Below are 57,516 nucleotides of genomic sequence, written 5' to 3' on the forward strand. Positions count from 1 at the left end.
GGAGCCGTCGTGCCCTTGCGGCAGCCCGCCGTTGTAGATCGCCGGCTCGAGCCCCTTGGAAGTCATTTCACCGCGCAGCGTCGCGATGCGCTTTTCCGCCGCGTCCCAGCGACCTTCGGCGCGCAGGAAACGTTCGACGCGCTGATCGATCGCCGTATTCATGAACATGGCGAGCAGCATCGGCGCCGGGCCATTGATGGTCATGGACACGGACGTGGTTGGCGCGCACAGATCGAAGCCGGAATACAGCTTCTTCATATCGTCGAGCGTCGCGATCGACACCCCTGAATTACCGGTGCGACCGTAAATGTCCGGCCGCGTGTCCGGATCTTCGCCATACAACGTCGTGGAATCGAACGCCGTCGATAGACGCGTCGCGCCGTGTCCGCTGGCAAGATAATGGAAGCGCCGGTTGGTTCGCTCCGGCCCGCCCTCACCCGCAAACATGCGGATCGGATCTTCTTCCTCGCGGCGATACGGATACACGCCGCCGGTGTACGGATAGCTGCCCGGCAGATTCTCCGAAAGGATGAACTGTAAAGTTTCGCCCCAGTCCTTGAACCGCGGCACGGCGATCTTCGGCATGGCGTTGCCACTCAGCGAAGTCACGTAGTTATCGCCGGTCACGACCTTGTCGCGCACCTTATAAGAATACTTCTCGTCGCTGACGCCGCTGACCCGCTGCGGCCAGCGCTTCAGCTCGCCCACGCCTTCAGCGCCGACTTCATCCAGCGCCTTGTTATAAGCGGCGCGCAGCTCGCGTCGAGTGGCGTCGATGGACTGATCGTTGAGCGCTTCCTCGGGGAATCGATCTAGCGGCCCCGGCAGACGCGCATCGTGGAGAGCGCGCAGCGATTCGTAGAGTCCCGACGCGCGGCGCGCAGCGTCGACCATCGCTTCGATGTTCGATCGAACTTTGCGACCGGCGCTCGCGATCTCGGCGAGATAGCGGCTGCGCGTACCGGGAATCAGCGGATCGCGCGACACGAACCTGGTCGGGCCTACATCGCCTGGCGACCACGGCTGCTCGCCCTGCTTCCCATTGAGCAACTTGCACAGCTCGGCAAACAGATGATTCACGCCAGGATCGTTGAACCGGCTGGCGATCGTCGGAAACACCGGAAGCTGCTCGTCCGGCAGGCGCGCGCGATCCGGATGATTGCGACGCCACTGCTTGCGCACGTCACGCAACGCGTCTTCGGCGCCGCGCTTCTCGAACTTGTTCAGGACGATCACATCGGCGAAATCCAGCATGTCGATTTTTTCGAGCTGGCTGGCCGCGCCATATTCGCTGGTCATCACATAAGCCGAAATATCGACCAGGTCCGTGATCTCGGTGTCCGACTGGCCGATGCCGGCCGTCTCGACGATGATCAGATCGAAGTTCGCCAGCCGCAGCAGGCCGATCACATCTTTGAGCACCGCGCTGGTCGCGAGGTTCTGCCGACGGGTCGCCAGCGAGCGCATGAACACATTGGCGGCGGCCAGCGAATTCATGCGAATGCGATCGCCCAGCAACGCCCCACCGGAACGACGCCGCGTCGGATCCATCGCCACGACGGCAATGTTTCTATCCGGGAAGTGCCGCACGAACCGTTGCAGCAACTCGTCGTTCAAGCTGGATTTACCCGCACCGCCCGTGCCGGTCAGGCCGATGACCGGCGCGCCCCCCTGCACCTTGGCAATCGCCTTGCGAATCTCCTGACTCGCCGCGTCGTCTTCGCCGGAGGCTTCGAGCAACGAAATGGCCTGCGCGAGCTGGTGATGATCGCGCGGATTCAACGAGCTTCCCGCGCTGAAGGCATAGTTCGGCTTGGCCGAAGCGGCGACGCGCTTCATCACATCGTCGATCATGCCGTCGAGGCCCATGCGCCGGCCGTCCTCGGGCGTATAGATCTTCTCCACGCCATGCGATTCGAGCGCCTGCACTTCGTGTGGAGCAATCGTGCCGCCGCCACCGACGATGACGCGAATGTGCTCGACGCCCTGCTCGCGGAGCATGTCCACCATGTAGGCGAAATATTCGTTATGTCCGCCCTGGTAGGACGACACGGCGATCCCGTCCGCATCCTCCTGAATCGCCGCCCGCACGATGTCGGCGACGCTGCGGTTGTGGCCGAGGTGCACGACTTCCGCGCCATGAGACTGCAGCAGCCGACGGATCATGTTGATCGCGGCGTCGTGCCCGTCGAACAACGACGCGGCGCTGACGAACCGGAGCGGGTGGGCCTCCGGACGGGTCGCTCGGTTGTCGGCACGGAACGGCAGGACAGCGGCTGTATTCATGTCGGCTCGCCTCGGGGCGAATTGATGGCATTTCAAGAGCAAAAGGGGCTGGAGCCCTAATTTACCCACGAGTATATTTAGACCCGCCCCACCGGGTCAATCAGGCCCCCCGGCCGGTCGGGCGGCACGTTATGATCGGGGCCTCGATTCTTCAGGAGCAGCGTCCCGGTGGCAGGTCGACAAGCGCGCAAGAGCAATCCGCAACGGGCCAGCGGCCCGGCCCTATGGGCCTCGGTCGGGGCGCGGGTGCGCGATCGGGAGCGCAAGCGGGACGCGGTCATCATGACCGCCGCGCGGGCGTTCCGGGAGCGCGGTTATCACAACACCTCGCTGGACGACATCGCGAGCGAGCTGAATGTCACCAAGCCGACGGTGTATCACTACGTCGAGAACAAGGAACAACTGCTGTTCGAATGTTTCCGCTCGGGCCTCGCGCTCATCATGAACGGCATCGAGGAACAACGAGAGTCGACCGCCACGGGCCGCGAGCGGCTGGCCGCCGTGATCGCGCGCTACGCCGAAGCCATCACTTCGGATTTCGGCTGGTGCATGGTGCAGGCGGAGAACCAGGACCTGAGCCCGACCATGAGCCGCAAGGTCAAGGCGCTCAAGAGCGAGATCGACCAGGGACTGCGCAGTTTGATTCGCGCCGGCGTCGCCGACGGCTCGATCCGCCCTTGCGATGAAAAGATGACGGCGTTCGCGCTGGCCGGTGCGTTGAACTGGATCGCGCACTGGTATCGCAGCGACGACAAACTCGCGGCCAGCGAGATCGCGCAACGTTTCATCGAGCTGTTCGAGCTAGGGCTGCAGCCCCGTTGAGGCGGAGCGCTCGGCGAGCGCTTTTTCAATCGCCGCCTGCAATTGTTGGAACACGTCGAGCATGCGCGGCTGATCGAACGTACCGGCCGCAACGAACCCCGCGGCCATGCGCTCCAGTTCGCCGGCGCGCTCGGCGATCTCATTGAACTGCAACATCGCGCCGCTGCCATGCATGCGATGAGTGAGCGTCTCGATCTCACGCACTACGGCCAGATCGCCGCCGGCTGCACTGTCGATCATGCCGCGCAGCTGAATCACTTCCTTGGTTACCCGGTCGAGATAGCGGCCGGCGATCTGGACCATTTTGGCGCGCAGCTCTTCCGGCGTGGTGGACATCAGAGTGTTTCCCAAATACCGAACACATGCTCGGCCAGCAGCATGGGATCGAAGGGTTTGGCGATCACCGCCGCCGCTCCGAGCGCGCGAAAGCGCGCCACTTCCTGCGGCATGGCCTTGGCGGTCATGAAGATCACCGGGATGGACTGCAGCTCGGGCTGGCTGCGCATCTGCTGCAAGGTGGTGGGTCCGTCCATGTTGGGCATCATGACATCGAGCAGCACCAGGTCGGGCCGGCTCGCCTGCATGCTTTGCAGAGCGTGCAGCCCGGAGTCCGCCGTGCTTATCGACAAGGTGGGCACCAGGCCCAGCGCCATCTGGACGATTTCCCGGATGTCGGGCTCGTCGTCGACGTACAGAATTTCGCGCAGATTGTCTCTATTCATTGCTGACGCGCGGCTCCCTGTTCATGGTCCCCGCCGGGGCGAGGCGCGAGCGGCGATTCGCCGGCGAGCAGCATCGTGTAGCGATTGCGACCGTCACGCTTGCTGGCATACAGACATTGGTCGGCGATCTCCAGCAGGCCCTTGAAATTGACCTCGTTCGAAAACATCTGCGCGGCCTCGGCGGCGCCGACGCTGATGGTAACCGGAATCGGGCCGGACGATGTTTCGACGGGCTGCTCGGCCATGCCGCTGACCAGACGTTGCGCGACGTTCTCGGCGCCGCGCAGATCGGTGTCGATCAGCACGATCAGAAACTCTTCTCCGCCATACCGACCGATCCAGTCGCAGGCGCGCGGCAACAACTCGCGCATGCGCCGATATGTGTTACGCAGGACCTCATCGCCGGTCGTATGGCCATAACGATCGTTGATGCGTTTGAAATAATCGATGTCGATTAGCAGCACCGTCAACGGATGATTGAAACGGCGCGTCCGCTCCAGCTCCAGCGACAGCTGTCGCTCCAGATAGCGCCTGCTGTAAGCGCCAGTGAGCATGTCGGTGTTCGCCATCTGACGCTTCTGATCGAGCGCGCGGCGCAATGCCTGCTCGAGACTGACGATACGCCGGGCGTTCCCCAGACGCGCCACCAGCTCGGGCGCCGAAATATTTCTTTTTCCGAGGTAGTCGTCGGCGCCGGCCTTCAAGCCGGAGACGATGTCTTCGCTGGCGTTGTGCGCGGTCAACAGAAAGATATAGAGATATCCCGGGTACTGCCCCTCGCGCGCCCGCTTGCACAGCGTGACGCCGTCCATGCCGGGCATGTTGCGATCGGTGATCATGATGGGACAGAACTCACGCTCCAGCAGCTGCAAGGCTTCTTCCCCGCTGGAGGCTACCGTCGTTTTATAGCCGGCCTCCTGCACGACCGCGACGAGATAGTCGCGCGCGTCGGCATCGTCATCGACGATCAGCACCCGCAGCTCGGGCCGCAGCGCGCTCAGTTCCAGCGTCATCGTCTGTTCGAACTCGCTGGGATCGGAATCCATGGCGCTTCAGCCTGTTTCACTACGCCGGGACGCCGGCAACGGCGCGACCCGCGCGCCCGCTTCGGCCTCACGCAACAGTGCTTCTATATTTGCGGAAATCTGCTGCGAAGGCCGCGTGTCCTCACCCGGGGTGAAAGACGCACACCCCACCCGCGCCGTGAACGAATCGATCGGCGTCTGCAACCCCGCCGCCAGCGCGGCGCTGAGACGCGCCCCCACGACAGTGGCGGCAGCCTTCGCGGTCTCCGGTAGAACGATCGCGATACGCTGCACGCCGTCGAGACCCCGATAACGAGTGGCAAAATCGATATCGACGCGGATGCTGGTGCTGACGATATCTATCGCTCGCGCCATCATGTCTGCAATGGCCGCGCCGTTGTCCGACTCCAACTGCAACACCAGCAGCGAAAGATTCCGACCGTAGCGCACGGCTCGCTTCACTTCGGCGCGCATGCGATCGGCAAGCACGCCGGTCGCCACATCGCTCACGAGGCTCGCGCCCTGCTGCTGCCTGACGGCATGCAGCGCCTGTCTCATTTCCACCGCGCGGAAAGCAGCGCGAATACCGGCGACGACTTTCGCGTCCGGGGCACGTTTGCTCAAATAGTCGTCGACGCCGGCAAAGTAGCCGCGCTCGTGCGAGCTGTCGTCATCGAGCACCGTGAGCATGATGATATAGGTATCGCTGTCGCCCTGGCCGCGCAGGCTCTCTGTCAGCCGAATGCCATCCATGCGGGGCATCTGCCAATCGGTGATCACCACAGGGAACGACTGGGTTTGCAGCAATTCGAGCGCCGCGCTGCCGTCGCTGACGGTGTGAGTCTCGAAGCCCAGCGCCCTGAGCCGGTCGGCCATCAGCTCCAGTTCCAGCTCGTCGTCATCGACCAGCAACACTCGCTGGGGCGGCCGCGCCGCCGATAAATCTGGGGGATGGCTCATGGGAGCGATCGCGTTGAATGCATATGTAAGCGTTGTCCGCAGCTTGGGCGCGTGCGCCGCCGCATGAGATCAGGTAGCCGATGGCGTTGGCATGAGTGATTGCCGTAATCCGCCGCCGACATGAGCCCCTTGGCAAAGGAGCGTATTTAACCGAGATGCAATAAGCGCCAGCATGCGCCCTGATCGAGAATGTGACGGACGATTCGACTGGCATTCGCGATCCGCCGTCGCGAGGGGCGTCATTGGACCGACCAGATCAAACAGAACAGAACATGCGAGACGAGCAGCTGCAGCTGTTGTTTGCAGCGCTGCCCTCGTCTCTGCTCGCCACGCTCGTGCTGGTGAGCCTGACCGTCGCCGTCGCGGCGCTGACCGGCGAGGTCGACGTGACGCTGACCGCGATTGCAGCGGCGGTCATCTCCATGGTTACCGCGTGCCGACTCGTGTTGTTGCTGGCTTACCGGCACCACCCGCGGCGTGAAAACATTGCATGGTCCAAGTTGTTTTTCATCGGCTGCGTCGCCGCCGGCACCTCCTGGGGCCTGGCCGCGGTGCTGGTATTTCCCGCGGGCGATACCGATGCGCAGTCCTTTCTGGCCTTCCTGATTGCAGGTGTCTCGGCTGGCGCGGTGACGACGCTGGCCGCCGACAAACGCGCGGCGCTCGGGTTCGTCCTGCCATGCGTCGTGCCGCTTGCGGTCCGGCTGGTGATGGAGCCCGGCGCATTCGGCACCACCATGGGCATCATGACCGGGTTGTACGCGTACGTGATCGCTTCGGCGGGGTTGCGGCTGAGTCAACACATTCGCGAGAACATCCTGCTACGGCTGCAGGCCAGCGAGCAGCAACGCATTCAGGAACGATCCGAGCGCGCGCTCGCCGTTGCCAATCATCAGCTGCGCGACTTCATCGACGCGGCCGATCACGTCGCCATCATCGCGCTGGACAACAGCGGCATCGTCATCATGATGAATCGCGGCGCCGAGAAAATGCTCGGCTATGCCGAGCGGGAACTGGCTGACAAGCTGACCTTGGAGTTGCTGCTGGACGCGGATGAGTTGCAGGACATCGCCACCGATCTGAGCACGCCGGAGCGCCGTTCGTTCGGGCTGCCCGCACTGCTGGAGCATAGCCGCCAGACCGGTTCCTTCCGTCGCGAGTGCCTGTTCGTGGCCAAGGACGAACGCCGGGTGCACGTCGATATGGTGCTGACGCCGACGCACGGCCACGCCGACGTCATTACCGGTTTCCTGGTCACCGCCATCGACATCGGCGAGCGCAAGCGCGCCACCGAAGCGTTGACGCGCATGAACGAACGCTTCGCGCTCGCGACTCATTCCGGCGGCATGGGTATTTGGGATTGGGACATCAGGGGCGACACGCTGACGTGGGACGACCGCATGTATGAGATCTACGGCGCGCCACGCGACCTGACACCCAACATGGAATACATGATGCGCATCTTCCATCCGGAGGATGCCGAGCGAGCACGCAGCGAGTTGATCGCCGCGCTCAGCGGCAAGCAGCCTCAGTTGCGCACGACGTTCCGCATCATCCGTCCCAGCGGCGAGGAGCGCGTCGTCAGCGCCTCGGGACTGACCCTGCGCAACGCGAGCGGCCGCGCCATCCGCATGACGGGACTGATCTGGGACATCACCGACGTGCAGCGAGTCGAACGAATGAAGAACGAGTTCGTCGCGACGGTGTCGCACGAGTTGCGCACTCCGCTCACTTCCATTCGAGGCTCGCTGGGCCTGGTCGCCGCGGGTGTGGCTGGCAAGCTGCCTGACCGCGCGGCGGGATTGGTCAGCATGGCGTTGAACAACTGCGAGCGCCTGACGCTGCTGATCAACGACATCCTGGACATGGAAAAACTGGAGTCGGACAGGCAGCGCTTCGACATGCGCCGCATGGACGTGAGCGAGCTGGTGATGCGCGCGCTGGAAGAAAATGCCGGCTTTGCCCAGTCGCTGAGCGTACGCTTCGTCACACCCGAGCCGCTCTGCAGTGCCCCGGTGCTGGTCGATCCCACGCGCTTTTTGCAAGTCATGGCAAACCTGCTGTCGAACGCCAGCAAGTTCTCGCCAGCGGGCGCCAACATCGAAGTGACGGCCCGCTGTCTCAAAGATCGCGTGCGCGTCGCCGTGCGCGATTTCGGCAAGGGCATTCCGCCGGAATTCCAGCCGCGTATTTTCCAGAAGTTCTCTCAGGCCGATTCCTCGGACTCGCGCAGCCGCACGGGCACCGGCCTCGGGCTCGCCATCAGCCGCGCCATCGTCGAGCGGCTGGGGGGCGAGATCGGCTTTGAAACCGGCCCGGGCGGCACGACGTTCTACTTCGAGCTGCCGGATGCCGACGACGTGGCGGCGCAGACCGCCGCCTTGCATCAGTCCAAGGTTTCGTGAAAAGGTGTCATGAAGTTGTCGAGCTCGCCGCGCCTGCCCTTTCGCAATAGTGACATCGTCGCGACGGTACTGGTCGCGCTCGGCGCGATGGTCATCGCTGGTTGGGCGTTGGATCGGCCCGTGACGCTCCGCGTCGGGCTCGACAACATCGGCATGACCCTCAACGCCGCGGTGAGTTTTGTCATCGCCGGTCTGGCGTTGAGCTGCGGCCGGCCGCGAGTCCGGCTCGCGCTCGCACTGCTGCTGTTGATTCCCAGCGCGCTCACGTTGTGCGAGCACCTCTTCGAAATCGATCTATACATCGATCAGCTGTTCGGGCATTCATGGATCCTCGCGGCGGCCCCACACGAGGGCCGCATGGCCCCGCAGGTGGCCACCGCCTTCGCCTTCGCGGCCCTGGCTTTGGCGCAGCTGTCGAGACCGCAGAGCAGTCGCATGCACTGGCTGCCGCCGCTCGCCATCGGCATCGTGTTTCTGATCGCGCTGATCTCGTTGTTCGGCCGGCTGCTGCGGCTCGACATCATCTACGACTGGCATTACGCCACCCGCATCGCGCCTCACACGGCGGCTGGGTTGCTGCTGTTAGCGGCGGGCCTGGCGCAACTGACGTATCGAAGCTCGTTCAACAAGTCCGACGACGTCACCAACGACTCGCGCCGCATCCTCGCGGTGACCACGGCGGTCATCGTCGCAATCACCATCACGTGCGCAGCCGTTTGCTTCGCTGTCGTCGTGCGCCACAGTCATGACTTACAGCAGGCCGCGCTCGGACGCGAGCAGCGTAATCAAGTCGAGCTGATCGCCGCCGAGATCGCCAATCAACGGCATGAGAGCGAGCGCGTGGCATTGAGCCTGTCGCTGGCGCAGATCCTTTCCCGGCACTACACGGCGGCCAGCAAACCTACCCTGAGCGAACAGTTGCACGACTGGGCCGATCACCGCCTGCCGCTGAGTCCGGGCCTGCAAGCGGTGGAAGTGAGCGACGCGAGCGGACAAGTGTTGTTCGAGTCCGGCTCGGTAGGTCCACCGCCGACCAGTATCGTGCAACTGGATGCCGCGACTCGCATCGAAGTAGGTAACGACGCGCGCATAGTGATTCAGCGCGCCCTGCCGCCCGACTCTGCCGGTAGCGGCGGACAAATGACCATGCAGTTCGCGTTGCCACGACTGAGCGCCGCGTTGCTGTCCGACGTTTCCAGCCAGGATTTCGATACTTCCATTTGCCAGGCGCTCTCGCCGCAGTCCATGCAGTGCTTGCGCCTGTCGGCTTCGCCCCTGGCCACACTACCGATGACTCGCGATGGCGCAGGCCGCGCCGGCGCGATGAATCTGGCCTTCAGCGGCCGCAGCGGCGTGACCCTCGGCGCGGAGCCGAGTGGCGCCCGTTTCTTCGCCGCGTATGGCCCGATCGCCGGCACGCCGCTGGTGATGACACTGACGACTCCGCTGGACACGTTGTACAGCGACCTGCGTCAGCGCCTGAACATGCTGCTGTTGTTGATGATCGGCCTGGTCGGCGGCGCAGTCTGGATCCTGCGTTGGCAGATCGCGCCGCTGATCGCGAAGGTGGTCGCCGCCCGCTTGCGCGCCAACGATAGCGCCATGCATCTTGCCGCCATCATGGATACCGCCGGCGACGGCATCATCACCGTCAATCGGATCGGCACGGTGTTGAGCGCGAATCCGGCGTTCCGGCGGCTGTTCGACTCACGCGCCATCGTTGGTGAAAATCTCACGACGCTGCTGCCGGGCCTGGAACTGCGCCCCGACGAGCATGGCATGCGCTCGCTCGCCCATTGCGCCAGCGAGCCGGCCAGGGAATATCACCCCGACGGCGAGGACCGCGAGAAGCTGCATCTGCAAGTGGAATTCGCCTGGCTGGACCAGACGACGCGCAGCACGATGGTGGCGACGGTTCGCAATCTCACCTTGCTGAAGCGGGGCGAGCTGGAGCTCAGAGAAACTCACGAACGCTTGCAGGACAGCGAGCGGTTGTATCGCGACCAGGCGACCCGGCTGGCCACGCTGTTCGACAGCGTCGAAGACGCCATCGTCGTCATCAACGCCGGCGGCAATATCGAATCCTGGAATCACGGCGCTCAGCATCTGTTCGGGTACAGCGCGCAGGACATCGTCGGCAAGGACGCGCGCCTCCTGTTGCCGGAGCCGCATGCATCGCAGCTGTCACGTTACATTCAGAGCGGCGAGCGCATCCAGGCCGGGCGGATGGAGATGGAGGGCCGTCACAGCAACGGCCGCATCGTGCCCATCGAGGTCTCGATCCGGGAAATGATCATCAACGAGCAGCGCCTCTATGTGGCCGTCCTGCACGACATCTCGGTACGGCGGGAGGTCGAGCGCATGAAGTCGGAGTTCGTCTCCACCATCAGTCACGAACTGCGCACGCCGCTGACCTCGATTGCCGGCTCGCTCACCCTCATTTCGGGTGGCGCGGCTGGAGAGACACCGCCCAAGGTCGCACGCCTGGTCGGCATCGCCCGCCAGAACAGCGAGCGGCTGATCCGGCTGATCAACGACATTCTCGACCTGGAAAAGGCCGAAGCCGGCAAACTGGACTTCGCGCTCGTCGTGCGCTCGCTGCGCGACGAAGTCGCGGCGGTCGCGGAGTACAACCGCGGCTTCGCGCAAAGCCTGGGCGTGGCGATCGAGCTGGAGGATGGCGACGACTACAACGTGCTCATCGATAGCGACCGGCTCACTCAGGTGCTGACCAACTTGATTTCCAACGCCGCCAAGTTCTCTCCTCCCGGCGGTGTGGTGCGCATTCGAATCAATCGCGAAAACGACGCCGACGTGCGCGTCACGGTGAGCGACAACGGGCCGGGCATTCCGGCGGATTTCTGTGCGCGCATCTTCCAGAAATTCGCACAGGCCGACGCGTCCGACACCCGCGCCAAGGGCGGCACTGGTCTCGGGCTGTCCATCGCCAAGACCATTACCGAAAAGCTCGGCGGACGCATCGGCTTCGACACCGTGCCGGGCAAGGGCACGAGTTTTTATATCGTGCTGCCGATCCACGAACTGACGAGCGCCGAGGCCTCGAACACGCTCACGCCCGTGCAAACATCCGATGAAATGGAACGCGGCCCGGCGTTGGCCGGCGAGAGGCTGCCGCACATTCTGCACGTGGAGGACGATCAGTCGCTCACCGCCATCATGCGCGAAGCCATGTCGCGCAACGCGGTCGTCACTTCGGTGATGTCGGTCGCGGCTGGCCGCCAGCAGCTGGCCGAAAAACATTTCGACGCGGTCATTCTGGATGTCACGTTGCCGGACGGCTCGGGCCTGGATCTGCTGCCCATCCAGACCCGTCCCGGCGAACCGGCCACCGTGATTGTTTCCTACACCGCCGACGAACCGTCACGGGCGTTACGCAACGCGGTCGATGTAGCGCTGGTCAAATCGCGCCACTCCGTCACGCAACTGATGGTTACGGTGCTCGCTCACGTCGACGATGCCGCGCACCGCCATCAGAGCACGGAAAAGCGCGTCAGCTCTCATCCTTGAAAATGCCGATGGTCACCGGCTGACCTTCGGCGGCGCGCGCCCGATACATTCCGGATGTGTTGAAGCTCCATGCCATCTGGCCGTCGGGCGCGACTGCGATGATGCCGCCGTCACCCTTCAGCTCGGTGAGCTGTTTCTGAATCACGTCATCGGCCGCGGCCTGCAAGCTCATGCCGCGATAGCGCACCAGCGAGCAGATCTCGTGCGCGACACTCAGCCGGATGAAATATTCTCCAGTGCCGGTGGCGGACACGGCGCAGGATCGATTCGAGGCATACGTACCCGCGCCGACGATGGGACTGTCGCCCACGCGGCCCCAACGCTTGCCGGTCGTGCCGCCCGTCGAAGTTCCGGCCGCGACATTGCCCGACATATCGAGCACCACCACGCCGACGGTGCCTTTCTTGCCTTCGTCATGCGCCAGGCCCTTGGCCGGATCTTCGGTCCGGATGCCGGAAGGTTTGGCCGGGATGGGCAGCTTGTTGGCCTGCAGATATTTGATCAACGCATCCCAGCGGCGCTGCGTATAGAAATATCCGGGCTCGACCTGCTCCAGTCCCTGCTGGGAAGAGAACTCGTCCGCGCCCGTGCCCACCAGCATCACGTGCGGCGACGCTGACATGACGCGACGTGCCAGCGAGATCGGATGTCGGGTGCGAGTCACGCCAGCGACCGCGCCTGCCTTCAGAGTCTTGCCATCCATGATGGCGGCGTCGAGCTCGTTGCGGCCCTGAGCCGTGAACACCGCGCCGCGACCGGCATTGAACAGCGGATCGTCCTCCATCATGCCGATGGTTGCCTCGATCACATCCAGAGCCGGCTTGCCCGCCGCCAACTGTTTGGCGCCGCTCTCGGTGACCTTGCGCATGGCGTCCCGATACGCGCGCTCCTGCTCGGCGGAAAGTTGCTGGCGCTCGATCACGCCCGCGCCGCCGTGCACGACGATCGCCCAACGCGGTCCGGCTTCAGCCGTTGCCATTGCCATTCCCATGCTCGCAATGATCCATGCCGCCCAGAATGTTCGCACGAGCATCCCCCGTCCAGATGAATGAGGAAGACATGCTAGTGCGCCGCCCGCGGACGCGCCATTGGCTTATGATAGGGACATGCGCCCGCTCCACACCGTTCAGCACCTCGATTTTTCGGCCCTGCGCGTTGGCAGCTCCGACGGGCATGCGACCGCGAAGGCCATTCTCATGACGTCCGGATGCGCGGAGGTCGGGCTGGATCGGCGCTTCTCGGTTTGCGAAGGCGACCTGTATGTGATTCCGGCCGGCGCGCCGCATTCGTTCTATGGCGCGCTGTCGCCCGAAGCCACCGGCTGGGGCTTCGACCTCGGCGCGCGCTTCGACCTGCGCGATCCCAAAAAGGTGGTGACACGTCTCGATCAGCCGCGAGCTGCCGATCTGCGCGGCTGGCTCAATCGCATCCTCATCGAACAACGCAATCGCGATGCGTGCTCCCGCGCACTTTGTGAAACGCTCACTCGCGCACTACATATCGAATGCGCCCGCGTCGTCGGCATCGCCCGCTGCGGAAACGAGTCCCGTGTGGTCGCCGGCGCTCTGGAGATCATCAGCGCGGAATATGCACAGCCGCTGCGCCCCAGGGACATCGCCGAGCGACTTGGCATCTCCGCCGCTCATCTCAGCCATGAGCTGCAGCGCCGGACCGGCCGCTCGCCCAGCGAATGGATCATGCATACACGCGTCGAAGCGGCCAAAACACTGTTACTCACCTCACAGAATTCAACGGCCACGGTCGCCGAGGCCGTCGGCTACGGCGATGTATCGCAGCTCAACCGCACCTTCCGTCAGCTGACGGGCGCCACGCCCGCCGCCTGGCGACGCGCAAACGGCGCGCACAACTCGACAAACTAGTCTCTGTCGTCGGCCGCAGCGGAAGACCACAATCCGCCGTATGACTTTCCAACCGGAAGAGCTCAGCACCTGCCTCGTCATCGCACTCGCCTGCTCGGGCATCGCGATGTCTTTCACGCAAGGTTCCATGTTCGATCCGCTGCGCGCCTGGATCATGCGCCAGAACAAGCTGCTGGGCGATCTGGCGAAGTGCTTCTTCTGTCTCAGCCACTGGCTGGCGTTCGCCGGCGTCGCGATCTACCGGCCGCGACCGTTGCAGTCACATCTGCTGACGGACCTCGTCGTCTCGGCCTTCGCGATTGTGACGCTGTCGACACTCGCGTCGGGATTGATGTTCGCGAGCTTCTTCACCGCCGGCCAGTTTCACGCGCTGCGTGAGCGCATGCTTCAGGCGAGCAAGGCTTCCGTCACAGAACGAGTGTGAGCTCACGCACGGCGCGACCGTTGTCAGCTCATCGGTCGTGTGCGCCTTGCGACGTGCTTCTCACCCATCGCGAGGCCAATTTCACAGATTGCGAAACTCGCGCTGCGCATATCCAATATTGGTAATGCGTTGAAAAAAGCCCCTCGACTACCGTGCCTCCAAGCCCCGCATGCGGGCAGCAAAAAACTGGCACACGAGGATCCTGCGCATGAATTGTTTCCGGTCCAGCCGCCGCCTGAGCACGGCGGTCCTGTCGACTTTGTTGCTGGCGACGCTCGCCGGCTGCGGTGGCAGCGACAACGACACGACTCCGACGCCGCCGCCGAGCGGCAACCCCAACCCGAATCCGCCGCCTCCGCCGCCCCCACAGCCGACCATGAGTCGCCTGACGCTGACTGGCACAGTGACCGATGCTCCGATCGCCAACGCGGTCGTCACTGCCACGATCGGCGATGAAACATTCACCGTCAATGCCGACGCCAACGGCAATTACAGCCTGGAGATCGAAGTCGAGGAAGACGCCACTGACGGCTTCGTGACCTTGTCCGCGCGCGGCGTGGGTTCGCAGTCGTTTGTCGAATTCACCAGCCTTGCCGGCACGTTCGCATCGCTGCAAACGCAGGCCGGCAGCGACGAGACGTTGTCGAACACCGAAAACTTCGCCACGCAGATCACCAACGTGAGCACCGCCCAAGCCGTGCTGCTGAAAGAAGCCAACGGGGGTCAGCCGGTCACCAGCGAAGCGCTGCTGCAGACTTTGTCTGCGAGCTTGAACAGCCAGGAAGTGCTCGATCTGGCGACGGCGATCAAGCTGGTCGTCGATGACTCGGCGAATTATCCGATGCCCGATGGCGAGACTTCCCTGAGCGCCCTGCTGTCCGACAGCGCGGCGCGCGAGCAGTTCGTCGACGAGACCTACAATCAGAATCCGACGACGTTTGCGAACACTCAGGGCGCGATCGTGAGCGACAGCACGCTGACGCAGCCAGTGAGCGCCGAAACGTTACCGGCCTCGCTGACGGCCGCGATGCTTTCGGACGTTGCGGATTTCTCGTTCAACTACACCAACCGCGTGAGCTCGTACACGTTCAACGCAGACGGCACGGGCACGGCGGCCGCCGGCGACTGGCAGCAGCCGACTACCTGGACCATCGAGGGTTCGGGCGTCCGGATCACCTATGGCTCGGCCGTGGAAGTCATCAGCTACGAAGCCACCGAGTGCCCCGCCTACGCCATACAAACGCCGGTCACTTACACCAGCAATGGCGTCAAGCTCACGTTGTTGAACGAGCGCGTGCTGGCCATCACCGAGACCAGCCAGATCTCCTATCCGGAAGTGTGCGACATGGAACCGCGCACCGAGACGACCACCGTGGCGCGCACGATCCTCTCGGACGAAGACTTCGAAGTGCTCGGGCCAGACGATCTCCAGGACTCCACTCAGTCGATCTACGTTTACGTCGACGGCCTGGGCGTGAGAGCTGACATCGCCGACCTCAACGCCGACGGCACCGGCTCCACGTGGGCCTTCCAGAAGCAGTTCACCTGGGCGCTCGACGCGAGCGGCCGTGTAGTCGTGGTGACTTTCAGCGACGGCACGGTGGCGAGATTCCGCTCGCTCGGCCCGGTGGACTTTGTCACCACCGATCTTTTGTATGAGATCGTAACCCCGACCGCGCGCTTCACCGACGCAGGCGCGTCCGTGTATGCCGATCCTGAGTTGCCGCTGGTGTTCACAGCCAACGACATGGTCGGCCGCTTCTATCAATTCGGCATGGGCGTCGAAGGCAGCAGCGATACTCGCACCAAGGGCTTCCGTCTGCGCTTCGATGGCGACGGCACGGGCTCGCAGGAGAACGACTTCATCGAAGCCGATCAACTCGTGACCCAGAGCGACGCCAACACTCCGTCGCTGGGCTTCTTCTGGAACGTGGACGGCGAAGACGTGGTGGTCGAGCACACGTTCGATGTGCAAAGCCTGCAGTACAACTGCGAGCGCGGCGCCACCGACTGCATCGTTTGGGATCAGCGTCACCTGGTGCCGCTCGCCCGCAACGGCAGTCGCTTCTACTGGATGGAATACCGTCAGACCGCGCCCATCGGCGGCACGCTGGAAGAAGGCATCCCGACGACGCTGGTTCGCTTCTACGATTACGAGCCGCTCAACGCGCCCGCCATCGTGAACGGCGCCTCCGCCGACAAGACCAGCGCACGCAAGCTCCGCTTCCAAGGGGCGAGTAAGCGCTGAGCGCGCACGGCAGCCCACCGCGAAGGATCAACCTTCCGGTGGGCTCGCCACCGGCCGCATGGGCGTAGACTGCAGTTCCACGATCGAACTGCCACGCCCGCCGCCATGCCAACGCACAAGCCCTTCGCGCCCGCTTGCGAGCGCAATCAAGATCCCATTCTGGAAGTGCTCCGGCAACATTTTCACGACCGCCGGCGCGTGCTGGAAATCGGCAGCGGCACCGGCCAGCACGCCGTGTTCTTCGCGCCGGCGTTTCCTGAAGCGACGTGGCAGACCTCGGATGTCGAGGAGAACCTTCCCGGCATTCGCATGTGGCTGGACGAGGCGGCGTTACCCAACCTGCCTCCGCCTATTACGCTCGATGTCACTGGCACGTGGCCGCGCGATCGCTTCGATGCTGTGTTCTCGGCGAACTCACTGCACATCATGCCTTGGTCGGCGGTGGAGCAGTTCTTCGCAGGCGTCGCTCACGTGTTGGAGCCGGGAGGCGTGCTCGCCGTCTACGGTCCATTCAACTACAACGGCGCATACACGAGCGAAAGCAACCGTGAATTCGACGGCTGGCTGAAACAACGCTCGGCACTGAGCGCCATTCGCGATTTCGAAGCGGTAGACCGTCTGGCGCGCGGAATCGGCTGCCAACTCGTGAAGGACCACACAATGCCGGCCAATAACCGGCTGCTAGTATGGCGACGCCAAGTTCCCTCCTGAATCCGGCTAGCGAATGAAAGTTGTTGCCATATTCTCGGCGCTGCTGCTGGCGGCGCCGTTGGCTGCGAGCGCCGCCACCTTGCCCTATAAGGAAGTGAGGAACGAAGCCATTCGCTCCAGGCAGCCGGTCGTGTATGCACGCGTGGCGGACACCGGCTTGGGATTCCAGTATCGGCGCGATAGCTCGACCGGCGCTCAGGTCGGTACGTTGGTCGGAGGGTTGGCTGGCAGCATCATCGGCGCGGCGGCCGACAGGTTGGCAGACGCCAATGCCACGGAACTATCTGAGAAGGACGCAAACGCGTACTCGGCACTAATGAATCGAGACGCCGCGCAACGTGAGCTGGAGTTGGCGTTGTCCGAAAGCCTAGCCAGCTTGCCTTTGTTCTCAGCCCCGGTGGAAGTCAAGCCGCTTACGCCCGGCGCTCCGACTGACGTCAGCGCCTTCAGCGAAGATCCGGCATTGATCGTCGAGCTGTACGCTTCGCTGCTGATGGACTACCGAGGCCTGCAAGTCACCGCGTTCGCTTACGAGCTGAGCCCTTCGGCATCGGCCGCGAACCCCAAGGCCGAGGGCCGCGTGTATCGCAACCGCATCGACTACATCAGCCCGTTGCTGAGCCGGCCGCACATCAAGACCAAGGACGAAATCAAAGCGGACGTGGCCGCGGTCAAGGCAAAGTACAAAGGGCGCAAGCTCAGCAAGCAAGAGCAGGCGCAAATGCAGACCGAGCTCAAGGAAGCGGGCGCCGGCACCACGTTGGAGAAGTTTCGCGAGCCGCTGATGGAACAATGGTCGGCGAACGACGGCGCGAGGCTGCGCGATGAACTACACCACGGCGTCAAAGTCGTCGCGCAGTTGCTCGCACGCGATTGGTCGGATTACAGCCCCGTCGAGATCAGAGACGGCGTCGGCACCAAGAACTGGGGCACGCACCAGGATTCGACCGTTGATCGACAGGTGCGTGTGTACTTCGGCGGTCCCTTCGCGGGCTCGCTGGTCTCACAGCCCGCCCCATTTAACACACCCACCTGCCAGGGCATCACATTCAAGGACACAGTGCCTCGCGACACTGTGCCGAAGTTCTGCATCCTGCACTAACAATCAAATATCGAACTTCACTCCCTGCGCCAGCGGCAGGCGAGAGCCGTAGTTGATCGTGTTGGTCGCGCGGCGCATGTAGCTCTTCCAGCAATCCGAGCCGGCTTCGCGGCCGCCGCCGGTTTCCTTCTCGCCACCGAATGCGCCGCCGATCTCGGCGCCCGAGGGCCCGATGTTCACGTTGGCGATGCCGCAGTCGGAGCCGAGCGCCGACAGGAAATATTCGGCCTCGCGCAGGTCGTTGGTGAAGATGCACGAGGACAGGCCCTGGGGGACTTCGTTGTGCAGGCGAATCGCTTCGTGGAGATTCTCGTACTTCATCACGTACAGAATCGGCGCGAACGTCTCACGGCGCACCACGTCGTCTTGTGAGTTGACTTCGACCAGCGCCGGACGGACGTAGTACGCATCGTCGCCCATCTCGGGCTGTACGCGGGCGCCGCCGAGCACTTTCCCGCCGATGGCCGTGGCCTGTTGTAGGGACTGCTGCATGGTTTGGTACGACTGTTTGTCGACCAGCGGACCGATCAGCACATCCGCTCGGCGGGGGTCGCCGATGGAGACGGAGTCATAGACTTTCTTCAGGCGCGCCACGCAGTCTTCGTACACTGCGGTATGCACAAACAACCTTCGCAGGCTCGTGCAACGCTGCCCCGCTGTTCCCATCGCGCCGAAAGCGATCGCGCGCAGGGCGAGATCCATGTCGGCAGTGGGGGAAACGATTGCGCCGTTGTTGCCGCCCAGTTCGAGAATGGACTTCGCGAATCGCGCAGCCAGCTTCGGTGCGACAGTGCGGCCCATGTGTGTCGAGCCGGTCGCGGAGACAAGCGGAATGCGAGGATGGTCGACGAGCACTTCGCCAATGTCGCGGCCACCAATGAGCAATGTCGAGAGTCCGTCAGGCACGCCGCCGAACTTCTTGGCCGCCCGCTCGAAGAGCGTCTGAACGGCCAAGGCGGTCAGCGGAGTTTTCTCCGACGGTTTCCACACCACCGAGTTGCCGCATACCAGTGCGAGCGCGGCGTTCCACGACCACACCGCGACCGGGAAATTGAACGCGGAGATCACTCCGACGACACCCAGCGGATGCCAGTTCTCCATCAGCCGATGCTCGGCGCGCTCGGAAGCAATCGTCAGGCCGCACAACTGCCGCGACAAGCCGACGGCGTAGTCGCAGATGTCGATCATCTCCTGCACTTCACCCTGCCCTTCCGACAGGATCTTGCCCGCCTGCAGCGTGACGAGCCGTCCCAAATCATCTCGCGCGGCCCGCAGTTCCTCACCAAGCAACCGCACCAGTTCTCCACGTTTCGGCGCCGGCACCGCCCGCCACACCAGAAACGCCCGATGCGCCCGCTCGATCGACTCGCTCGCCTCTTTCGCCGAGCACTCCGGCACTCGCGTTACCACATCGCCGCTAATCGGCGATCGCGCGATCAAACTGCCATTCTGAAACCGCTCCGACGACACGCCGAGTCGCGCCAAGGTTTCGCCCACATCCTGGATGACGTTCAACTGAGTCATGATTACCCCGCGTAGGCGCGCCCGAAGCGATTCGACAGGAAAGTTTGCAAATCGATGTCTTCCTGCCGAATGAACCCACGGTCAGCGATCTTTCCAGTGGCGAGCAGGTCGAGAACGCCGGTGATGCCGGCGGCGGTCGTGATTTGAATCGCGCTCCGCATGACGCCGCCGATCTCGGCGCTGTAAATCTTGTTAGCGTACGTGTCCTGCACGAGCTGACCGTTGCGCATGCCACTCACAGTGACGAACACAATCACCACATCCTGCAGCGTCGCCGGCAGCGCGTTCTCGAGAATGTCCTTGAGCACATCGCGCCGATCTCGCAACCTCAGATCGTTCAACAGCGCCTTCATGATGGCGGCGTGGCCGGGATAACGAATGGTGCGGTAATTGAGGTTGCGCACCTTGCCAGCCAGCGTTTCGCACATCGAACCCAAACCGCCCGACGTGTTGAATGCCTCGTAGGTCACACCGTCCAGCGAGAACTCTTCCAGCTCCTCCATCGGGGGCACTTCGCGACGCTCGCCATTGACGATGGCTTCGCAGGGCTCGCAATACTCGTTGATGAGCCCCTCGGTGCTCCACGTCAGGTTGTAGTTCAGCGCATTGGACGGAAACTTCGGCAGCGCCCCCACCCGCATGCGCACGTCGTGCAACGTGTCGAATCGACGCACCAGATCGTACGCGGCAATAGTGATGAAGCCCGGCGCGAGACCGCACTGAGGAATGAACGCCGTCTGCGCTCCTTCCGCCAGACGCTTCACCTTGCGCGTGGTCGCCACGTCCTCGGTGAGATCCAGATAGTGCGCGCCAACTTCCTTGGCTGCGACGGCGATGTCGCCGGTCAGATTGAACGGCACCGCGCTCAACACCGCGAAACTGCCCTTGAGCAAGGAGCTCAGAGCGCGCGGATCGGTCACATCCACCGCCTTGGTTTCGATGGCGGGATTCAAGCCATTGAAGCGGCCCATGGCTCGATCGGCCAGGGTAACGCGATAGTCGCCGCTGGCGGCGAGCATATCGGCAATGGTGACGCCGATTTTGCCGGCGCCTGCGACCACGATGTGTTTCATGACCGCATTGTGGATAGCGCCCGCGTCAGCCGGTATTGCCAAAGCGCCGAGCTGCCGGCAATGTTTCGGCGTTTTGTCGGTTACCCTCGTCGTTTTGCCGTGAGCCCATCCGTTTTCGCATGAAGCAGCGCCCGCAACCTCTGGATTCCGTCGATCAGCAACTGATTGCGTTGTTGCGGGAGAACGCTCGCGCCCCGACCGCCGCCCTGGCGCGCAGCCTCGGCTTGTCGCGCACGACCGTGCAAAGCCGGCTCGAACGGCTAGAGCGCTCCAAGGTCATCACCGGTTACTCGGTGCGCCTGTCCGAAGCGCAAGAACGCGGCGCCGTGCACGCTTACATCATGATCACGGTCAAACCCAAACACGCGAGCCAGGTCGAGCGCGAGGTCCGCAAGCTCAGCGAAGTGCGAGTGCTTCAGGCGGTCAGCGGCTCGTTCGACATGATGGCGCTCGCGGTGGCCGATTCGATCACCGACATGGACGAGCTGATCGACGCCATCGGCGAGCTCGACGGCGTCGAACGCACCACCTCGTCCATCGTGCTCTCGACCAAATTCGAACGCTGAAACCTGCCAGTTTTTAGCCAGTTGAGCGACTTCGGCCGACAGGAATGCGCCGAGCTTGCGCCGCGTGGCGCGGCTGTATATACAGCCAGCCATGGAGTTGGAAACCAAGCTCGCCATTCTGGCCGACGCCGCCAAGTACGATGCCTCGTGCGCCAGCAGTGGCGCGCCCAAGCGCAGCGCCGCTCCGGGCAAAGGCATGGGCTCGACGACCGGCATGGGCATCTGCCACAGCTACACGCCCGACGGCCGCTGCGTCTCGCTGCTCAAGATCCTGCTGACCAACTTCTGCCTGTACGACTGCCTCTACTGCATCAACCGACGCTCGAGCGATATTCCGCGAGCGCGGTTCTCGGTGCAGGAAGTCGTCGATCTCACACTCTCTTTCTATAGGCGCAACTATATCGAAGGGTTGTTCCTCAGCTCCGGCATCATTCGCAACGCCGACTACACCATGGAGCAACTGGTTCTCGTCGCACGCACCCTGCGCGAGGAACACGAGTTCCGCGGCTACATACATTTGAAGACGATCCCCGAAGCCAGCCCGGAGTTGGTCGAAGCCGCCGGACGTTATGCGGATCGCCTGAGCGTCAATATCGAACTGCCGACGCGCGAGGCGCTCACCACCCTGGCACCCGAAAAGAGCGATGTTTCCATCAAGCGCGCCATGGGCGAGATCCGCCTCAAACTCGATGAAAAGGCTGAAGCCGGCGCCAATGCCCCGAAGTTCTCGCCCGCTGGTCAAAGCACTCAGCTCATCGTCGGCGCGGATGACAGCTCGGACGCTTCGATCATGGAGACGGCCGACGCGCTGTATCGCTCGTACAAGCTGCGTCGGATCTACTACTCAGCCTTCAGCCCGATTCAGCGCGCATCAGCACGCCTGCCCAATCGCGCGCCACCGCTGATGCGCGAGCACCGTTTGTATCAGGCCGATTGGCTCATGCGTTACTACGAATTCTCGCTCGGCGAGCTGTCGCATGCCATGCCCGGCGGCAAGTTGGATTTGAGCGTGGACCCCAAGACGACCTGGGCGCTCGCCAATCGTGATCAGTTCCCTGTCGACGTGAACACCGCCGATCGGCATTTACTGCTGCGAGTCCCTGGGCTCGGAGTGCGCGTGATCGATCGCATCATCAGCTCACGTAGGCATCGGCGGCTACGCTACGAAGACCTGAAAACAATGGGCGCGACGCTGAAACGCGCCCGTCATTTCATCTGCACGGCCGACTATCGGCCCCCGCAGACCGATCGCGACTCCGACGGGCTGCGTCGCGCTTTGCTGACGAGCCCGCAACAGCAGTCGTTGTTCTGAATATGTATTCGGCTTGCGTGCAAGAGTATGCGCAATGGCGAGACGTGGCGCGTCCGCTGCTCTCCGCCGACGTCGCGCCGGAGAACATGGAATGGCGGCTGGGGCAACGCTTCGAGCCATTGCAACTTGCAATGCCGGAAGCGACACGGCTGCGACTGTCCCGCCGCTTGATCGAGCTGCTGGAAACCATCAGCTGCTATCGCCACGACGGCCGCTGGGACCTCATGTATCGCCTGGCGTGGCGCTCGCTGCGACAGCCGCATCTGCTGGAAGATGCAGCCGATCTGGACGTGCATCGCGCGATGCAAATGGAAAACGCCGTCAATCGCGAAGTTCACAAGATGCACGCGTTCGTCCGCTTCCGCGAAATGACGGACGAGAACGGCGTGAAGAAATACTTCGCGTGGTTCGAGCCCACGCATGAGATTCTTCGTTTGGGCGTGCCGTTCTTCTGCAAACGCTTCCCGAACATGGACTGGATGATCGCCACGCCCGATGGCGCCGCGCTGTGGCAAGACGGCGAGCTCCAATTCGTCGAGACGCCGGATAAATCGTTGCTCCCCAAGGCGGACGCACACGAAGGGCTGTGGCGCACGTACTATCGAAACATCTGCAATGTCTCGCGGATCAACCCGCCAGCCATGCGGCGTGAGATGCCGCAGCGTTACTGGCGCAACCTGCCCGAGTCGGTCGAGATTCAGACGCTGTTACGCGATGGCCAGGCGAATTTCGAGCAGCGTCAAAAGGAAGCGTTGGACATGGAATTAGCCAAAGCCCGCGCCATGCAACGCGCCCTCGCCGACTTGCCTGATTACACGGGAGGGCCGGCGGCCTGCCGACGCTGCGATATCTGGCGTCATGCGACTCAAGCCGTCCTCGGCGAGGGCTCGACATCAGCCGTGATCATGCTGGTTGGCGAGCAGCCGGGCGATGAGGAAGACCTGCGTGGCCGCCCCTTCGTCGGCCCCGCCGGTCGCGTGCTCAACGCCGCCATCAAAGACGCCAGTTTGGAACGCAGCGAGCTGTACATCACCAACGCCGTCAAACATTTCAAATGGCAGCCGCGCGGCAAGCGTCGGCTGCACAAACGGCCGGAGGCAGCAGAAATCGCCGCTTGCAATCATTGGCTCGATGCCGAGATCTCACAAGTCAAACCTCGCATCATCGTGGCGCTGGGCGCATCGGCGCTGCGCGCGATCGCCGGGCGGACGGATTCCATCGAGTCCGCCCGCCAGTTGCACATTCCTCATGCGAGCGGGGCGCAAATCGTGTGCACATACCATCCATCCGCCATCCTGCGGGCCGATCCGACGAACGCCGAGCAATTGCGCACTCACCTGGTCGGCGATTTGCGCCGCGCGCGGGAACTCGCCGCCTGAGGACACATTTGACTTACAGATGTCCGCGATGCCCCCACCGCTGGTGACCGTCACCGAGAACGGCCTGTATTGCCCGGCCGGTGAGTTTCACATCGATCCGTGGCGACCGGTGCCGACGGCAGTCATCACGCACGCGCACGGCGACCATCTGCGTTATGGCAGTACGCGTTATCTGGTAGCGGAACCTGGCGTCGGCATTGCGCGGCATCGCCTGGGAATGGATCACCATCCCACACCGTTGAAATACGGCGAACGATTGCAGCTCGGTGCAACCACCGTCTCGCTGCACCCAGCAGGTCATATCCTCGGCTCGGCGCAAGTTCGCATCGAGCACAAAGGACAGGTGTGGGTGGTGTCCGGCGATTACAAACGTCAGCCCGACCCGACCTGCGAGCCGTTCGAGCCGCTACCGTGCGACGTGTTCATCAGCGAAGCCACGTTCGCCCTGCCCGTCTATCAATGGCAGCCCACCGGCGAAGTCGTGGAAGAAATCTTCCACTGGTGGCAGGCGAATCGCGACCGGGGCCTGGCTTCCGTGCTTTTTTGTTATGCGTTAGGCAAAGCGCAACGCGTGCTGGCGGAGCTGCGCGCTTTCACGGACGAGACCATCTATCTCCACGGCGCAGTGAACATCCTGACCGACGTCTATCGTAAAGAAGGCGTCGCGATGCTCCCGACAATGCCCGTCACCGGTGAACGCAAGACCGACTACCGCGGCGCCTTGATCATCGCGCCTCCAAGCGCGGCCGGCACGCCATGGATGCGACGCTTCGGCGATCATTCGAGCGGCTTCTGCTCAGGCTGGATGCGCGTGCGCGGCAATCGTCGCCGACGCGGCTACGACCGTGGGTTCGTGCTATCGGATCATGTCGATTGGCCCGGCCTCATCGATACGTTCAAGGCCACCGGCGCGCGCAAGATCCTGCTGACTCACGGCTACTCCGACGCCCTCGCCCGCTATTTGAACGAGCTCGGCATGGCGGCCGGCGCGCTCGAAACTGCGTATGGCGACGAGGAGCAGCAATGAGGGCCTTCGCCGCGCTGTTCGAAGAGCTCGACACCACGCAGTCCACCAATCTCAAAGTGGCGGCGATGTCGCGTTACTTTCGCGAAGCGCCGCCCGCTGACGCTGCCTGGGCCGTCTATATATTGTCGGGCCGAAGGCTGAAACGTTTCATCGGTCCCGCGCTGTTGAAGCGCTGGTTGATCGAAGAAGCCGCGCTGCCGGAATGGCTCATCGACGAGTCTTACAGCTCGGTCGGCGATCTGGCCGAAACCATCGCCTTGCTGACGGCAGGCACAGCGCACAGCGAAGCGAGCTCCGACGACACTCCGCTCGCCGACTGGATCGAAGAACGACTACTGCCACTGCGAGAAGCCAGCGAGGACGTGCAGCGACAAACCATCGCCGGCTGGTGGCGCGAGCTGCCTTATCGCCAATGTTTCCTGTTGAACAAACTGCTGACGGGCGAATTGCGCGTCGGCGTGTCGCAGCTGCTGGTGACACGTGCATTGGCCGATGTCACAGGCATCGAGCGTACCGAGCTGGCTGGCCGACTCATGGGCGAGTGGCAACCGGGCGCGCTGTTCTGGCAAGCGTTGCACGCAGCAGAAAGTCCTCGTACCGATCCTGCTGTTCCCTATCCGTTCTTTCTCGCCTCACCGCTCGAAGGCGATCCATCTCAGCTCGGCGAGCGCGACGCGTGGCAGGCGGAATGGAAGTGGGATGGCATTCGCGGCCAGCTCATCCGTCGCGCGGCCGAATGTCACCTGTGGTCTCGCGGCGAGGAGCGCATCACCGAGCGGTTCCCTGAAATCGTCGACGCGGCAGCCTCGTTACCGGACGGCGTCGTGCTCGACGGCGAAGTGGTCGCCTGGAAAGACGGCCGCGTCCAGCCGTTCGCTTTGTTACAGCAGCGCATCGGACGCAAGAAGCTGACGGCCGCGATTCTTGCGACTGTACCGGTGGAGTTTCTCGCTTATGATTTGCTGGAGCTGGAAGGCCGGGACCTGCGATCCGCACCGCTGCGCGAACGTCGCGAGCACTTGGAACGATTGCTGGCGCAAGCATCGCCGCTCCTGCAAGTGTCGCCGTTGGTCACGGCTCCCACGTGGGAAGACCTTGCAGCGGAACGCGCCGATTCGCGACAACGCAACGTCGAAGGCCTGATGCTCAAAGCGCTGGATTCCAGCTACGGCACGGGCCGCCAGCGCGGCGCGTGGTGGAAATGGAAAATCGATCCGCATTCCTTCGACGCCGTCATGATTTACGCGCAGCCCGGACAAGGTCGCCGTTCCAACCTTTACACCGACTACACCTTCGGCGTATGGCGCGACCAAGAGCTCGTGCCCGTAGCGAAAGCGTATTCTGGGTTGAGCAACCCCGAGATCGAACAGCTGGACCGCTGGATCCGTGCGCACACATTGGAGAAATTCGGCCCGGTCCGTTCCGTCGAGCCTTCGCAGGTATTCGAGCTGGCGTACGAAGGCATCGCCGCGTCCGGCCGACATAAATCGGGCATCGCATTGCGCTTTCCGAGAATCCTGCGCTGGCGCACCGACAAGCCTGCCGCCGAAGCGGACACGCTCGCAAATCTGCAAGCCATGCTCACATCCACCACCGGCGCGGCCCCTGACGCGAGCCATGGAAGCAGCTAACATTTCGCGAGCTCACTCATGAATCGCGCAGGAGGTCGGATGATTATGGAATTTTTTCGCCGCGCAGCTCTGGCATCGATGGCCGCGCTGTTGTTTGCAGCGGCGCTACCGAGCGCGAACGCAGCCGAGCGTCCGGAAGTCATTCATCAGCTGCGCGTCTATGAGATCTTCGAAAACAACAAGCAGGCGTTTCACGAGCGCTTTCGCGATCACGCCATGCGCATCATGGCCAAGTACGATTTCAACATCGTCGCCATGTGGGAAACTCAGCAGAACGGCCGCACCGAGTTCGTGTACCTGCTGCAATGGCCGGATCAGGCCACGCTGAAGGATCGCTGGGCCAGGTTCATGGCCGACAAGGAATGGGCCGACATCAAGAAACGCACCGCCGCCGAGCACGGCCGGCTGGTCGGCGAAATCGAAGATCGCGTCATGACGGTGACGGACTATTCGCCGACCAAGATCTTTCAACGACCCGTGCAGCTTTAGCCAACAACTGAAAAAGGAGGGACCGCCGTGAAATATTCAGGCAGCTGTCATTGCGGGGACGTCGCGTTCGAGTTCGAAGGCGCGTTCGAAGAAGTCATCGAATGCAACTGCTCACACTGCAGTCGCAAGGGATACTTGCTGACGTTCGTGCCGCACGAGCAGTTCAGGTTGAAGTCCGGGGAAGCCAGCTTGAGCAAGTACACGTTCAACAAGCACGTGATCGATCATCACTTCTGCAAACGTTGCGGCTGCGCGCCGTTCGGCGTCGGCGCCAAGCCGGACGGCGGCAAGATGGCCGCCATCAACGTGCGTTGCCTGGACAACTTCGACCTGGCGAGCGTCAAGCGCACGCCGGTGGACGGCAAGTCCTTCTAGTTCACGACCACGGGCTGATAGTTTTGGGCAAGCGGCATTGGCTCCGGCGCCAATGCCAGGGCCTCGCGCGCCAGCTCGATCAAGCGTCGCGTGCAGTATTCATATTCGCCGCGAGTCACGATGATCGACAGCGACACCGTGCCGGCCTGCTCCGTCATGCGCAGCATGGCCCTCTCGGGATCGATCCGGATAGCGTCGGCACGGCCCGCGTCCGGGCGCACTTGATCGCGTCCTGTCGCCTGCGCCGCGCGCAGCAGGTTTTTCAAATCTCTATAGATCGCAGAGCCCGCGCCGGCTTCGAGCAAGGCAGTAAAGGTCAGGGTCGCGGCTTCGATATCGATCCGCAGACGACTGACGCGTCCGTCCGGCCATTCGATGTCCAGAGGCATGCGGCCGACGCGCAACTTGCCTTCCTGGAAACCGCGCAGCGCGCCACGCTCCACCAGGGCACGCAAGGCCGTACAGACTGCCTTGACCTCTTTCGACCGCCGGATCGGCGCCACAAAGTCACAGGAGTGGGTCATTGTCCGTGTGATTACTCAAATGCTGATTCACCTACTTATCGGTAGGCGGGCATAGGATAGGCGCTCGCGGCAGTCGGCTCCAGTCCCTTTTGCGCAAGTTTCATGCACGAATGCCGCGAATCGAATACAGTGACGCCCCCATTTCACGGTCGATCCTTTAGCCACGTTCAATGAGTCAAGACAGCTCCTTGTCAGCTAACGCGCGGGACAATCTGCGCCAGGCGGCCCTCGACTATCACGAGCGCCCCACGCCCGGAAAGCTGGCCATCACGGCCACCAAGCAACTGACCAACCAGCGCGACCTTGCGTTGGCCTACTCCCCCGGCGTGGCCGCGGCCTGCGAAGCCATCGCCGCCGATCCGCTGGCGGCATTTCGTTACACCGCGCGCGGCAATCTGGTGGCCGTCATCAGCAACGGCACGGCCGTGCTCGGCCTCGGCGCCATCGGTCCGCTCGCCTCCAAGCCGGTGATGGAAGGCAAGGCGGTGCTGTTCAAGAAGTTCGCCGGCATCGACGTGTTCGATATCGAGCTCGATGTGACCGATCCGGACCGGCTGGTCGACGTGATCGCCGCGCTCGAGCCCACCTTCGGCGGCATCAACCTCGAAGACATCAAGGCGCCGGAGTGCTTCATCATCGAGCGCCGCCTGCGTGAGCGCATGAAAATCCCGGTGTTCCATGACGATCAGCATGGCACCGCCATCATCGTCGCGGCCGCCGTGCTCAACGGCTTGCAAGTGGTCGGCAAGGACATCAAGTCGGTCAAGCTCGCGGTCAGTGGCGCGGGCGCCGCGGCGCTCGCCTGCGTCGATCTGCTGGTCGACATCGGCTTGCCACGCGAAAACGTGTGGCTCACCGATCTTGCGGGCGTGGTTTACACCGGCCGCAAGGAATTGATGGATCCCGAGAAGGAACGTTTCGCGCAGCCCACCGACAAGCGCACGCTGGCGGAAATCATCGTCGATGCCGACATATTCCTGGGCTTGTCCGCCGGCGGCGTGCTCAAGCCGCAGATGGTCGCGACGATGAAGTCGAAGCCGCTGATTCTGGCGCTGGCCAACCCGACGCCCGAGATTCTGCCGGAAGAAGTCGCGGCGGTTCGCAGCGACGCCGTGATGGCCACCGGCCGCACGGACTACCCGAATCAGGTGAACAACGTGCTGTGCTTCCCGTACATATTCCGGGGCGCGCTCGATGTCGGAGCCACGACGATCACGCGCTCGATGGAAATCGCAGCCGTGCATGCCATCGCCGATCTGGCGCGCCAGGAACAGAACGACATCGTGGCGAGCGCCTACAACACGGAAAACCTGACGTTCGGTCCGCAGTACATCATTCCGAAGCCTTTCGATCCGCGCCTGATCGTGAAGATCGCGCCCGCCGTCGCGAAGGCTGCGATGGACAGCGGCGTGGCTTCGCGTCCCATTCAGGATTTCGATGCTTACGGCCAGAAGCTGCAACAGTTCGTTTATCACAGCGGCACGTTCATGCAGCCGGTATTCGCAGCCGCGCGTCGCGTCGCTCCGGAGCATGCGCGCATCATCTTCGCCGAGGGTGAAGAAGAGCGCGTGCTGCGCGCCGCGCAGATCCTGGTCGACGAGAAGCTGGGCCGGCCGATCCTGATCGGTCGTCGCGCAGTCATCGACAAACGCATTCAGAAATACGGCCTGCGCTTGAAGCGCGACGAGCACTTCACCAACGTGGACCCGGAGAACGATCCGCGTTATCGCGAATATTGGGACGACTATCGTCGCCTGATGGGTCGGCAGGGCGTCACTGCGCAGTACGCGAAGCTCGAGATGCGTCGACGCACGACGCTGATCGCGGCGATGCTCCTGAAGAAGGGCGAAGGCGACGGCATGATCTGCGGCACCATCAGTAGCAGCGGCCGACATCTCAAATACGTCGATCGCGTGCTCGGCAGACAGCCGAACACCAGCGTGTACGGAGCGATGAGCGCCCTGGTGCTGCCAGGCCGTCAGCTGTTCATCGTCGATACTCACGTGAATCTGGATCCGACGGCGGAACAGCTGGCGGAAATCACGTTGATGGCGGCGGAAGGCGTGCGCAAGTTCGGCATCGAGCCGAAAGTCGCGCTGATCTCACATTCGAACTTCGGCACCAGCGACGCACCGTCGGCGCTGAAAATGCGCAAGGTGCTGGAGCTCGTGCGAGCCCGCGCGCCCGAACTGGAAATCGATGGTGAGATGCATGGCGATTCGGCGCTCGATGAAGCGACTCGCAAGGCCGCGCTGCCCGAGACGACGCTGAAAGGCTCGGCCAACCTGCTGGTGCTGCCGAACCTGGATTCGGCGAATATCGCTTACAACCTGCTCAAGACCGCCGCGGGTCAGAACGTGGCCATCGGCCCCATTCTGCTCGGCTGCGCCGCGCCGGTGCACATCCTGACGCCGTCTGTGACAGTGCGCCGGATCGTGAATATGGCGGCGCTCACCGTCGTGCATGCGAACGCGGCCAAGCAGATTACTTTGGGCTTGTCCTCGCCCTGATTTGGTAACAAATCGCCGTCCCTCCTGTTGCGAGGAGGGACGGCGCCGGCTCGATCGACCGGCGATCAACGATCGAACTTGTGCGACAGAATTTCGCCGCTGCGGCGGTCGATCATCACTTCGATTTCACGGCCCTGCGCGTCGTAACCCTCGACCTCGGCCAGCAAATCGCGCATTTCGATTTCCTTGACCTTGATCCCTTGCGCCGTGAGACGGCTTTCGATCTCGCCGGCGCTCAGCGCGTTGGCCGGCACGTCGACCACCTTCTCGGCGTTCTGCGCCCAGGCCGAAGCGCCCGCGACGCCGGCCAAGGTCACCACGGTGGCAAACAGCACGGCGCGGACGCCGCTCGAACGCGTTCCAATAGTCATGTCACTTCTCCTGTGTAAAATCGGCTGAAAACTGGCGCCCGCACGCACCGTGGGCGCCATGGCGACGTAATCTACGTGCGGCGCGCTGACGGCAGTCCGTCGCCCAGCGTCAGCTTGGCGTCAGGGAATCTCTGGTTAATTGTCAACACTCAGCGTCGAGTGCTTCGATCGGCGAAGCATTTCAACCAGTAGTAAATTTGCCAGCTCAGGGGAGTCGCTTAATCCGAGCTTCCCTAGGTCGTGGCAGTCACAGTAAGGCCATGAAATCCAGATATTCCGCCCTCTCGATCCTGCTGCTCAGCAGCCTGTCGCTAGGCATGTCCACGGGCCTGGCCGACAAGCGGGACAAGAAGAACGAGCACAACGTGGTGCGCGAAGCCCTACAGCGCGGCGAAGTGCTGCCGCTGGTGAAAATCCTCGAAATCGCCAACCAGCAGGTGCAAGGCGACGTGATCGAAGTCGAGCTCGAGGACGAAAAAAAGGCGCTGGTCTACGAAATAAAAATACTCACTGGCACCGGCCGCGTGCGCGAAGTGAAAATAGACGCGCGCACCGGCAAGGTGCTGAACATCGAGGACGATTGATTGCGTGCGCTGGTGATCGAGGATGAAGCGGCGGTGGCTCAGGACGTGGCGCAAGCCTTGTCCAGCGCCGGCTTCGTCGTCGACATTTCCACCGAGGGCGAGGACGCCTGGTACAAGGGCAGCGTCGAAGATTACGACGTCGCCGTGCTCGATCTCGGCCTGCCGCGCATCGACGGCTTGTCGGTGCTGAAACGCTGGCGCGGCGCTCAGCGCACGTTCCCCGTGTTGATCCTGTCGGCCCGCAACGATTGGACGGAGAAAGTTGCGGGCATCGAAGCCGGCGCGGACGATTATCTCGGCAAGCCCTTCGAAATGGGCGAGCTGATCGCTCGTATTCGCGGCCTCGTCCGGCGCGCCGCGGGCCGCGCGTCGTCGACCATCGAAGTGGGCCGGCTGGTGCTCGATACCCATCGCATGTCCGCGACGTACGCGGGCCGGCCGATTCGTTTGTCACAATTGGAATTTCGTTTCCTCGACTATCTCGCTCACCAATCCGGCCGCGCCGTCTCGGCCGGCGAGCTCGCCGAGCATTTGTATGGGGCAGACGAGCCCGGCGACTCCAACGCCATCGAAGCGCTGGTGGTCCGTCTGCGTCGCAAGATCGGCCCGCAGGTGATCGAGACCCGGCGCGGCTTCGGCTATTTGCTCGCAGGTGACGGTGGGTGATGCCACGATCCCTGCGCGTTCGGCTGTTGCTGGGCGCCGCAATCGCGATCTTCCTCGCTCTCGCCGCCGCTTGGGTGGCGATGACGCTGCTGTTCGAGCGGCACGTGGAACGGCGTATCGAAGCCGACCTGATTCGTGAAGGCCTGCAGCTCGCCGCCGCACTGTCGATAGCGCCGGACGGTTCACCGGCGCTGGAGCACGAACCGGGCGACGCACGTTTCTTCGAACCCGCCAGCGGTCTGTACTGGCAAGTGTCGACCGACCGGGGCGCATCGAGCTCGCGCTCGCTGTGGGATCAGCACCTGCCGGCGCCGGTCGACGCCAACTCGCTGGAATGGAAAAACCGGATCGTCGACGGGCCTTTCAACCAGCAGATCCTGCTGGTCGAACGCATCATCCGGCCCGAGCGCAGCGGCGCCGATGTATTGATCCAGCTCGCGCACGAACAAAAGTCACTGCATGAAGCGCGCGAAGAGTTCGGTCACGAGCTCGCGATGTTCCTAGCCATCCTGTGGCTCATCTTGTCCGCCGCCGCGTGGGTGCAGGTCGAACTGGGCTTGCGCCCACTGCGTCACGTGCGCAACGAAGTCGAAACCTTGAAGCGCAATCCTCGCGAACGAATGGCGGCAGCTCACGTCGCAGAGATCGAGCCGCTGACGCTTGCAATCAACGAGCTGGCAGACGCTCGCGAAAAAGATCTGAGTCGCGCGCGTCGACGCGCCGCCGATCTCGCTCATGGTCTCAAAACACCGCTAGCGGCGCTGTCGGCGCAGAGCCGGCGCGCACGAGAAGCAGGCGCGACCGAAGCGGCCGATGGCCTCGATCAAGCCATCGCCGCGGCCACTTCGGCGATCGAAGGCGAGCTGGCCCGCAGCCGCGCGGCGGCCATTCGTGCAGCGCCGAGCGGCGATGTCACGGTCGCATTGCCCGTGATCGAATCGCTGGTCGGCGTGGTGGAAAAAACCGAGTTCGGCGCGAGACTTGTGTTCGAAGTCAACATTCCGGAAGAGCTGCGCCTGCCCGTCGCCAGCGAAGATCTGCTGGAGATTGCCGGTGCCTTGATCGAAAACGCGGCTCGTTACGCGCGCCGACGAGTGCGCGTCACAGGCGAGGCCAGCGAAGGCGGCGTATTGCTGGTGGAAGACGATGGCCCGGGCATCGGACCGGAGAAAGTTGCCGAGGCATTGATGCGAGGCGGACGACTCGACGAAGCCGGCTCGGGTCACGGCCTCGGGCTGGCCATTGCCAACGACCTCGTCGACGCCACGCGCGGCGCCATCACACTCACGCGCTCCGACTTGGGTGGATTGAAAGTAACGGTCGCCTGGCGCGCGTCCGCCGTCAGCGCTTCTCGCTAAGAAAGTTACGAATCCAGCCCGCCACGCGCCGCGCGTCGTTCGGCTTTTGCAACGAAGCCGCGGCGGCATCGGCGAAATCCTGCTGATAACGCGTGCCTCGACGCAGATCGATCAGCGCGGTCGCATACTCCGGCGAGAACTCCGGATGGCCCTGAAACGAAATCGCGCGCCGCTGCGGATATTCCAGCACCGCGTAAGGCGTGAAATCGCTGGCCGCCAGCACGGTCGCGTCCTGCGGCAGATCGACGATCTGATCCTGGTGCGATACCGGAATACTCAGGCTGGGCTCGCGATCCGAATTCATCCACGAGGCGTGACGTTTAATGTTGTAACTGTGCAGGCCCGCGCCCCACCCTTTCGGGGACTTGGTCACTCGACCGCCGTAGGCCTCCGCCATGATCTGGTGGCCGAAACAAATGCCGACCAGCGGCGCCTGCCCCGACAATTGCCGGATGAAGCCTTTGAGCGGCTCGATCCACGGATCGCCGTCGTACACGCCCGAGGCGGAGCCGGTGATGAGCCAGGCCTCGTGCCGCCCGATCTCGGGTAGCCGGCCGGCTCGAACGTCGTAGTACGAATAACCGTAGTCCGGTCCCAACATGAGCCGGAACATGTCCCCATACGAGCCAAAACGATCTTTCAGATCGGCCGGCGGTGCGCCGGTTTCCAGAATGCCAAGATCCATCGTGATCCCAGGTGCGAGCAACGCCGGCAAGCATACCAACGACCACGGCTTAAATTGGCCTGACCACTTGTCAACTCAGGCATGACCAATGTCCTGACACATGTCCTCCGAGCAACCTTTGCGCCCAGCCATGAGGCCGTTTTTCCCGAAGCCTCGGCTTGTGGCAATTGGTCAAGCCAGCAATAATCGGGCCTCTCCAATCCTCAGGTCCGCCACGACGCCAATGCCCGCAGATTCACAGCGACTGTACGAGCGCATCGCGCAGAAGCTGGCGAGCGACATCGCGCGCGGTCAATACAAGGTCGGACAACGATTGCCCTCGGAGCGCGAGCTGGCGCAGACCTTTTCGGTCTCCCGCCCCACCATTCGCGAAGCAATCATCGCCCTGGAGCTCGACCGGCTGGTGGAAGTGCGCGTGGGCTCCGGGGTTTATGTCACCAACACCGAGCCGCCGGGCGGCAAGGCCGGCGCCACCGACATCGGTCCCTTTGAATTGCTCGAAGCGCGGCGCTCGATCGAAGGCGAGGTATGCGCACTCGCCGCTGCTCGCATCGATGACGCGCAGCTCGCAGAATTGAGCTCGCTTCTCGACGAAATGCGCACGGAAAACGAGCACGACGTGGTGCTCAGCGAAGACGCCGACCGGCGCTTTCACGAGGTGATCGCGGCGGCCACTCAGAACAGCGGCATGATCGCGGCCGTGAAAATGCTCTGGGAGGCGCGCACCCGCTCGCCGCAAAGTCGTTCCCTCAGCACCAAGGTGCGCGCCAGCGGCGTCAAGCCCCGGATCGACGAGCACACCGCCATCCTGAAGGCGCTTCGCCAACGCGATGCGGAGGGAGCTCGGGCCGCCATGCGAGAGCACCTGACGCGCGTGATCGACGCGCTGCTCAAGGCCACCGAAGTTCAGGAGCTCGAGCGGGCCCGTCAGCAGATTGCCGAACAGCGCAAGCGCTACGCGGCCAGCAAATAAACGGACTGGTCCGCGGCAGGCCGCGTGAGACAATCGCGGTTTGGCGAACGCCGCCGTTGACATCCTGGACTGGTCAAGCCAAAGTGGCATGACCAATGTTCTGATGCCTTACCCTGGACCCTCCCTGGACCATGCATACCATCGTCGACGCCCGCGTCATCATCACCTGCCCGGGCCGCAATTTCGTCACGCTGAAAATCACCACCAAGAGCGGTGTTTACGGCCTGGGTGACGCCACCCTCAACGGCCGCGAGCTGGCGGTCGCAAGCTACCTGAACGATCACATCCTGCCGTGCCTGATCGGGCGCGATGCGCGACAGATCGAGGATATCTGGCAGTTCTTCTATCGCGGCGCGTACTGGCGCACCGGCCCGGTCACGATGACCGCGATCGCCGCGGTCGACGTCGCGCTGTGGGACATCAAGGCCAAGAACGCCAACATGCCGCTCTACGAACTGCTCGGCGGTGCGAGCCGCACCGGCGTGATGGTGTACGGCCACGCGAATGGCAACACCATCGACGAGACCATCGCCCAGGCCAAGAAGTACAAGGAAGAAGGCTATAAGGCGATTCGCCTGCAGAGCGGTGTACCGGGGCTGGCGTCGACGTATGGCGTCTCCAAGGACAAGATGTTTTACGAACCTGCCGACGCGGCCCGACCGACCGAGAATGTCTGGTCGACGATCAAGTACATGCCGACGGTGCCGAAGTTGTTTGCTGCCGCTCGCGACGCGCTGGGTTGGGACGTGCACCTGCTGCACGACGTGCATCACCGCCTCACGCCGCTCGAGGCCGGTCGCCTCGGCAAGGATCTCGAAGAATTCCGTCCCTTCTGGCTGGAAGACTGCACGCCCGCGGAAAACCAGGCCGGCTTCCGGACGATTCGTCAGCACACCACGACCCCGCTCGCGGTCGGCGAAGTGTTCAACTCGGTGTGGGATGCGAAGCAGCTCATCGATGAGCAGTTGATCGACTACATCCGCACGACCATCGTGCACGCGGGCGGCATCAGCCACGTGCGCCGTATTGCTCATCTCGCCGAGTTGAACAACGTGCGCACCGGCTTCCACGGCGCGACCGATCTGTCGCCGGTGTGCATGGGCGCGGCTCTGCACTTCGATCTGTGGGTGCCGAACTTCGGCATTCAGGAGTACATGCGTCACACCGCCGAAACCGACGCAGTGTTCCCGCACGCGTACACGTTCTCGAAAGGCGAGCTGCATCCGGGCACGGCGCCCGGCCACGGCGTGGACATCGACGAAACGTTGGCCGCGAAGTATCCCTATCGGCCGGCCAGCCTGCCCGTCAACCGGCTCGAAGACGGCACGCTGTTCAACTGGTAGTTTCGGTCGACGGCGAGAGCGGGAGGGTAAAGTGCACGGCCGTGCCTTTGCCCGGCTCGCTCTCGATCCAGATGCGCCCGTCGTGCGCCTCGACGATGCGCTTGGTGATATACAAACCGAGGCCCGTGCCGTTGCGGCGATTCTTGGCGCCCGAAAAATAAGCATCGAACACCAGCGGCAGATCGCTGCTGGCAATACCCGGCCCGGTATCGATCACCGACGCCTGAATGCCATCCTCGCTTCGGCGCAGACAAACCTTGATCCGATCGCCGTGACGGCAGAATTTGATGGCGTTGCCCAGCAGATTCGCGAACACTTGCAGAATGCGCTCGCGGTCGCACACCACCACCGCGGTGGGCATCTCACATTCGCTCAGCAGCGTGATGCCCTTCTGAACCGCCAGCGGCTCATGCACCGCCACCGCCTCGTTGATCAGCTGCAAAGCGATCTCGGGCTCCGGCTTCACCTCGATACGACCGGAGCGAATGCTCGCCATGTCCAGCAGGTCGGCGATGACGCGGCTCATCAGATCCACCGTGCTGGACAACCGGCCGTGAATCGCGGCCCTGGCGTCGGGCCCCAATTTCTCCGGCGGTTTGTTCAGCATCTGCACGCCGCTCTTGATGGCTTGCAGGAAGTTACGAATGTCGTGCGACACCACCGCCAGCACGTCCTCGCGAGCCTGCACGGCCTCGCGCAATAACGCTTCGCTCTCCTGCAACTGCTCGTATTGCCGGGCCAGCTTCTTGCGCTGCTGGTCCAGGCCGATGAAGGTGTCGGACTTGTGGCGCAGGACGGTGGGATCCACCGGCTTGAACAGGAAGTCCACCGCGCCCGACTCATAGCCGCGGAACACGCGGTTCGCGTCGCCCGTGCCCGCGGTCAAAAAGATGATCGGAATATATTTGGAACGTTCGGCGCCGCGCATGTATTCGGCCAGCTCGAAGCCGTTCATCTCCGGCATTTGCACGTCGATGAAGGCCAGCGCGAACTCATGCTGCAGCACCAGCTCCAGCGCTTCGGTGCCGGAGCGCGCGGTGACGATGTCCGCATCGTCCCGACGCAGCAGCGCTTCGAGCGCGACCAGATTCTCCTCGATGTCATCGACCAGCAGAATGCGCGAGCGCTCGGTCATGCTGACCTCCCGCTCAACAACTGGCTCAATCCTGAAGCTAACTCGTTCGGCGACCATAGATACGTAGGCTGAAACAACGCCAAAGCCGCCGCCGGCATGATGGCGACCTCGGCTGAAAGCGGGGATTGCACAATGGTCGTGCCACCCGCCGCGTGGATCTCTTGTAAACCGGCGGCACCATCCTCGCTTGCGCCGCTCAGCAGCACACCGATGAGGTTCGGGCCATAAACATCGCACGCGCTTTCGAACAATACATCGATCGCTGGCCGCGAGTAGTGCACCGGCGGATCGACCGAGAGCGCGAACGTAGCGCCCGACTCGATCAACAAGTGATAGCTCGGCGGCGCGATGTAGATGACGCCGGCGCTGAGCGGCTCCTTGTCTTCCGCCTGTTTGACAGTGAGTGGAGTATCCGCGCCCAGCAACTCCGCCAGCCCGCTGGAATGCGACGGCAAGTGAATGACCACGACGACAGGACAATCGATCACCGGTGGCAGTGCGCGCACGACCGGGCGGAGCACCTCGAGCGATCCCGCCGAGCCGCCGATCACGACAGCGAGCGGCGCGGCCATCAGTCGACCCTCCGATAGATCTTCTGTTCGGGACTCAGCTCCTGGAATCGGTGTCCGTAGGCCGAGAAACGCACTGACTCCTTGGTGCCGAGACACAAAAAGCCGCGACGGCACAGCGCGTCGTTGAACAGGCCGAGCGCGCGGTCCTGCAGAGTGCGATCGAAGTAGATCAGCACGTTACGACACGACACCAGCTGCACCTCGGAAAAAATGCTATCGGTCGCCAGGCTGTGGTCGGCGAAGGTGATGTGCTGTTTCAACCCCGGCGACATCACGGCGCTGTCATGAGCCGCGTGGTAGTAGTCGGACAACGACCCATGCCCGCCGGCCGCACGATGGTTCATCGTGAACTGTCTCATCCGGTCGAGCGGATAGACACCCTTCTGCGCCTTGCGCAGGCTGCCGTCGTTGATGTCGGTGGCGTAGATCCTGGTACGGTCGAGCAAACCCTCCTCCGCCAGCAGGATCGCGAACGAATACGCCTCCTCGCCCGTGCTGCAGCCGGCGATCCAGATCTTCAGCGACGGATACGTGGCGAGCAACGGAGTCACCTGTCGTCTCAGCGCCAGGAAGAATTCCGGGTCGCGAAACAAATCGCTGACCTGCACCGTGAGATATTCGAGCAGCTGCGGGAACGCACTCTGATCGTCGCTCAACCGCTCCTGCAGCTCGGCGAGGCTGGCGCAATGGAAGTGCGTCAGCGCCTGTTGCAGCCGCCGCTTCAGCGAGGCGCCGGCATATTGGCGAAAGTCATAGTGATAGCGCTGGTAGACGATCTCCAGCAGCTGGCGAATCTCGGGCTCTGAGATTTCCAGCCTCAACGCGGCGCTCCTCGCCGCGCCGGCATCCAGATGCGCAGCAGCGACAGCAGTTTTTCAATGTCGATGGGCTTGGTGATGTAGTCGTTGGCGCCAGCCTGCAGACATTTTTTCCGGTCGTCGGGCATGGCCTTGGCGGTGAGCGCGATGATGGGCAGATTCGCCCAGCGCCGGTCGGCGCGAATCGCCCGCGTCGCCTCGAAGCCGTCCATCTCGGGCATCATGATGTCCATCAGCACCAGATCGACGTCTGGATTGCGCTCCAGCGCATCCAATGCTTCACGGCCGTTGCGTGCGATGTCCAGGATCGCGCCGTGCGGTTCGAGCACCCGCGTAATCGCAAACACGTTACGCACGTCGTCTTCCACCAGCAGGATGCGACGCTTCTCGAACACTGCCTCACGGCTGCGCGCGACTCGCAACATGCGCTGTTGCTCCGCCGGCAGCGACGATTCCACCCGGTGCAGGAACAGCGTCACTTCATCCAGCAGGCGTTCCGGGGAGCGCGTGCCCTTGATGATGATGGACTTGGAATAACGCAGCAGTTGCTGCTCTTCATTCGCCGACAACGTGCGCCCGGTGTACACGATCACCGGCGGGAACGAATACGACTCGTTGGTCGCCATCCGTTCCAGCAGCTCGAAGCCCGAAGCGTCGGGCAGCGCCAGGTCGAGCACCATGCAATCGAAAGTCGAGGCGCGAAGTTTTTCCAGCGCGTCCCTGGCGGAGGCGACCGCGACCGTCTCGACCTGCTCGGATTGCAACAAGCGCTCGATGCTGTCGCGTTGCATGGCGTTGTCTTCGACGATCAGCACCGCGCGAGTGGCGTCGTGTGCTTTGTGAGCCAGGCTGGCGAGAGCGTCGAGCAGCTGTTCCCGCTCCACCGGCTTTCTCATGACATTGGCCGCGCCCATTTCCAATGCCACATGCGTGTAATCGTCGCCGGAGATGACCTGCACTGGGATGTGTCGCGTCGCCGGGTCGTGCTTGAGGCGATCGAGCACGGTGAGACCGGTGTGATCCGGCAAACGGATGTCGAGCACGATGGCGGTCGGGCGATGTTTCAACGCCAGCTCGATACCTTCGTCCGCGGTGTGCGCGATCATGCATTCGAAATTCAACCCCGCCGCGAGCGTCGCAATGGTCTGCGAGAAGGACGGATCATCTTCCACGATCAGCAGCAAGCGGGAATTGTTAGCTCGTGCCGGTGGGGGTTGAGTCACTGGTTCCGCTCGCCGACTGCGAACGGATGCGCTGATCGGCGCAGGCGCGACGACGCGCTCGGGCTTTTCCGGCTGCTCCGGCATGGCCCGCGGCAAAATCAGTGTGAACGTGCTGCCGACGCCGGGCTCGCTGTGGAGTTCGATGCGTCCGCCCAGCATCGCCGCAAGCTCTCGCGAGATAGATAAGCCCAAGCCCGTTCCGCCGAAGCGGCGGTTGGTGGTGCCGTCGGCCTGACGGAAGGGCTCGAAAATGATTTGCTGCTTGTCGGGCGAGATCCCGATGCCTGTGTCCTCGACCGCGAACGCAATGTCACCGGTGCCCGCTCTGGTGAAAATCTTCAGAACGACCCGGCCCTGCATGGTGAACTTGAGCGCATTCGACAGCAGGTTGCGCAGGATTTGCCGGAGTCGTTGCGAGTCCGTCTCCAACTCCGCGGGAGTGTCTGGCGCCAGCGTGAGCTGCAACTCGACGCGCTTCTGGCTTGCGATGGGCCGGAACATCTGGGCCATGTTGTCGAGCAAGGACTGCAGCCCGACGGTTTCGCGCTTCAGATCGATCTGCCGCGCCTCGATCTTGGACAGATCGAGGATGTCGTTGATGAGCTCCAGCAGATCGTTGCCCGCCGAATATATGTTACGGGCAAACTTCACCTGTTCCTCGGTGAGGTTGCCCTGCGCGTTGTCGGCAAGCAGCTTGGCGAGAATCAACGAGCTGTTGAGCGGAGTGCGCAGCTCATGCGACATGTTCGCGAGGAACTCGGATTTGAACTGGTTCGAGCGCTCCAGCTCCGACGCCTTGCCGATGAGCTCGCGACGCGCGGCGTCCAGATCGTCGTTCTGATGCGCGAGCATTTGCATGTGCTCTTCCAGTTGCACATTGCTCTGCTCCAGCTCTGCTTGTTGCGCCTCCAGGCGAGCCTGACTGTCGCGGAGCATGTTGCTATGTTGCTCCAGCTCTTCATTGGTGACGCGGAGCTCTTCTTGTTGGGTCTGCAGCTCTTCGGCTTGCTGCTGAGTGGCGCGCAGCAGTTCTTCTCGCTCGCTGCGCAGGCGCGCTGTACGAATCGCGACGCCCATGGATTCGCTCAGCAGTTCCAATAATTCCACGTCGGCGCGGCCGATGGTTTCGACGAAGCCCAACTCCAGCGCGCCCACCGATTCGCCATCGGCAATCACGGGACTGACGATGAGCGACTTGGGCCGTATCGTGCCGAGCGCACCGGTGATTTCCAGCTCGCCGGCCGGAATGGAGCGCAGGTGGATGGGTTTGCGATCTTTCATCACCTGGCCCACCAACCCTTCATTGGTTGCGATGCTGGCGCGCGCCGGATGGTCTGCCGGCAATGCGTAACCGCCGATGCGAACCGCGACAGTCGCGTCTTGACGCGCATACAGTGCGCCGATGCTGGCGCCGAGATATTCACTCACGAACGTAGCGATACGATCGCCAACGTCGGTCAGTGTGAGCTCACCGAGCACGCGCTGTGACAGCGTGGACTGCGCGAGGCGCATCCAGTCCTGTTTGCGCAAAGATTGGCGAGTGGTGATGGCAAAACGCGTCTGAAGAGCGAAAGCCCAGATCACGACGGTTACGAACGTGCGATTCAGCATCGCAATCTGCGGCGACTCGCCCGCCGCGGAGAAAAAGAAATCGACGACGATCAGCAGCGTCGAGAGCCCCGCCACCAGCAGCGGCGCGCCAGGCCGGGTCAGGAAGATGCAGGCGCCGAGCGGGATGAGATAGAACAGCCAGGTGGCCACGCCGACTCGCGTCTGCAAGTCGACCACGAAGATGGCGAGCATGCTCGCCGCAATGAACACATACCAACCGTCGTGCGTCTCTTTCTCGAAACGTTTGCGCATGTCGCTGCTGGATTCCGCTGGGCCGTTGCCACGGCGTCAGGCGAGCCCCGGCCGCAGCTTAATAATTGGCATGACGGCGAGAACGGTCGGGAACCTTCAAAGGTTCCCGGTACACGATATTTGTGTATGACAGGCTGCGGCAGGTTCGATCGGAACGCCGCGAGACGCTCAACTGGGCCGAGGTGCGAGCATCTTGAAGAAGATGTGAGTCGCGCAGAACGCGCCATCGGGCATGAGCGCGTAGTCCGGAATCCGACCGCAGTACTGCCAGCCTTGACGCCGATAGAGCCGCTCGGCGTCGTCGCTCGCCGTGTCGAGCACCAGCACTGTCTTGCCAGCGTTCAACGCGGCCTCCTCGGCCGCCGTCAATAACGCAGCACCAAGACCGAGCCGACGCGCGCGCCGATGCACCAGCATTTTCGCGATGTCAGCTCGGTGCGGTTGGTTCTCCGGCTGGTCCGTGATCAATTGCACCGTGCCGAGAATGACGCCCGAATTGTCCTCCGCCGCCAAGACCATGCGCTCGCCGCGCGCGACACTTTCTGCCGCTTTCGACCAGAAAGCTCGCGCCTTCTCCCGAGTCATGGGCAGCATGAAACTCACCGACGCGCCGCCCTCGACGCAGTCGATCAGTACTTCGCTCAAGCCTTGAATTTCCCTGTCGCCTATGACTTGCAGGCGACGAATCTGAATGCCGTTGGGCACGTGGTTTTCCTTTGCAGGCGCTCGGCCTGTCAGCAGTCAAGATAAACGGGGACTGCTGACTGTCAAATGACAGTGCTACCGCTCGGCGAGGATGATACTGTATATAACCACAGACATTCCGTATCCCCCATGTCGACCGGGAAATCCCCGACACCGGCGCCCGCGCCGGCCTCCTGCAGCACCGCGCCCGCCAGTGTGTCGGTGGCCGTGCGAGTATTGTGCCAGTTCACCGCGAAGCGCGGCGATCTCGACTTGCGCTTCACGCCCGCTCCCAGCGCTCGCGAAGGCATCGCTGGACACAGCATCGTGGCGGCCCGTCGCGGACGCGAGTACGAAGTCGAAAAGGCCCTTGAAGGCGTTCACGATGGCTTGCACGTGAGGGGGCGCGCTGACGGTTATGACAACCAGCAACGGCGGCTGGACGAATGCAAGACCTATCGCGGCGTGCTCGCCCGCATGCCGGACAATCATCGTGCCCTGCATTGGGCGCAGGCGAAGATGTATGGCGCAATGCTGTGTCGTGAACAGCAGTTGCCCGAGCTCCGCGTGGCGCTGGTGTACTTCGATGTGGACAGCGAAGAGGAAACGGTGCTGGCGCAGGATTTCCGCGCCGAGACTCTGCAAGCATTTTTCGAAGAACACTGTTCGCAGTATGCAGTCTGGGCCCGCTCGGAGCTGGCGCATCGGCAGGCACGCGACCAGGCGCTGCAAGCGCTGAGTTTTCCGTTCGATTTTTATCCGGCGCAACGTCAGCTGGCGGAAAGCGTGTATCGAGCGGCCGTGCTGGGTGAGCACCTGCTGGCGCAAGCTCCGACGGGCGTCGGCAAAACCATGGGCACGCTCTTCCCCATGCTCAAAGCCATGGGAGCGCAGAAGATCGATCGCATTTTCTATCTCACGGCCAAGACCACGGGCCGGCAGCTCGCGCTGGATGCGTTACGCGCACTGGCTCCGCCCGACATCAAATTGCGAGTGCTGGAAATCACCGCGCGCGAGAAGGTCTGCAAACATCGTGACGCCGCGTGCCATGGCGAGTCGTGTCCGCTCGCTAAAAGATTCTACGACCGGCTCCCTGCCGCGCGCGCCGCCGCACTCGAACGCGGCACGATGACTCGTTCTGTGATCGACAGTGTCGCGGCCGAACACAGCGTGTGCCCGTATTTCCTGTCACAGGAGCTGGCGCGCTGGAGCGACGTGATCATCGGCGACTACAACTATTACTTCGATCAAAGCGCCTTTCTTTACGGCCTCGCCCAGGAGCAAGGCTGGCGCGTCGGCGTACTGGTGGACGAAGCGCACAACTTGATCGAGCGCGCGCGACGCATGTACTCGGCCTCGATCGATGCTGAAGGTCTGCGGCGCGCCCGAAAGAAAGCGCCGCCCATGCTCCGAGGCGTCATCGAGCGGCTGAGCAAAGAATTTCAGCGCATCGCGGACGCCCAGGAAGAGGCGTATCAGGTCTATGACAGTGTGCCGAAGACTCTGTTGAAGGCGCTGGATACTTATATAACGCATCAGAGCGAGCTCGCCGACCAGGCGGTGCCGGCGCCCGAGCCCGTGCAGCAGCTGTTTTTCGACGCGCTGGCGTTCAATAGTCTGATGGCGGAGTTGTCCGACCATTCGTTATTCGAAATCGCGAACCCGGAGCATGCGACCTTTTCCATCAGGAACGTGGTGCCCGCTCCATTCCTGAAACTGCGCTTCGACAACACGCGTAGTGTCGTGCTGTTTTCAGCCACGCTGACGCCGCGGGACTTTTATCTAGATTTACTGGGCCTGCCGGAGACTACTCGCTGGCTGGACGTCGAATCCCCGTTCTCGCCGGATCAGCTCGAAGTGCGCGTCGCAAGGCATATTTCCACGCGCTATCGGCACCGGGACGATTCCATTACTCCGATGGTCGAAGTCATCGTGCGACAGTTCGAGCGCACGCCGGGCAACTACTTCGTGTTCGCGAGCAGCTTCGATTACCTGGCGCGCATCGCCGAGGAGCTGGACCGCGTGGCTCCGCACATTCCCAACCGGCTGCAACATCGGAATATGTCCGAGAGCGAGCGCAAACAATTTCTCGACGACTTCGAGCCGGACGGACGCTGTATCGCGCTGGCCGTGCTGGGCGGCGCGTTCGGTGAAGGCATCGATCTGCCGGGGGAACGCATGATCGGTGCATTCATCGCCACGCTGGGGCTACCGCAACTCAACGATGTGAGCGAGCAGATGCGCTTGCGGATGGACCAGCTGTTCGAGGCCGGCTACGCGTACACGTACCTTTATCCAGGTCTGCAAAAGGTGATTCAGGCCGCAGGACGCGTCATTCGGACCCGCAACGATCGAGGCGTCGTGTATCTGATCGACGATCGCTTCGCGCGCCGCGAAGTGCGCGAACTGCTACCCAAGTGGTGGCGGTTGCAGATGATGCCGGTTTAGAGTGGCGGCATGACGACTCCGCCCAGCAGCTTCTGTGTTCGACGCCCCGCCGTCGGCCTGGCGCGCTTCGTCAGTCAGTACTGGCTCAGCTTGAATAACGCCGCGTCGGTGTACACCGCGTTGCCGGATGGTTGCATCGATCTCGTGATCGAGGTCACCGCGAGAGAGTACAAATCGTGGGTCTACGGCACCACGACCGCGCCGACGAATATTCCCTGCTCTCCCGGCAGGCATTACCTGGGCATTCGGTTTCAACCGGGGCAGAGCCGCCACTTCATTCGCGCCGCCGCCGATGAGATCACCGATGCTCGCGAGGACTTGCGCACGCTGATGGAATTTCCATCGGACCGCATCGCTACGCGCATCGCCACCGATGCGCTGTTCGATGAGCTCGATGTAATTCTGAGTGTGCTGTTATGTCATGCGCCGCCAGTCACGAGCTACGTCGATCGCGTGATCGAGCATGTCTCGGCTCGACATGGACTGGTGCGGATCGATGATGTCGCCTCGCGTTTCGGCAAGAGCCGCCGGCAGATGGAACGCACGTTCCTGCAGACCGTGGGCATGCCGCTGAAACTCTTTTGCATGATTGCGCGACTGAGACATGCGGCTGACCTCATCGTTCACTCGGCCGAGCGCTCGTTGACCGCCGTCGCGCACGACGCGGGTTTCTCCGATCAAGCGCACATGACCCGCGACTTCACCCGCCTCGCCGGCGTCTCTCCTGGCCAACTCCGTCCCGACGACGCATTTTTTCAATACCACTCGCCGCGCTGAGCGCATGCTGGCGTTTTCACTGTCGAGGAACGCGCCATGCAACTGGAGTCCGCCTACCCGGTGATCGTCACCGACGCCATCGCCGACTGCCGCGACTTCTATGTGCGGCATTTCGGTTTCGAAGTGGTGTTCGAATCGTCCTGGTTCATCTACCTGGCGTCCCGGGCCAATCCGGTGCTGGCCATTGCATTCATGTCGCCCGACCATCCGTCCAGCCCGCCCGGACCCGAAAAGTTCAACGGTCAAGGCATGTTCTTCACCTTGCAGGTCAGCGACGCGGCGACGGAGTTTGAAAAGGTGCGGCAGGCGGGTGCACGCATCGCTTATGAATTGCGCGACGAGCCGTGGGGACAGCGTCGTTTCGGCATGGTGGATCCGTCCGGCACGTGGGTGGACGTGGTTCAGCAGATCGAGCCGGCGTCGGGCTTTTGGGATCCTTACATGAAGTGAGCTAACGGCAGACTCGATACGGCCCGCGGTCGAAGTGAAAGTGGTCGCGGTGCGCGGCGTTGTAGTCTGGGCTCAGCACGCCGTCGAAGAATCGGCACGCGCCGGTTCGGACGTCTCGTAGAAACGCGGCATGCGCGCCGCCCGCGCTCCAGTCTTTCAACACGCGTATTCGTTCCCCGTCTTCCAGCACGAAGCCGGCGACATCCAACGCCTCCGCAGTTGCATGCTGACTTCGCGTCGCGTTCGCGCGGCCATAGACGTTGCGACAGGAATAGCTGCCGAAGTGTTCCAACGTGGCGACCTTCTGTCCGAAATGCTTTTCCGCCGCCGGCGTCAACACGTGTCGCTCCCACAGCGCCAGCGAGACAGCGGCTCTACAGCTCAGAGAAAACGGCTTATTCACACCGCTCGATGTTTTCTGTATGCGCACGGCGTTGAAGAAACCGCACGCCGGCCCGGTCATGCGATTGTCCACTCGTTCGTACTCGATGTTCGTTGTCGCCAGCACCTGCTGACACAGCTCGGAGCTTTTCGACAACCGCCCGAGCTTGTAACGCGTCAAGAAGTTCGGCTCAGCATTCACGTCCAGCGTCGCCCACGGATTCCAATCCGGAGGTACATCGATGGCGCCACTGCGAACACCGTAGATCGCACCGCCGATCATGAGCACGAGCAGTAGCAGGACTATCAGCAGCCGCATGGCCTACTTGCGATCCCGCACTCGAGCGGCCCTCAGCATCAAATAGTTCTTTTCGGGAATGCTGCTGGTCTTGGCCGCCGCGGCTTGATATAGCTTGACGGCCGCGTCGCGATCGCCTGCGCGCTCGAGCAAGTGGGCGCGAACTGCATCGAGGCGATGATTGTCGCGCAGCCGTTCGTCCTGCTCCAACGGAGCGAGCAGCTCCAATCCTTTCGCCGGCCCATGCACCATCGCCGCGGCGATCGCATGATTCATCGCCACCATCGGGTTATCGGACATTTGGAGCAACACGCCATACAACGCGAGGATCTGCGGCCAGTCCGTGTCTTCCAGGCGAGGCGCTTCATCGTGTAACGCCGCGATAGCCGCCTGCAGCTGATATTCGCCCACTGAACCACGCGCGAAGGCCGCGCTCACCAACGCAGTACCTTCAGCAATCACGGACCGATCCCATAAGCTGCGATCCTGCTCATCGAGCGGAATCAACTCTCCATTCGGTCCGCTACGGGCTGCGCGACGTGCATCGGTGAGGAGCATCAGGGCGAGTAGCCCGAGCACCTCGGCGTTATCGGGCAGCAACTTGTGTAGCAGCCTAGTGAGCCGGATCGCCTCACTCGACAAGTCCGTGCGTTGCAAGTCCGCGCCCGAGCTGCTCGTGTAACCTTCGTTGAAAATCAAATACAACACATGCAGCACCGAGTCGAGCCTCGCACCCCGCTCGGAAGCTTCGGGCATCTCGAACGGCGCACCCGAGGTCTTCACGCTCTGCTTGGCGCGACTGATCCGCTGCGCCATGGTCGCCTCGGGCACGAGAAACGCCTTGGCGATTTCGCCGGTGGTGAGTCCACCCACCGCTCGCAACGTCAAAGCAATCGCGGAAGGCGGCGACAACGACGGATGACAGCACATGAACAACAGCACCAGCGTGTCGTCCGGGTCGATCTCCGGCTCGCTGTACATCGTCGGCGCGACCGCTAATGGCGCATCTTCCATTGCCACCGCCTCGCGATTGCGACGCGAGATCTCGCTGCGAACATGATCCGTCATGCGACGAAGCGCGACCTGCAACAACCAACCCCGAGGATTGTTTGGCACGCCTTCGCTGGGCCACTGAGTCGCCGCTGCAATCAGCGCCTCCTGCACGGCATCTTCGCCGGCGCTGAGATTGCGATACCGGCGCATCACGGCGCCGAGCACCTGTGGCGCCAATTCGCGCAACAAGTGCTCGGTGCTTCGATCGAGTGAGTGGATCACTAGTCTTTCGGCGCGACGCCGACCTGACGCACCTCGACGGACATGTACAACGGCTCGCCCCCGATGCCCGGCGCCAGCGAAATCTGAGCCGCGAGCTCATAGGCACGCGCCGCGCTGGGAACATCGACGATCCAATAACCCGCCAGGAATTCCTTGGACTCGGCGAACACACCGTCGGTGACCGGCTTGCGATCCTTGCCCGCGCGCACCAGCTTGGCCTGCGACGGCGCCGAAAGACCCTGGCAATCCACCAGTTCGCCGCTGGCCGAGAGCTGCTTGTTGAAGTCCATCATGAACGCGATGTGCGCCTCGATGTCCTGCTTCGGCCAGCTCATGATCTGGTACTCGCCGCCGGCCGGGGTGTTCATCATCAGCATGAATTTCATACGCTTGACTCCTGTGTTGGGTGATTCTAGCGCCCCACGCGGGGTGCTTTCAGGAGCAAGTCGGAGCCGGGTCGGCTGTTTCGACACGGCCGGCAAAAAATTTTTCAGGCCAGCGTCCGGATGATCCGCCCCAACTCGGCGACGGCGTCCTCGACCTGAGCGGTCCAGGGGTGGCCGTAGTTCAACCGCACGCAGTGGCGGAACTGCCGACGAGCCGAGAACATCGGCCCCGGAGCGATGCTGATGTGAGCCTCGATGGCGCGCCGATGCACTTCGAGCGCATCGATCTGCTGGGGCAACTCGATCCACAGAAAGTAGCCGCCCTCCGGCGTGGCAACTCGAAAGCCGGGCGGGAAATGCTTTTTGATGGAAGCCAGCGCCGCGCCCTGTTGCGACTGGAGCGCCTGGCGCAGTTTGTCCAGATGGCGATCGTAGCCTTCGTTACGCAACATCTGCGCGATGCCGTTCTGAATGGGCACGCTGGTGGCGAGCGAGGTCGTGACTTTACGGCGTTGAACCGCTGAAGCGAATTTGCCCGCGGCCGTCCAGCCCAATCGATAGCCGGGCGCGAGACTCTTGGAAAATGAGCCGCAGTTCAGCACCAGCCCCTTGCGATCGAACGCTTTGGCCGGCTTCGGCCGCTGCTTGCCGAAGTGCAGTTCGGCGTAGACATCATCCTCGATCAACGGGATCTCGCGTTCGGCCAGCAACTCCACCAAGTCGCGTTTCTTCTCTTCCGGCAGCGACGCGCCGAGCGGATTCTGGAACGTGGTCATGAACCAGCAGGCGCGCACGTTGTGCTTGGTAATGGCCTGATCGAGCGCACCGAGATCGATGCCTTCGCGCGGGTGAGTGGGAATCTCCACCGCGCGCAAGCCCCACATTTCGATGGCTTGGAGACACGCGTAAAACGCGGGCGCCTCGATCGCGATGGTGTCACCCGGTCGTGTGACGGTTTGCAGGCAAAGATTCAGCGCTTCCAGCGCACCAGAGGTGATGACGATTTCGTCGGCGGGAACGCGCGAGCCGAATTGCAAATAGCGTCGGGCGATCTGCCGACGTAACTCGGGACTGCCCGGCGGCAGACTCTCCACCGTGCTCCAGGGATCCACGTTACGTGCGCTGCTGCCAAGGTGTCTCGCCAGCTTGGCCCAGGGGAACAGCGTCGGGCTCGGGAACGCCGACCCCAACGGTACGACATCGCGATCACGCGAGGCTTCGAGAATATCGAACACGAGATCGCTCACATCCACCTGCGTGGAGCGCGACGAGGGCCGCGACGCCCGCGGCTCGTTTGGAGCCTGCTGCCAGCGATTGCTGACGAAATATCCGGAACGCTGCCGGCTCTCGACCAGGCCATTCGCTTCCAGCACATCGTAAGCGCGCATCGCCGTCGCGGGGCTGACGCCCCGCTCGCGACACAACTCGCGCACCGATGGAATCCGCTCGCCCGCCTGGAGCGTGCCCTGGCGGATCAGCGATGTGAGATCGGCGGCCAGCTCCTGGTACAGCTTCATGCGCCCGCTATCAATGAGGTTCGACCAGACCTAAGTACCAGCCGATCATCAGGAAGGCAAACAACGCCACAGACAGACCGACGCGAATGCTCAACGCGCGCACCATGCTCTTGGAATCGGTGGGCCCGCCGGTCATGGAGAACAGGGCGTGGCCCAGGCTGATGACGATGGCGACCAGGGTAAGAATGATGAGTGCTTTCATGATTGCTCCGATGTAATCGCAGTTGCCTTGGCCCGCTCGGCTGCGGCCTCGCGACGGATGGTCATCACCAGCGTGCCGACCGCGACCGCGATCAGAGACATGAGCGCCACCATCAGCAGCACCAGCCCACCCGCCAGCCTATACGCCTCGTAAATCGCGCCCACCACGCCCAGAGGCGTCGTCACCAGCAGCAGAGGTTTGGCAATCCGCATCGCATTTCTCCTCGTTACGGGAGGCATGGTAGGGGCGGACTGTGCTGCATAACAGATGCAGATCGGGGTAAAAAAAGTGGCACAGACGGGAGCCTCGGCAGCGGGTTTTTCCTGTCAGCGCAGCCCGCCGGAACCGGCCTCGATGCGATCCGTTACCCATGCATCGATGCAGGGAGGACGAGTGATGCGCAGCTCTGTTCATGTGCTTGTGGCCCTGGCCGCTGCAGGGATTACGACAACGTCTGCCCAGAACACGGCCAACCCGCCGCGACCAGCTCAGCAAACCACGCAGCCAGCTCAGCAAACCGTGCGGCCGGCACAGGAAACCGTGCGGCCGCCGGATTCGGCACGGACCGACAATGCGAATACAAGGACGAACGTCGCGCAGAAAAAACAGGTTCAGCAGGATCGTGTGCCGCCGGCCATGCGCGGCGTCGGCACGACCGGCAGCCGGCCGGATTGTTCCAAGCTCCGTGGTATCGAGAAAGCGGAGTGCGAACGTCGCGACACTTCGCGAGACGACTTGCCGGCTGGCAAGACAACGACGCAGCCGAAGAAACCGCCCGAGTGATCAAGGCGTCTTCGTTGAAATGATTCCGAGGCGGTACGCCGCACTCACCGCCTCTGCGCGTGTCGAAACGTCCAACTTGCTGAAGATCGCCGCGAGGTGGTGATCGACGGTGCGTGAGGATCGGTGCAGACGCTGACCGATTTCTTTGTTGCGCAAGCCTTGCGAGAGCAGGCCGAGGACTTCCACTTCCTTGGTGGTCAGCCCGGCCAGATTATTTTGCGTGCTATCACGCGGTCCTCGCTGCAAGCCTCGCACGCCAGCGGAGCGCAGCTTGAAACGCAGGCGTTCGATCATGGGTCGCGCACCGAACGTTTCGAACACGCCGAGTGCTTCGCGCTGCGCCGATTCATCCCCTTCCATCATGGCGCGCGCCGCCTCGAAGGGACATTTCAACTCGCGCCAGGTAGCCGCAGCCTCCTGCCAGCGGCCGGAAATTTCCATCGCGAACGGCTGATTCGCGCAAAACTCCGGCATGCCTCCAGGCAGTGACCCGTCGCCTTGCCAGCACCAGAACAACAACTCCGACGCGAACCAACGATGTCGTTTGCGAAGCGCGAGCTCGAGACCGGCGGACGCCTCGCTTGCCGCCTCCGCGGCCCGACCCTCCAACCACGCAGCCTCCGCGCGGGCCGCTTGCATGAGTGCAACTCGCTGCAACGTACCGGTGTTGCCAGCCAACTCCTGCGCCTCGTGTAACGCTTCCCACACTGCGGAATCGCCACGACGCGCTCGCACGCGACCCAGCGCGATCAGCGCAGTGATGCGTGCAATCACTGGCGACCTCCGGTCGGCAAGCACCACATGCGCTGCTCCGGACGCTTCCGTCCAACGGCCTCGATACATCCACACCAGCGCCTGCCACGACAATTGATACAGCCGCGAAAAATCGATGTCGCGTTCGTTACAGAACTCGATGCCCCGGCGCAGATAATTGTCGGCGAGGTCGAAGCGATAAACTTCGCCGCACGCCGATCCCAGATTCACATAGGCATTGGCGATCCACGAGTCGGAGCGCATCTCCTCCGCGAGCGCACGGCTACGCTCCAATTGTTCGCAACCTTGTTCGACACGCCCTGCCAAGATCAGCGACGATCCAATGGTATTGAGGCAATGAACGATGGACTCCCGATCGCCGAGGCGTTCAGCCACCGCCTTGGCGCGCTCACCTTCCTGTATGGCCTGCTCCACGTCCCGATCGAGCATTCGCAAGTGAGCCGCCCAGCGCCTGACGGCGACAGAAGCGCCGTTCGCATCGCTTTCGACTAGCGCCACAGCTTCACGCAGGGTCGCCTCGCCTTCGGCGTTCTTTCCCGAGACCACCAGCGCATGCGCCAGCCTGGCCAGTGAAATCGCTTGTCTGTTTCGATCGCCCAGGTCATGCCACAGCTTCACCGCGCTCCGTCGCGCTTCGATGGCGTCGTTGACCATCGCCGCGAGCTGACACTCCGACGCATAGTCGTCGAGCAGCATCGCGCGCAAAGCCTGCGATGCTGTGGCGAAACGCAGCGCTCGAGCAAACTGCTGAGCAGCTTGTCGATGTGCACCCTTCGCTGCCGCTTCACGAGCCGCCGCGGGCGCGAGCTTCAGCACAGCGTCATCCAACGCAGCCCCTTCGGCATGATGCGCAAGCCGCGCGAGATCCGAAGCTGGCCCCGAACGGGATTGCAGCGCCTCCAACACCATGCGATGCAGACTCATCGCCTGCGTCGGCGTCATAGCATCGAGCACCGCCTCGCGAGCCAGTTCGTGACGAAACGTGAACACGCCGTTTTGCGAACACAACACACCGGTGGCGAGACATTCATCGATCGCGCCACTCTCGGCCGCCGTCAGATCCTGTAACAACCATGGCTCTACGCGAGGACCCGCAACAGCCGCCGCATCGAGCACGGCGCGCGCCGACGGATGCAGGCGAGCTGCGCGCGCAAGAACGGCGTCGCGCACAGTCGCAGGGACGCGAGTGCCGCCAGCCGCGACAACTTCGGTGACAAAAAAAGGATTGCCGCCGGTCCTTTGCTGTAACTCCACCGGATCGATATCGCGAGCGCCGACGAGCTCGCGAATCGCGCTCACCGACAGCGGCGCTGGCGAAAGTCGTTTCGCGCCACTGGTCGCCAGGTCGCCCAGCACCAGCCGCAACGGATGTGAAGGGCCAATCTCGTCACTGCGAAAACTCGCAATCAACAGGGAATGAGTGCGGCCGATGCGCCGGCCCACGTAGCGCACGAAATCGAGCGTCGCCTCGTCCGCCCAATGCAAATCCTCGAGCACGATCAGCGCGGGCGGCCGCACCAGCGCATTCAGAAAACTGCTGAAGATCCGCAAACGCTCGTTGTCTCGAAGCGCGGTCTGCAACTCGCCTTCGATCTGCGCTGCGATGTCGAACAATGGGCCGAGCGGCCGCGGTGCCTGCAACGCGTCGCAGGCGCCCCAGTAAACAGGTTGATGTGCGCGCTGAGAATCGGCGAAGCTTTTCAACAACGAGGTCTTGCCGATGCCGGCCTCGCCTTCCAGAAACAACAAGGCGCCCTGGCCCGCGGCGGCATTGCGCAGCAGCACCTGTAACGAAGTCAGCAGCTCATCCCGCTCCAACAGCTTCATTGCCGGGGCCCGCCGTGCCGACGCCGTCGATCCGTACTCGTCGGGGCATCATAACGCCGCGCGCGATCACGTCATCATGGGGGCTCCACGACGGGGCCACCCAGGCTTCCTGGCAAAGAAACTGAATTCCCGTGAGAACCGTCAGTACAGGAAATAAGGATCGAGCACCCGAACTTCGGTGATTCGATCCACCGGAATGCCGTTGCGGCCCGCCACCGTGCGAATGGCCTCGGGCGAGGGTCCGTCGTAGATGCAGTAGGTTTTTTTGCGATCCGGCGTGACGTAGGAATGTATCCAGGTCACTCCTTCCTGGGCGTTGTTAGAGACGACGTTCGCGGACGCCTTGGCGCCCTCGGCGTTGGCGGGCAAACCCAGTCCTTCGGGAAAGGTGCGTTCGACCATATAGCGTGGCATGGCCATCTCCTCGGTTTGTTCGAAGGATACGCAGCCACGATACAAAGCCGAGCCGCGGGACACTACGGCTGATCTACCTATATTGCCCCTCTCTACTTTGTCGATGTGGGATCAGCCGATTCGCGAGCTCACCAGGAAACGCGCACGGCTTGCGGCGGACTTCTGCCGCAACTCCATGATCTCGCGCTTCTCATTGGCGTCCAGCATTTCTTCGAGCAGGCGATGGAAATGCTCGCGCATGGATTTGCGGGCCGCCTGTGGATCGCGCTTGCGCAGCGCTTCGACGATGCGCGCGTGCTCGGCATGTCGCGACTTGCCGTCGTGCTTGCAAACCGACTCGTGCACCTTGCGGACTTCCGGCAGCTCCAGTCGCAACCGCCACAGCGTCTCGATGACGTGAATGATGGCGCGATTGCCGGACGCCGCCGCGATGGTCATGTGGAATTCGCGATCGGCTTCGGTCGATTTCTCATCGTCACCCGGCCCGTCCTTGGCCATGGCCTGCAACAGGTCGTCGAGCTTCGCCAGCGTCGGCTCGGTGATGATGGAGGCTGCCAACGCCGCAGCCTCGGGCTCGAACAGCGAGCGCGCCTCGGTCAGCTCGAAGGCGCTGACCTCGGGCAATTTCTGACCCTGATTGTTGGCGTCGTCAGCGACATACACCCCGGCGCCGGCGCGGATCTTCACCTTGCCCTGCGCTTGCAGGGCAATCTCCGCCTCCCGGATGGTCACGCGGCTGACTCCGAAACGCTCGCCCAGCTCACGCTCGCCGGGCAGCCGCGAGCCGGGCGGAAACACCCCCTCGCGAATCAGCGCGGTGATCTGGTCGGCGATGTCCTGGAACAGGCGGTGGTCAGCCATGTGGGCCTTTGGATGTCCGGTGGTTCATACCTCTATCTATACCAACTTTAGCAAACTGAGACACCCACCGCCTTAGAACCTATAGCGGGCGCCCAGGTAGTAGCGCGGCCCGTACACGTGGACCTCTCGGACGCTGCCCGGGATGGGCATGTCCTCGACGCGCGCCTCGTTGTTCAAGTTCGAGCCTTCGAGCGACAGGCTCAGACTCTCGGTCACCCGATAGCTGGCGCGGAAATCGATGACGGTCGCGTTGCGCACCACGCGGTTCTGGGCCGCCGCGCCGACGAACTGCTGGAAGTAGCTCGATCGGTACTTGCCGATCAACTGCAGGCTCACCGGACCGATCTCGTAGTACACGGAACCCGAGGCCACGTGCTTGGACAGGCCGAAGATGTCGACCGGATCGATTAGACCCGGCTGAATGACGCCGGTGAACGCATCCTGCTGATCGCCCAGGCGCAGATCCTCGGTCTCGAACGTGGACTCGGCGTAGCTGTAGCTCGCCTTCACGCCCAAGCCGTCGAACGGCGCCGGCAGCATGGAGAAACGATACGCGCCGGTCAGCTCGACGCCATAGATCTCGCTCTCGTCATCCGACGTTTGAGTCAGCACTACGGGCACCGTTACATTCTGGCCGCCGATGACATACGTCTCGTTGACCACGACGTTTTCGAAGCCGCCCTGGAACTGCTTGTAGAACAAGCCGGCGCTGAACAGCGAGTCGCTGTTGAGGTAGAACTCCGTCGACAGGTCGATATTCCACGACATCAGCGGCTCGAGCGCCGGATTGCCGGTCGCAGTGACGTTCTGAATCGCTTCCGCCACCGTGGCGTACGAAACGGTCGGATCGACATCGAAGGTCCGACCCGCGCCGAGATCTTCCGGATCGGGGCGCGACATGGCGCGGAACAGACCGAGGCGCACCTTCAGGCGATCGGACACGTCGGCCGCGATATTGAAGCTCGGCAGCCACTTCTCCGTGCCGCTCTCGAAGCGCTGAGATTGAAACTCGCCGCTGTCCACCAGCCGGATGCTGCCGTCCGGGTTGGTGACGACATCGAGCGCGCTGCGCAGACCGATCGACTCCACATCGGTTTCGACGTAGCGCACGCCGAAGTTACCGCTCAATGGAAGCGCTCCGACCTCGGTGGCGAAAGTGGCCATGACATACGCGGCCTTGCTTTCCTCGGTGACGTCGCGATTGCCGATATCACGAGTATCGTCGGTCCTGCCCGGATCCTGCGTGCCCAGGAAGCTGTTGAACAGACACAACGCATCGAACGTCGCCCACGAGGAGATCGGCTGACCGCCATCGACATCCGAAAGGAAATCATCCTGCGGGAATCGTGAGTTGCGGCAAGCCAGGTTCGCGGCCGCGATATCCGCCGCCGCGGTGATGTTGTACTCGCGACGGTCCTGATTGATGTCGTAGAACTTGTGCTCGGCCAGTCGCGAGCCTACCTGCAACTGAGTGATGCCCGTGTCAGCCATCTGCAGCGTGAAATCCAGGCGCCCGGCTTCGATCTCGTCGTTACGAACCTGCTCCGTGCGACGCAGGCGAGCGGCGGCGCTGAAGTTATCGGCGTCGTTCACGTCGAAGCGCGGATCGATGGTGATGGTCGGAAAGTAACCCGACGTTGCGTCGAACGTGTAGCCCACGCGCTGGCCATTGATGACGCCGGCTACCGGCTGGCCATAAATGTCAGTGGCATTCGAACGCAGGCGTACTTCGCGATCCATGCGCGAGCGATACGTGTCGGAGACGCCGTAGTCGAGCGCGACGTTGAGGCGATCGGTCACATCCCAGGCGACGTTCAAACCGCCGCCTTCGTATTCTTCGATCTGGTTGCGATACAAAGGCGTGCTTTCCAGCGTGCTGTTGCCGCTGTACGAGAGCAGCACGCCGCGATCGTCGAACACGGCCGACGAGCCGTAGCCGCGCATGGTTTCGGAAAGATTCAGCGTGTTGCGCTCTTCGGTGAATTCATACGTCGAATTCTGGTAGTCGAGATTCACCACCACGTCGTCGACGGGTTGCCATTCGATGGCCACGAACGCGGCTTCGCGATCGTCGTGCTCGTTGAACTGCGTGAACGCGCGGCTGCCTGTCGTCAAATAGTACGGCGTGCCCGGAGGCGTTGCGCCGGTAGCAAACGATTCGGGCGTGACTTGCGCGCAATTCGACGTCGTCGCGACCGGCTGATCGCCGCGACACGCAGCCCAAGTCGAGCTGGCGCTGTACATCTCTTCGGGATTGTTGCTCTGGCCCCGCTGCACGCCGATGGAAACGCCGATCTGGCCCAACGAGCCGATATCGAACTGATC

51 protein-coding genes (2 of these 51 running past the window's edge) are annotated in these 57,516 nt (G+C 62.8%); 25 read left to right on the forward strand and 26 right to left on the reverse strand.

All coding sequences use genetic code 11. The features are described from left to right. A protein-coding gene (locus VGD45_RS02870) for a methylmalonyl-CoA mutase family protein (RefSeq protein ID WP_331153759.1) crosses the window boundary here: on the reverse strand, positions 1–2,286 show its 5' portion. Its footprint begins 1,206 nt before the window's first position; 2,286 of the gene's 3,492 nt are visible here — the first part of the coding sequence; its start codon is at positions 2,284–2,286; its stop codon lies beyond the left edge, outside the window. 168 nt (positions 2,287–2,454) lie between these two features. Between VGD45_RS02870 and VGD45_RS02875 the strand changes: the two genes are divergently transcribed. Next, complete coding sequence (locus VGD45_RS02875) at positions 2,455–3,108, forward strand: TetR/AcrR family transcriptional regulator (protein ID WP_331153760.1); 654 nt, start codon at positions 2,455–2,457, stop codon at positions 3,106–3,108. Here the strand turns inward: VGD45_RS02875 and VGD45_RS02880 are convergent. Genes VGD45_RS02880 through VGD45_RS02895 form a run of 4 tightly spaced genes read right to left on the reverse strand, consistent with a single transcriptional unit; the run spans position 3,088 to position 5,815 of the window. Beyond that, positions 3,088–3,444 (reverse strand): Hpt domain-containing protein, encoded by a 357-nt coding sequence (locus VGD45_RS02880; RefSeq protein WP_331153761.1) that lies wholly within the window; start codon positions 3,442–3,444, stop codon positions 3,088–3,090. The genes VGD45_RS02875 and VGD45_RS02880 overlap by 21 nt on opposite strands. Next, complete coding sequence (locus VGD45_RS02885) at positions 3,444–3,830, reverse strand: response regulator (RefSeq protein ID WP_331153762.1); 387 nt, start codon at positions 3,828–3,830, stop codon at positions 3,444–3,446. Before VGD45_RS02885 ends, VGD45_RS02880 begins: the two co-directional genes overlap by 1 nt. Continuing rightward, positions 3,827–4,876: a diguanylate cyclase gene (locus VGD45_RS02890; RefSeq protein WP_331153763.1), complete on the reverse strand. Its 1,050-nt coding sequence runs from the start codon at positions 4,874–4,876 to the stop codon at positions 3,827–3,829. The genes VGD45_RS02885 and VGD45_RS02890 overlap by 4 nt, the downstream gene beginning before the upstream one ends. A gap of 6 nt (positions 4,877–4,882) precedes the next feature. Continuing rightward, positions 4,883–5,815, reverse strand: a complete 933-nt coding sequence (locus VGD45_RS02895; RefSeq protein WP_331153764.1) for a response regulator — start codon at positions 5,813–5,815, stop codon at positions 4,883–4,885. Between the two features lie 272 nt (positions 5,816–6,087). Between VGD45_RS02895 and VGD45_RS02900 the strand changes: the two genes are divergently transcribed. Both VGD45_RS02900 and VGD45_RS02905 read left to right on the forward strand, forming a co-directional pair. Beyond that, positions 6,088–8,220, forward strand: a complete 2,133-nt coding sequence (locus tag VGD45_RS02900; protein ID WP_331153765.1) for an ATP-binding protein — start codon at positions 6,088–6,090, stop codon at positions 8,218–8,220. A gap of 9 nt (positions 8,221–8,229) precedes the next feature. Next, positions 8,230–11,748 (forward strand): ATP-binding protein, encoded by a 3,519-nt coding sequence (locus VGD45_RS02905; protein ID WP_331153766.1) that lies wholly within the window; start codon positions 8,230–8,232, stop codon positions 11,746–11,748. Here the strand turns inward: VGD45_RS02905 and VGD45_RS02910 are convergent. Then, entirely contained in the window at positions 11,732–12,727 is a 996-nt protein-coding gene (locus tag VGD45_RS02910; RefSeq protein WP_331153767.1) for an isoaspartyl peptidase/L-asparaginase, read from the reverse strand. The genes VGD45_RS02905 and VGD45_RS02910 overlap by 17 nt on opposite strands. A 127-nt stretch (positions 12,728–12,854) precedes the next feature. Between VGD45_RS02910 and VGD45_RS02915 the strand changes: the two genes are divergently transcribed. From VGD45_RS02915 to VGD45_RS02935, 5 genes are all read left to right on the forward strand, one after another. Further along, entirely contained in the window at positions 12,855–13,628 is a 774-nt protein-coding gene (locus tag VGD45_RS02915; RefSeq protein WP_331153768.1) for an AraC family transcriptional regulator, read from the forward strand. Positions 13,629–13,668: 40 nt separating this feature from the next. After that, positions 13,669–14,052 (forward strand): DUF1360 domain-containing protein, encoded by a 384-nt coding sequence (locus VGD45_RS02920; RefSeq protein WP_331153769.1) that lies wholly within the window; start codon positions 13,669–13,671, stop codon positions 14,050–14,052. Positions 14,053–14,260: 208 nt separating this feature from the next. Next, on the forward strand, positions 14,261–16,300 hold the full coding sequence (locus VGD45_RS02925) for a carboxypeptidase-like regulatory domain-containing protein (RefSeq protein ID WP_331153770.1): 2,040 nt from the start codon (positions 14,261–14,263) through the stop codon (positions 16,298–16,300). Between the two features lie 105 nt (positions 16,301–16,405). Then, a complete protein-coding gene (locus VGD45_RS02930) occupies positions 16,406–17,011 on the forward strand; it encodes a DUF938 domain-containing protein (protein WP_331153771.1) in 606 nt (201 codons plus the stop codon). Positions 17,012–17,024: 13 nt separating this feature from the next. Next, entirely contained in the window at positions 17,025–18,113 is a 1,089-nt protein-coding gene (locus tag VGD45_RS02935) for a hypothetical protein (RefSeq protein WP_331153772.1), read from the forward strand. 3 nt (positions 18,114–18,116) lie between these two features. Here the strand turns inward: VGD45_RS02935 and VGD45_RS02940 are convergent, their stop codons facing one another. Both VGD45_RS02940 and VGD45_RS02945 read right to left on the reverse strand, forming a co-directional pair. After that, positions 18,117–19,637, reverse strand: a complete 1,521-nt coding sequence (locus VGD45_RS02940) for an aldehyde dehydrogenase family protein (RefSeq protein WP_331153773.1) — start codon at positions 19,635–19,637, stop codon at positions 18,117–18,119. Between the two features lie 2 nt (positions 19,638–19,639). After that, on the reverse strand, positions 19,640–20,710 hold the full coding sequence (locus tag VGD45_RS02945) for a saccharopine dehydrogenase family protein (RefSeq protein ID WP_331153774.1): 1,071 nt from the start codon (positions 20,708–20,710) through the stop codon (positions 19,640–19,642). A 119-nt stretch (positions 20,711–20,829) separates the two neighbouring features. Here VGD45_RS02945 and VGD45_RS02950 point away from each other — a divergent pair, with 119 nt between their 5' ends. The 7 genes from VGD45_RS02950 to VGD45_RS02980 all read left to right on the forward strand — a co-directional run bounded on the left by VGD45_RS02950 (position 20,830) and on the right by VGD45_RS02980 (position 27,489). Next, complete coding sequence (locus VGD45_RS02950) at positions 20,830–21,276, forward strand: Lrp/AsnC family transcriptional regulator (protein WP_331153775.1); 447 nt, start codon at positions 20,830–20,832, stop codon at positions 21,274–21,276. 91 nt (positions 21,277–21,367) lie between these two features. Further along, complete coding sequence (locus VGD45_RS02955; RefSeq protein ID WP_331153776.1) at positions 21,368–22,588, forward strand: putative DNA modification/repair radical SAM protein; 1,221 nt, start codon at positions 21,368–21,370, stop codon at positions 22,586–22,588. Positions 22,589–22,605: 17 nt separating this feature from the next. Further along, a complete protein-coding gene (locus tag VGD45_RS02960) occupies positions 22,606–23,967 on the forward strand; it encodes a UdgX family uracil-DNA binding protein (protein ID WP_331153777.1) in 1,362 nt (453 codons plus the stop codon). A gap of 28 nt (positions 23,968–23,995) precedes the next feature. After that, entirely contained in the window at positions 23,996–24,994 is a 999-nt protein-coding gene (locus tag VGD45_RS02965) for a ligase-associated DNA damage response exonuclease (RefSeq protein ID WP_349263200.1), read from the forward strand. Beyond that, on the forward strand, positions 24,991–26,625 hold the full coding sequence (locus VGD45_RS02970) for an ATP-dependent DNA ligase (RefSeq protein WP_331153779.1): 1,635 nt from the start codon (positions 24,991–24,993) through the stop codon (positions 26,623–26,625). The genes VGD45_RS02965 and VGD45_RS02970 overlap by 4 nt, the downstream gene beginning before the upstream one ends. 39 nt (positions 26,626–26,664) lie before the next feature. Continuing rightward, positions 26,665–27,114, forward strand: a complete 450-nt coding sequence (locus VGD45_RS02975) for an NIPSNAP family protein (protein WP_331153780.1) — start codon at positions 26,665–26,667, stop codon at positions 27,112–27,114. A gap of 27 nt (positions 27,115–27,141) precedes the next feature. After that, positions 27,142–27,489, forward strand: a complete 348-nt coding sequence (locus tag VGD45_RS02980; RefSeq protein WP_331153781.1) for a GFA family protein — start codon at positions 27,142–27,144, stop codon at positions 27,487–27,489. On the opposite strand, the gene VGD45_RS02985 is transcribed toward VGD45_RS02980, so the two are convergent. Next, positions 27,486–28,013: a hypothetical protein gene (locus VGD45_RS02985; protein WP_331153782.1), complete on the reverse strand. Its 528-nt coding sequence runs from the start codon at positions 28,011–28,013 to the stop codon at positions 27,486–27,488. The genes VGD45_RS02980 and VGD45_RS02985 overlap by 4 nt on opposite strands. A 170-nt stretch (positions 28,014–28,183) precedes the next feature. On the opposite strand from VGD45_RS02985, the gene VGD45_RS02990 reads away from it, so the two are divergent. Beyond that, positions 28,184–30,523 carry an NADP-dependent malic enzyme gene (locus VGD45_RS02990; RefSeq protein ID WP_349263199.1) on the forward strand — a complete coding sequence of 780 codons (2,340 nt, stop codon included), beginning with the start codon at positions 28,184–28,186 and terminating at the stop codon, positions 30,521–30,523. A 65-nt stretch (positions 30,524–30,588) separates the two neighbouring features. On the opposite strand, the gene VGD45_RS02995 is transcribed toward VGD45_RS02990, so the two are convergent. Then, complete coding sequence (locus tag VGD45_RS02995) at positions 30,589–30,894, reverse strand: PepSY domain-containing protein (protein WP_331153784.1); 306 nt, start codon at positions 30,892–30,894, stop codon at positions 30,589–30,591. Between the two features lie 260 nt (positions 30,895–31,154). On the opposite strand from VGD45_RS02995, the gene VGD45_RS03000 reads away from it, so the two are divergent. From VGD45_RS03000 to VGD45_RS03010, 3 genes are read left to right on the forward strand one after another with little or no spacing between them, the layout of a single operon-like run. Further along, positions 31,155–31,478: a PepSY domain-containing protein gene (locus VGD45_RS03000; RefSeq protein ID WP_331153785.1), complete on the forward strand. Its 324-nt coding sequence runs from the start codon at positions 31,155–31,157 to the stop codon at positions 31,476–31,478. Beyond that, positions 31,479–32,144: a response regulator transcription factor gene (locus VGD45_RS03005; RefSeq protein WP_331153786.1), complete on the forward strand. Its 666-nt coding sequence runs from the start codon at positions 31,479–31,481 to the stop codon at positions 32,142–32,144. Continuing rightward, entirely contained in the window at positions 32,144–33,502 is a 1,359-nt protein-coding gene (locus VGD45_RS03010; protein ID WP_331153929.1) for a sensor histidine kinase, read from the forward strand. The genes VGD45_RS03005 and VGD45_RS03010 overlap by 1 nt, the downstream gene beginning before the upstream one ends. Here the strand turns inward: VGD45_RS03010 and VGD45_RS03015 are convergent. Further along, on the reverse strand, positions 33,486–34,187 hold the full coding sequence (locus VGD45_RS03015; RefSeq protein ID WP_331153787.1) for a glutamine amidotransferase-related protein: 702 nt from the start codon (positions 34,185–34,187) through the stop codon (positions 33,486–33,488). The two genes, VGD45_RS03010 and VGD45_RS03015, sit on opposite strands and share 17 nt — an antisense overlap. Before the next feature lie 223 nt (positions 34,188–34,410). On the opposite strand from VGD45_RS03015, the gene VGD45_RS03020 reads away from it, so the two are divergent. Continuing rightward, on the forward strand, positions 34,411–35,160 hold the full coding sequence (locus VGD45_RS03020; RefSeq protein ID WP_331153788.1) for a FadR/GntR family transcriptional regulator: 750 nt from the start codon (positions 34,411–34,413) through the stop codon (positions 35,158–35,160). 131 nt (positions 35,161–35,291) lie between these two features. Further along, positions 35,292–36,503: a D-mannonate dehydratase ManD gene (gene manD, locus VGD45_RS03025; RefSeq protein WP_331153789.1), complete on the forward strand. Its 1,212-nt coding sequence runs from the start codon at positions 35,292–35,294 to the stop codon at positions 36,501–36,503. Here manD and VGD45_RS03030 read toward each other — a convergent pair. From VGD45_RS03030 to VGD45_RS03050, 5 genes are all read right to left on the reverse strand, one after another. After that, entirely contained in the window at positions 36,493–37,638 is a 1,146-nt protein-coding gene (locus VGD45_RS03030; RefSeq protein ID WP_331153790.1) for a hybrid sensor histidine kinase/response regulator, read from the reverse strand. The genes manD and VGD45_RS03030 overlap by 11 nt on opposite strands. Next, the gene (locus tag VGD45_RS03035) at positions 37,635–38,210 is read right to left on the reverse strand and encodes a chemotaxis protein CheB (protein WP_331153791.1); all 576 of its coding nucleotides are present in this window, start codon (positions 38,208–38,210) and stop codon (positions 37,635–37,637) included. Before VGD45_RS03035 ends, VGD45_RS03030 begins: the two co-directional genes overlap by 4 nt. Next, positions 38,210–39,031 carry a protein-glutamate O-methyltransferase CheR gene (locus VGD45_RS03040; RefSeq protein ID WP_331153792.1) on the reverse strand — a complete coding sequence of 274 codons (822 nt, stop codon included), beginning with the start codon at positions 39,029–39,031 and terminating at the stop codon, positions 38,210–38,212. Before VGD45_RS03040 ends, VGD45_RS03035 begins: the two co-directional genes overlap by 1 nt. Beyond that, entirely contained in the window at positions 39,028–42,114 is a 3,087-nt protein-coding gene (locus tag VGD45_RS03045; RefSeq protein WP_331153793.1) for a response regulator, read from the reverse strand. Before VGD45_RS03045 ends, VGD45_RS03040 begins: the two co-directional genes overlap by 4 nt. A gap of 168 nt (positions 42,115–42,282) precedes the next feature. Then, positions 42,283–42,819 (reverse strand): GNAT family N-acetyltransferase, encoded by a 537-nt coding sequence (locus tag VGD45_RS03050; protein ID WP_331153794.1) that lies wholly within the window; start codon positions 42,817–42,819, stop codon positions 42,283–42,285. A gap of 129 nt (positions 42,820–42,948) precedes the next feature. Between VGD45_RS03050 and VGD45_RS03055 the strand changes: the two genes are divergently transcribed. The 3 genes from VGD45_RS03055 to VGD45_RS03065 are packed head-to-tail and all read left to right on the forward strand — an operon-like array spanning position 42,949 to position 46,473. After that, positions 42,949–45,246 carry an ATP-dependent DNA helicase gene (locus tag VGD45_RS03055; protein ID WP_331153795.1) on the forward strand — a complete coding sequence of 766 codons (2,298 nt, stop codon included), beginning with the start codon at positions 42,949–42,951 and terminating at the stop codon, positions 45,244–45,246. Between the two features lie 9 nt (positions 45,247–45,255). Next, positions 45,256–46,023 carry a helix-turn-helix transcriptional regulator gene (locus tag VGD45_RS03060; RefSeq protein ID WP_331153796.1) on the forward strand — a complete coding sequence of 256 codons (768 nt, stop codon included), beginning with the start codon at positions 45,256–45,258 and terminating at the stop codon, positions 46,021–46,023. Positions 46,024–46,059: 36 nt separating this feature from the next. Beyond that, positions 46,060–46,473 carry a VOC family protein gene (locus VGD45_RS03065; protein ID WP_331153797.1) on the forward strand — a complete coding sequence of 138 codons (414 nt, stop codon included), beginning with the start codon at positions 46,060–46,062 and terminating at the stop codon, positions 46,471–46,473. Position 46,474: 1 nt separating this feature from the next. On the opposite strand, the gene VGD45_RS03070 is transcribed toward VGD45_RS03065, so the two are convergent. The 6 genes from VGD45_RS03070 to VGD45_RS03095 all read right to left on the reverse strand — a co-directional run bounded on the left by VGD45_RS03070 (position 46,475) and on the right by VGD45_RS03095 (position 50,744). After that, entirely contained in the window at positions 46,475–47,173 is a 699-nt protein-coding gene (locus VGD45_RS03070) for an extensin family protein (protein WP_331153798.1), read from the reverse strand. A 3-nt stretch (positions 47,174–47,176) separates the two neighbouring features. Then, a complete protein-coding gene (locus VGD45_RS03075; RefSeq protein ID WP_331153799.1) occupies positions 47,177–48,427 on the reverse strand; it encodes an RNA polymerase sigma factor in 1,251 nt (416 codons plus the stop codon). Then, positions 48,427–48,813 carry a YciI family protein gene (locus VGD45_RS03080; protein WP_331153800.1) on the reverse strand — a complete coding sequence of 129 codons (387 nt, stop codon included), beginning with the start codon at positions 48,811–48,813 and terminating at the stop codon, positions 48,427–48,429. Before VGD45_RS03080 ends, VGD45_RS03075 begins: the two co-directional genes overlap by 1 nt. Positions 48,814–48,917: 104 nt before the next feature. Further along, entirely contained in the window at positions 48,918–50,330 is a 1,413-nt protein-coding gene (locus VGD45_RS03085; RefSeq protein WP_331153801.1) for a PLP-dependent aminotransferase family protein, read from the reverse strand. 10 nt (positions 50,331–50,340) lie between these two features. After that, entirely contained in the window at positions 50,341–50,532 is a 192-nt protein-coding gene (locus tag VGD45_RS03090; RefSeq protein WP_331153802.1) for a twin transmembrane helix small protein, read from the reverse strand. Further along, positions 50,529–50,744: a hypothetical protein gene (locus VGD45_RS03095; protein WP_331153803.1), complete on the reverse strand. Its 216-nt coding sequence runs from the start codon at positions 50,742–50,744 to the stop codon at positions 50,529–50,531. The genes VGD45_RS03090 and VGD45_RS03095 overlap by 4 nt, the downstream gene beginning before the upstream one ends. A 184-nt stretch (positions 50,745–50,928) precedes the next feature. Here VGD45_RS03095 and VGD45_RS03100 point away from each other — a divergent pair, with 184 nt between their 5' ends. Then, positions 50,929–51,315 (forward strand): hypothetical protein, encoded by a 387-nt coding sequence (locus tag VGD45_RS03100; protein ID WP_331153804.1) that lies wholly within the window; start codon positions 50,929–50,931, stop codon positions 51,313–51,315. Here VGD45_RS03100 and VGD45_RS03105 read toward each other — a convergent pair whose 3' ends face one another. The 4 genes from VGD45_RS03105 to VGD45_RS03120 form a co-directional block, all read right to left on the reverse strand. Next, on the reverse strand, positions 51,316–53,916 hold the full coding sequence (locus VGD45_RS03105; protein WP_331153805.1) for an ATP-binding protein: 2,601 nt from the start codon (positions 53,914–53,916) through the stop codon (positions 51,316–51,318). Between the two features lie 141 nt (positions 53,917–54,057). Next, positions 54,058–54,330: a DUF4242 domain-containing protein gene (locus tag VGD45_RS03110; protein ID WP_331153806.1), complete on the reverse strand. Its 273-nt coding sequence runs from the start codon at positions 54,328–54,330 to the stop codon at positions 54,058–54,060. A gap of 111 nt (positions 54,331–54,441) precedes the next feature. Beyond that, positions 54,442–55,191, reverse strand: coding sequence for a FadR/GntR family transcriptional regulator (locus VGD45_RS03115; RefSeq protein WP_331153807.1), 750 nt, complete (start codon positions 55,189–55,191; stop codon positions 54,442–54,444). A 72-nt stretch (positions 55,192–55,263) separates the two neighbouring features. Then, positions 55,264–57,516, reverse strand: partial view of a TonB-dependent receptor gene (locus tag VGD45_RS03120; protein ID WP_331153808.1) — the 3' portion only. It continues 642 nt past the right edge of the window; only the last 2,253 of its 2,895 coding nucleotides appear in the window; its start codon lies beyond the right edge, outside the window — the gene reads right to left on this strand; it ends in the stop codon at positions 55,264–55,266.

This window comes from Steroidobacter sp. (genome assembly GCF_036402275.1).
GTDB lineage: Bacteria > Pseudomonadota > Gammaproteobacteria > Steroidobacterales > Steroidobacteraceae > Steroidobacter.

Bases quoted from the DNA above. Each gene is read 5' to 3' on its own strand.
- VGD45_RS03060 (WP_331153796.1), top strand. From the start codon at position 45,256: ATGACGACTCCGCCCAGCAGCTTCTGTGTTCGACGCCCCGCCGTCGGC.
- VGD45_RS03100 (WP_331153804.1), top strand. From the start codon at position 50,929: ATGCGCAGCTCTGTTCATGTGCTTGTGGCCCTGGCCGCTGCAGGGATT.
- VGD45_RS03105 (WP_331153805.1), bottom strand. From the start codon at position 53,916: ATGAAGCTGTTGGAGCGGGATGAGCTGCTGACTTCGTTACAGGTGCTG.
- VGD45_RS02920 (WP_331153769.1), top strand. From the start codon at position 13,669: ATGACTTTCCAACCGGAAGAGCTCAGCACCTGCCTCGTCATCGCACTC.
- VGD45_RS02885 (WP_331153762.1), bottom strand. From the start codon at position 3,830: ATGAATAGAGACAATCTGCGCGAAATTCTGTACGTCGACGACGAGCCC.
- VGD45_RS02950 (WP_331153775.1), top strand. From the start codon at position 20,830: ATGAAGCAGCGCCCGCAACCTCTGGATTCCGTCGATCAGCAACTGATT.
- manD (WP_331153789.1), top strand. From the start codon at position 35,292: ATGCATACCATCGTCGACGCCCGCGTCATCATCACCTGCCCGGGCCGC.
- VGD45_RS03020 (WP_331153788.1), top strand. From the start codon at position 34,411: ATGCCCGCAGATTCACAGCGACTGTACGAGCGCATCGCGCAGAAGCTG.
- VGD45_RS02955 (WP_331153776.1), top strand. From the start codon at position 21,368: ATGGAGTTGGAAACCAAGCTCGCCATTCTGGCCGACGCCGCCAAGTAC.
- VGD45_RS03045 (WP_331153793.1), bottom strand. From the start codon at position 42,114: ATGCGCAAACGTTTCGAGAAAGAGACGCACGACGGTTGGTATGTGTTC.
- VGD45_RS03015 (WP_331153787.1), bottom strand. From the start codon at position 34,187: ATGGATCTTGGCATTCTGGAAACCGGCGCACCGCCGGCCGATCTGAAA.
- VGD45_RS02925 (WP_331153770.1), top strand. From the start codon at position 14,261: ATGAATTGTTTCCGGTCCAGCCGCCGCCTGAGCACGGCGGTCCTGTCG.
- VGD45_RS03030 (WP_331153790.1), bottom strand. From the start codon at position 37,638: ATGACCGAGCGCTCGCGCATTCTGCTGGTCGATGACATCGAGGAGAAT.
- VGD45_RS03000 (WP_331153785.1), top strand. From the start codon at position 31,155: ATGAAATCCAGATATTCCGCCCTCTCGATCCTGCTGCTCAGCAGCCTG.
- VGD45_RS02900 (WP_331153765.1), top strand. From the start codon at position 6,088: ATGCGAGACGAGCAGCTGCAGCTGTTGTTTGCAGCGCTGCCCTCGTCT.
- VGD45_RS02930 (WP_331153771.1), top strand. From the start codon at position 16,406: ATGCCAACGCACAAGCCCTTCGCGCCCGCTTGCGAGCGCAATCAAGAT.
- VGD45_RS02990 (WP_349263199.1), top strand. From the start codon at position 28,184: ATGAGTCAAGACAGCTCCTTGTCAGCTAACGCGCGGGACAATCTGCGC.
- VGD45_RS03115 (WP_331153807.1), bottom strand. From the start codon at position 55,191: ATGGCTGACCACCGCCTGTTCCAGGACATCGCCGACCAGATCACCGCG.
- VGD45_RS02995 (WP_331153784.1), bottom strand. From the start codon at position 30,894: ATGACTATTGGAACGCGTTCGAGCGGCGTCCGCGCCGTGCTGTTTGCC.
- VGD45_RS02935 (WP_331153772.1), top strand. From the start codon at position 17,025: ATGAAAGTTGTTGCCATATTCTCGGCGCTGCTGCTGGCGGCGCCGTTG.
- VGD45_RS03070 (WP_331153798.1), bottom strand. From the start codon at position 47,173: ATGCGGCTGCTGATAGTCCTGCTACTGCTCGTGCTCATGATCGGCGGT.
- VGD45_RS02985 (WP_331153782.1), bottom strand. From the start codon at position 28,013: ATGACCCACTCCTGTGACTTTGTGGCGCCGATCCGGCGGTCGAAAGAG.
- VGD45_RS02910 (WP_331153767.1), bottom strand. From the start codon at position 12,727: ATGGCAACGGCTGAAGCCGGACCGCGTTGGGCGATCGTCGTGCACGGC.
- VGD45_RS02940 (WP_331153773.1), bottom strand. From the start codon at position 19,637: ATGACTCAGTTGAACGTCATCCAGGATGTGGGCGAAACCTTGGCGCGA.
- VGD45_RS03080 (WP_331153800.1), bottom strand. From the start codon at position 48,813: ATGAAATTCATGCTGATGATGAACACCCCGGCCGGCGGCGAGTACCAG.
- VGD45_RS03090 (WP_331153802.1), bottom strand. From the start codon at position 50,532: ATGAAAGCACTCATCATTCTTACCCTGGTCGCCATCGTCATCAGCCTG.
- VGD45_RS03055 (WP_331153795.1), top strand. From the start codon at position 42,949: ATGTCGACCGGGAAATCCCCGACACCGGCGCCCGCGCCGGCCTCCTGC.
- VGD45_RS03065 (WP_331153797.1), top strand. From the start codon at position 46,060: ATGCAACTGGAGTCCGCCTACCCGGTGATCGTCACCGACGCCATCGCC.
- VGD45_RS02890 (WP_331153763.1), bottom strand. From the start codon at position 4,876: ATGGATTCCGATCCCAGCGAGTTCGAACAGACGATGACGCTGGAACTG.
- VGD45_RS02965 (WP_349263200.1), top strand. From the start codon at position 23,996: ATGCCCCCACCGCTGGTGACCGTCACCGAGAACGGCCTGTATTGCCCG.
- VGD45_RS02970 (WP_331153779.1), top strand. From the start codon at position 24,991: ATGAGGGCCTTCGCCGCGCTGTTCGAAGAGCTCGACACCACGCAGTCC.
- VGD45_RS02945 (WP_331153774.1), bottom strand. From the start codon at position 20,710: ATGAAACACATCGTGGTCGCAGGCGCCGGCAAAATCGGCGTCACCATT.
- VGD45_RS02895 (WP_331153764.1), bottom strand. From the start codon at position 5,815: ATGAGCCATCCCCCAGATTTATCGGCGGCGCGGCCGCCCCAGCGAGTG.
- VGD45_RS03085 (WP_331153801.1), bottom strand. From the start codon at position 50,330: ATGAAGCTGTACCAGGAGCTGGCCGCCGATCTCACATCGCTGATCCGC.
- VGD45_RS02915 (WP_331153768.1), top strand. From the start codon at position 12,855: ATGCGCCCGCTCCACACCGTTCAGCACCTCGATTTTTCGGCCCTGCGC.
- VGD45_RS03010 (WP_331153929.1), top strand. From the start codon at position 32,144: ATGCCACGATCCCTGCGCGTTCGGCTGTTGCTGGGCGCCGCAATCGCG.
- VGD45_RS03035 (WP_331153791.1), bottom strand. From the start codon at position 38,210: ATGGCCGCGCCGCTCGCTGTCGTGATCGGCGGCTCGGCGGGATCGCTC.
- VGD45_RS02880 (WP_331153761.1), bottom strand. From the start codon at position 3,444: ATGTCCACCACGCCGGAAGAGCTGCGCGCCAAAATGGTCCAGATCGCC.
- VGD45_RS03110 (WP_331153806.1), bottom strand. From the start codon at position 54,330: ATGCCACGCTATATGGTCGAACGCACCTTTCCCGAAGGACTGGGTTTG.
- VGD45_RS02975 (WP_331153780.1), top strand. From the start codon at position 26,665: ATGATTATGGAATTTTTTCGCCGCGCAGCTCTGGCATCGATGGCCGCG.
- VGD45_RS03095 (WP_331153803.1), bottom strand. From the start codon at position 50,744: ATGCGGATTGCCAAACCTCTGCTGCTGGTGACGACGCCTCTGGGCGTG.
- VGD45_RS02905 (WP_331153766.1), top strand. From the start codon at position 8,230: ATGAAGTTGTCGAGCTCGCCGCGCCTGCCCTTTCGCAATAGTGACATC.